Source organism: Pseudomonas sp. 21LCFQ010, from assembly GCF_024129905.1.
Taxonomy (GTDB): Bacteria; Pseudomonadota; Gammaproteobacteria; order Pseudomonadales; family Pseudomonadaceae; genus Aquipseudomonas.
In genome coordinates this window covers 1-48,268 of sequence record NZ_JAMYDZ010000037.1, presented here as the reverse complement: position 1 = coordinate 48,268, position 48,268 = coordinate 1, and the positions used below count along the sequence as shown (strand labels likewise).

Here is a 48,268-nt window from a genome sequence, read left to right as displayed (position 1 = left end):
TAGAATACCGGCCTGTCACGCCGGGGGTCGCGGGTTCGAGTCCCGTCCGCTGCGCCACTTTCGATTCAAGCTCACTGAACGGCTTGAATCACTGCCAAAAAGGCGACCTCAGGGTCGCCTTTTTGCTGTGCGTTGAAAAAAGCGCCCGGCCTGTCGGCGTCGGGCCGATGCGGCACGAGTCGTGATTATTTATTCCAAAATCAAATCTCTGTTATTGATTTAGATCATTTTTATTAATATTAACTTATAGCCAAATAGAATTATCTGTGCTGCTCAAATTCCGTTATGTTTGGTTTCGACAGCCTACCCCTCACCTCGGATGGTGCCCAATGTGATTCAGATTCTGCGTCGCAGACCGTAACCACCCAGGCCAAACGCCTGATTCGGCACGGTCTGCCAGGGTGATCGACCGCTGATCCCTGAAGCAGAAATGTTGGAAGGGAGTTTGACCCATGCTGCATATCCAGTCCCCTCAAGCGAGTTCTTCACCTCGTTTGCCTGTACGACGCTCCTTGAGCTGCCAATCCATTCGCCAGTGTCTCGCGCCACCCGGCCTGAGCGGCTGAAGCTCGCCTTTGCGCTGATGCTTGCTGCTCTGCATGGCTGAGCTGCGCCGCTTTATTAATACCACCCCTAAAGATCACGTTGCCGTGTTGGCGGCGTGACTTCCCGACTGCGCAATTTGGCAACACAGGCGGCAGTGCCGTTTGTTCTGGAGCGAATATGGAGCAAGTGATTCAAGGCAACGGCAAACAGGGATGGCGCCGTTCAGTTGTGTTCAACCCGTTGTACCTGGCGGTCAGCAGTGTGCTGCTGGCTGGCAATGTACAGGCTCAAGAGGTGCCGGTACGCCAGACCGATGCGCTGTCTACCGTGGTGGTCACCGGTAACCGTGGCACTGAGCAACGCACCGTGACCAGTAGCCCGGTGCCTATCGACGTGGTCAGTGCCAGGCAACTACAGGCCACCGGCAAACCGGGGTTGATGGAGGCCCTGAGTGCGACCATCCCGTCGCTGACCCTGCCGGAAAAGACCGGTTGGGACGGCGCGGGGATGTCCCGCGCACCGAACCTGCGCGGCCTGCCAGCTTCGCAAGTGCTGGTGCTGGTCAATGGCAAACGCCGCCATACCAGTGCGACCCTGAACATCAACGGCATCAACATCGGCGCCGCGCCGGCGGATCTGGACCTGATTCCGATCAGCGCCATTGATCATGTTGAAGTGCTGCGCGATGGCGCGGCCGCGCAGTACGGCTCCGACGCGATTGCCGGGGTGGTCAACGTGATCCTCAAGGCCGACACCAGCGGCACCTCGGTGACCAACGCCGGTATCGGCTATGACGGCAAGAAGCAGACCGTGCAGCAGAGCCTGAACAAGGGCTTTGAAATCGGTGATGGCGGGATCGTGCAACTGGCCCTCGACGCGCGCAGCCAGAACGACGACAACAAGGCCAGCGCCAACGGCTACACCTATGAGCAGGCCTTTGACCGCGCCGGCAAATCCACTTACGGCGGCTACGGCACGCCGAAGAACAACCTGCTGACCCTGGCCTATAACGCCGAGCTGCCGGTCACTGATGAACTGACCCTGTATTCGTTCAGCACCTTCTCGCGGCGCAAGACCGAGCAGGGGCAAAACTTCCGCCTGCCGACCATTACCAACACCATTCGCACCGGCCCCAACGGTTACCCGGCCGGCTATGTGCCGACCTGGTACATCGACGAAGAGGATTTTCAGGCCGCGTTCGGTGGCAAGGGCCAGCTCGGCGAGTGGGATTGGGACCTGTCGACCACTTTTGGCCGCAACGAGGCTGAGCAGGGCACCTGGAACAACCAGAATCCGTCGCTGGGCGAAGCAACACCCAACTCGTTCAAGTCCGGGACCTGGATCGCCAACGAGCTGACCACCAACCTGGATTTCAAGCGCGGTTTCGAGGTAGGCCTGAGCAAGCCGCTGGACCTGTCGCTGGGCCTGGAGCATCGCCGCGAAGCTTATGAGGTCGAGGAGGGCGACTGGGCCTCGTGGGCCAACGGCGGTTATTGCGTCGCGCCGGGTAACTGCGCCGCGTCCGGCGCCCAGGTCACCAACGGTATTTCGCCGGACCAGACCGACAAGGCGGCGCGCAACAGTGTGGCCAGTTATGTCGATGTCGGCTTCAACCCGTTACCGCAATGGTATGTCGGCAGCGCGTTTCGCTATGAACACTACAACCAGGGCGTAGGCGCGACGCGCAGCGGCAAGCTGACCACCCGCTATGAATTCACCCCGCAACTGGCGGTGCGTGCCACGGTGAGTAATGGCTTCCGTGCGCCGTCGCTGGCCAACAGCCTGTTCAGTGCGCGCTCGACCACTTATGGCGTAGTCGACGGCGTGTATCAGTCGATCAACTACGGCGTGCTGCCGGTGGATTCCGGCGCGGCGCAGGCGCTGGGCGCGTCATCGCTGAAGCCTGAGCGGTCGACCAACTACAGCCTGGGCCTGACCTTTACGCCCACTGACCGGCTGAGCCTGACCGCCGACGCCTACCTGATCAATGTGCGTGACCGCATCACCCTGACCAACACCCTGCTCGGCAGTGAAGTGACCCAGGTGCTGCTCAATAACGGCATCGACTCTACCTCCGGCGGCCAGTACTTCATCAACGGCGCCAACACCCGCACCAAGGGCATCGATCTGGTCGGTAATTACAGCCAGGACGCTGGCAGCTGGGGCGCGTTGAAGTGGACCGCCGCGTTCAACTACAACGACACCGAAATCCTCAGCTACCGCAACTCGACCAGCATCCTCGGCACCCAGTACGCGCTGATGGATCGCCAGGCGCGCAATTTCATTGATGGGGTACAGCCCAAGACCAAGCTGATCCTGAGCGGCGACTGGCAGATCGAGCGCTTCAACATCAATCTGACCCTGACCCGCTACGGCAAGTACACCGAGGTCAACTCAGCCGCCGACCGCTCGCTGGATCGCACCTACCAGGCCAAGTGGATCACCGATCTGGACGTCGGCTACGACATCACCCAGGACCTCAACCTGGCCGTCGGTGCCAAGAACCTGTTTGACGTCTACCCCAAGAAACAGGGGGTGCCCAGCAGCACCATGGTCAGCAGCTGGGGCGCCTACTCGCCGTTCGGCTTTACCGGTGGCTACTACTACACGCGCCTGACGTATGCCTTTTGACGCGCCCCTGACGACACGCACTCATTGCCTGCGAGGAATCGAACATGCCTACCATCGCCAAACCCTTTGATCTGCAAGAACAGGACAGGGTTGCCCGGGCCTCTGCGCCCCACCGCACCACGCCGTCCATCGCGTTGCAGATTGTCCCGGCGCGTCATCCCTGGCGCTGGGTCGGCAGCCTGTTTGCCGCCGTGGTGCTGCTCGGCATCGGCCATTCACTGGTCAGCAACCCGCGTTGGGAGTGGGGGGTGTTTGCCGAGTGGTTCTTTGCCCCGTCGGTGCTGCGCGGCCTCGGCCAGACCCTGCTGCTGACCCTGCTGAGCACGCTGTTCAGCATTGTGCTCGGCACTGGCCTTGCGTTGGCGCGGCTGTCGAAGTCGCCGCTGCTGGCGACTCTGGCCTGGGGGTACATCTGGTTTTTCCGGTCAATGCCGGCGCTGCTGGTGCTGATCATCCTCTACAACTTTGCCTATCTGTATGAGCGCATCGTGCTCGGCGTGCCGTTGACCGACCTGGTGCTGGCCGAGTGGTCGACGGTGGACGTGCTCAGCCAGTTCACCGTGGCGGTGCTGGGCCTGTCGATGATGCAGGCGGCCTACACCGCCGAGATCATTCGCGGCGGCATTCTTGGTGTCGATCAGGGCCAGCATGAAGCAGCCGCAGCGCTGGGCCTGCCCGCCCACCGGCGGATCTTTCGGATTATCCTGCCGCAAGCCCTGCGCTCGATCCTGCCGTCCGGGTTCAACGAGATCATCGGCCTGGTCAAGGGCACCTCGATTGTCTACGTGCTGGCCTTGCCCGAGCTGTTCTACACCGTGCAGGTCATCTACAACCGCACCCAGGCAGTGATTCCGCTGCTGATGGTGGCCACGGTCTGGTACCTGATCATCACCACGCTGCTGACCATCGCGCAGTATTACATCGAGCGTTACTTCGCCCGTGGCACCAGCCGGGTGCTGCCGCCCACGCCGTTGCAGCGGCTGATCAACTGGGTCGAGGTGCGCCGCCATGGCTGAAGCGAGCGGGCATATCCGCATCCACAACGTCGGCAAGTCCTACGGCGCCCAGCAGGTGCTCAAGGACATTGATCTGGACATCGAGGCGGGCAAGGTCACGGTGATTCTCGGACCGTCCGGTTCGGGCAAATCAACCCTGCTGCGCACCATCAACCATCTGGAAAAGATCGACAGCGGGCACATCACCATCGACGGTGAGTACGTCGGTTACCGGCGCAAGGGCGACCAGCTGTTCGAACTCAAAGAGCGCGAGATTCTCAAGCGCCGTGCCGAAGTCGGCTTCGTGTTCCAGAACTTCAACCTGTTCCCGCACCTTAGCGCCTGGCAAAACATCGCCGAGGCGCCGTTGGCCCATGGTCGCTGGAGCAAGGCCCAGGCCCGCGACAGGGCGGTGGAGCTACTGGCCCGGGTCGGTCTGGCCGAACGCGCCGAGGCCTACCCACGGCAACTGTCCGGCGGACAGCAGCAACGGGTGGCCATCGCCCGGGCGCTGGCCCTCGACCCCAAGGTGCTGCTGTTCGATGAGCCGACCTCGGCGCTGGATCCGGAGCTGGTCGGCGAGGTGCTGGAGGTGATCAAAAACCTCGCCAGCCTCGGCACAACGCTGGTGGTGGTGACCCACGAGATCGGTTTCGCCCGTGAGGTGGCCGACCATGTGGTGTTCCTCTGCGACGGACAACTGGTCGAGCAAGGCCCGCCGCAGCAGATCTTCCACAACCCGCGCCACCCACGCACCGCCGCCTTTTTCGGCAAGGTTTTATGAGCTTGCTTATGCCGCGTTGCACGCGCAGCAGCGGCTTGAGCCGCGAACCCCATCTATCAAGGAGCGCTTTATGAAGTTCACCAACACCGCGCGCATCGCCCTGCTGGCCCTGGCCGTCAGCGCTGGCCAGCCCGCCCTGGCCGTGACCGACAATGCCGCCGGCGTCAAGGTGGTCAAATTCGACCTGAGCCCCAATCGCGAACGCATTCATGCGCCGCGCAACGAGGCTGCGATTGCGCAGATCCCGCCGGGCTTCAAGTTCGCCCAGCCGGGCAAGTTCACCGTTGCGGTGTCTGGCACCGCCAGTCCGCCGCTGGCCCTGCTGGCCTCCGATGACAAGACCACGATTGGCAGTGAGGCCGACACCGCGCAGTTGATTGCCGACAGCCTGGGTCTGCAACTCAATGTGGTGCAGAGCAGTTGGGAAGACTGGCCGCTGGGGGTCAGCTCCGGCAAATACGATGCGGTGATCAGCAATGTAACGGTGACCGAAGCGCGCAAAAAACGCTTTGACTTTGCCACCTACCGCCGCGACGTGGTGGGCTTCTACGTGAAGAGCAGCAGCAAGATTCAGTCGATCAAAGAGGCCAAAGACATTGCCGGGCTGAAGATCATCGTAGGCTCCGGCACCAACCAGGAGAAGGTCTTGCTGGCCTGGAACCAGGCCAATGAAAAGGCCGGGATCAAGCCGGCGCTGTTGTTGTACTACGACGACAACGCCTCGGCGCAACTGGCGGTGCAGTCCGGGCGCGCTGACGCGACCTTTGCGCCCAATGCCACCGGTGCCTATTCGGCGGCGTTGACCGGTGGCACGCGGCTGGTGGGGGTGGTCAACGGCGGCTGGCCGTTGCAGGCCGATATCGCCGTGACGACCCGCAAGGACAACGGCCTGGTAACGCCGATCCACAGTGCCTTGCAAGGGGTGATTGCCGGCGGCCAGTACGCGCAGGTGCTGGCGCGCTGGGGGCTGGATGTCGAGCGGGTCGACGAATCACTGATCAACCCACCGGGCCTGCCGGACTGATAAAGGAGCGCACACATGACACTGACTCGACGTGAAGCCTTGTCGACCATTGCTGCGGTCGGCGGTGACAACGCCGCCCGTGAGGCGCTGGCGGCGCTGGGCCTGGGACCGTCTTCGCACCGCCGGCCGCAACCGCTGCAGCTCAAGCCGGACGCCGGGCAGGGCGCCAGCGTGCTGGTGCTCGGCGCCGGGATCGCCGGCCTGGTGAGCGCCCTGGAACTGCGCCGCGCAGGCTTTCGGGTCAAGCTGCTCGAAGCCCGTGAGCGGGTCGGCGGGCGCACCTGGACGCTGCGCAACGGCGACCGGGTCGATTACCGCGATGGCCGCAGCCAGACGGTACAGTTTGATCAGGGGCTGTATTTCAATGCAGGTCCTGCGCGGATTCCCAGCCAGCATCGCACGCTGCTGGATTACTGCGCCGAGTTGGGTGTGCCGCTGGAAGTGCTGGTCAACAGCAGCCACGGTGCTCAAGTACGCCCGGACCTTGCCCAGCCAGCATTCACCGTCGGCCAGGCGATCAACGATGCCCGCGGTCATCTGGCCGGGTTGCTGGCCACGGCGGTCAAGCGTGACGCCCTGGACGATGTGCTCAGCGCTGAGGAGCGGACCCGCTTGCTGGCCTTTTTGCAGGTGTATGGCGACCTGTCGCAGGAACTGGCCTATGAAGGCAGCCTCCGTTCCGGACATGGCGAATCGCAAGCGCATCCCGGTGCCTTGCCAGGCAGCCTGAGCCCGGTGAGCCTGGAGCGGCTGTTGCACCCTGAACTGTGGGGCGCCTTGCTGCACAGTGAGTTTCCCGAGTTCTCGGCAACCATGTTCCAGCCGGTCGGCGGCATGGACCGCATCACCGATGCGTTCTATCAGCGCCTGCGCGAGCAGGTGCAACTGGGGGCTGAAGTACGCCGGATTCGTCAGCTCGACAATGGCGTGGCGGTGACCTGGCACGACCACCAGAGCGGCCTGGAGCAGGTCGAGCGCGCCGATTATCTGGTGGCGACCATTCCACTGCCGCTGCTGGCGCGGCTCGACACCGACTTCAGCGAGCCGGTCAAAGCCGCGTTGCGTGAAGCGCCCAACGGCAAGGCGACCAAGGTGGCCTGGCAGTCGCCGCGCTTCTGGGAAACCGATTACCGGATCTACGGCGGCCTGTCGTGGGTCGAGCACCCGGCGCGGCTGCTCTGGTACCCCAGCAACGACCTTAATACCCGCGAGGGCCTGGTGGTGGCCGGTTATGTCACCGGCGACGATGCCCAGGCGTTCGGTGAGCAGCCGTTCGATGCGCAGTTTCGCGCCTCCAGCGAGGCCGTGGAGCTGTTGCATCCGGGTTACTCAACCCAACTGCGCCACCCGCTGGCGGTGTCCTGGGAACAGATTCCGTTCAGCGAAGGCCCATGGCTGGAACGCGACCGCTTTGCGGCCCAGGCCAGCGCCTTGCTCGAAGAGCCCCATGGCCGGGTGTACTTCGCCGGCGACGGGCTGGTGCAGAGCGGCGTCGGCATCTGGCAGGAGTCCGCCGCCAACTCGGCCCGCCATGCGGTTGCGCGACTGGCCGAGCGGGTTATCGAGCAGCGCCAGAAGGCCCAGGCCGGTGTACTTAACGAACACATCAATCCAGGAGCATGACCACGAGCGACAGCATTCAACGCACCTCCGTTGGCACCTTTCCGATCTCCCAGACCGTCACCGTGCCGGCCTCGGCCAGCCTGATCTTCGTTAGCGGCACCTTGCCGGACGTCGCCAACCCCGACGCACCGCCGTGCACCCCGGCAGCCTATGGCAACACCGAAGTACAGACGGTTTCGGTGTTCAACAAGCTGCGCAACATCTTGCGTCAACAGGACCTGGACCTGGGTGACATCGTGCAGTTGCGGGTCTTTCTGCTGGGCACCGAAGAAACCGGCGGCCGCCTGGACTTCGCCGGCTTGCAGGCCGGCTACACGCAGTTTTTCGGCACCCAGGAGCAGCCCAATAAACCGGCCCGCACCGCCTTGCAGGTCGCCGGCCTGCCGTTGCCTGGCGCGCTGATCGAAGTTGAAGCCGTCGCTGCCAGAGCCGTCTGACGCCGCTTCGCTGAATCGGGCGCAGCGCCGCCCGATTCCTGTTGATCCCATTCCAGCCACAGACCGACCACCGGGGACAGACCCTGGCGCGGGTTCGTGCACCTGCAATAAAGCCGACAAGGAAACGTTATGAGCAGACAGCGTGCAGCAGTACCGGGCCGGTTCGCATCACCACGGCCGTGGGTTTTGAGTTCGCTAAGCAGTGCCTTGCTGCTGGCGATGAGCGCCCAGGCGGCGCCGCCCGGTCAGGGCAGCGGCAGTGATACGCAACTGGACAAGGTCCAGGTGGTCGGCGCCCGGGTGACCGAGGCCGACGAGGCGATCGGCACCGATAAGATCAGCAATACCGTGTCGATCTCCCATCAGGCGTTGCTCTCGGCACCGGCCGGCACCTCGGGGCTGAAGATGCTTGAGTCGTTGCCGGGTTTCAATGTGCAGGTCAATGACGCACTGGGCCTCTACGAGTTCGGCAACTCGGTGTTCGTACGCGCTTTCAATTTTCAGCAGATCGGTTTTTCCATCGATGGCGTACCGTTGGGCCGCACCGATCAGTTTGGTGGCAGCCCGATTTATCGCTACGTGGATAACGAGAACACCCAACGGGTGACAGCCTCCACCGGCGCAGGCGATGTGTCGCAACCGGGCTATGCCTCGCTGGGTCCTTACGTGGATTACGTGACGGTCAATCCGAGCAAGGAGGCAGGGCTGAGCACTTCCTACACGCTGGGCAGCGACAGCCTGCGGCGCAGTTTTATCAAGGTCAATACCGGCGAATACAACGGCCTGTCGGCGTACCTGAGCCGTTCGAAGATCGACGGTGACCTGTGGCGCGGACCGGGCACCATTGACCGGGAGCACATCGAAGCCAAACTGCGTTATCAGTTCGGCGACGGCAATGACCTGCAGTTTCGCGTGGTGCATAACGACTTCTTCGACTACGACTCACCATCGATCACTCAGGCGCAGTACCGGGGCACGGCCGGTGACGCTTTTGGCCGGTCGGGACGCGACTTTGCCTATCTGGGCCAGTTGCCGAACCTGCCGCCGAGCACGGCGGGGGTGCAGTACAGCAATGCCGGTTACAACCAGTACTACAAGACTGCGATCAACCAGCGGCGTGACACGCTGTACAGCCTCAACGGGCGCTTTGCGCTCAGTGACAACCTGGACAACACCACCAGCGTCTATTACGAAGACAAGAAGGGCTTTGGCGTGTCGCCGGAGGCCTACGCCACCTCCCTCGCGCTGCACAACGCTCAGGTCGCCAGCGTGCCGGGATTGTCGGCACCGCGAGGTATCCAGTACGGCCTGTCGGCCTTGAGCGGTCACCGCTATGGGGCCAGCAGCAACTTCACCTGGCATGTCGGTCAGCACGCCATCGAGGCTGGTATCTGGGCTGAAAAGGACGTGTTCAACCGCTTGCAGGCGCGCTACAACCTGACCGATGGCAGCCCGGCCGGTTACCGGTTGATCAATGAGCCGGTGCATCTGCAAGGCGACTTCAGCTCGACCCGCGACTCGCTGCAACTGCATATCAAGGATACCTGGACCTTGTTCGACGACCGTCTGCGCCTGCAATATGGCTTCAAGCGTCTGGACCTGGATTATCGGGTCGAAGGCTACCGCAATGCCGGCGATTACATCGCCAACCGTCAGCCCCGGCTGGGCACCACCTGGCGCGACAACTTTCTGCCCCAGGCCGGTATCGTCTATGACCTGACCGCCAGTTCGCAGCTGTTTGCCTCGTACTCGGAAAACCTCGCCCTGCCACGTGGCGCCGATGATGTATATCGCGCCGCCAGCCCCAACGTTCCGGCCCCCGAGGCCGAGACGTCGAAGAACTACGAGGTTGGCTACCGCCTCAATTACCCGACCTTCAACGCTGCCTGGGCGCTGTACCGTACCGAGTTCGACAACCGCCTGCAGTCGTTTGCCGCCATCGTGCCGGGCAGTACCACCACCGAGACCTTCTTCCAGAACGTCGGCAAGGCCGAGGCCTACGGCACCGAGCTGAGCGGCCAGTGGAAACCGCCGGTCCTCGCCAACAAGGTGGTGCTCAACGGCAGCGTCAGCTACAACGTGGCGCGTTTCAAGGATGACGCTGCCGGCCTGGCGCTGAAAGACAACGAGGTGCCCGATAGCCCGCGCTGGCTGGCGCAGGCCGGTGTCACCTACGAAATCACCCCTTGGGCGGTATTGAATCTCACCGCCCGGCACATCGGCTCGCGCTACAGCAACTTTACCAACAGCGAATCGGTGCCCGGTTACACCCTGTACAACGCTTATCTGGACCTGGGCCGCGACGACCTGCATTACGGCCCGCTCAAGGGCGTCAAGCTGCGCTTCAACGTCGACAACCTGTTCGACAAGGATTACCTGGGCTACATCCTGACCAGTACCACCGGGCCGGCTTCCTACCGTCCCGGCTCGCCGCGCACCTTCCAGACCACCCTGAGCGCGGAGTTCTGAACCATGAACAGATTTGCTGCCGCTTTATCGGGTCTCGCACTGACCCTGTTCAGCCTGAACCCGCAGGCCGACGAGCAGGTCCGTGCCTCGACCCTGGCCCTGCATCAGCGCTTGCTGGTGCTCGACAGCCATCTGGATACGCCGCTGAATTTCCTGCGCCCTGGCTGGGACATCCTGGAGCGCCACAGCTACAAGGACGACGGCAGTCAGGTCGATTTGCCACGCATGATCGACGGCGGCCTGGATGGCGGTTTCTGGGTCATCTATACCCCGCCCGGACCGCGTACCGAAGCCGGGCGGGCCTACGCCAGCAACTACGGCCTGTCGGTGCTGGCGCGGATCAAGGACTTGATCAGCCGTGCGCCGGAGCGCTTCGAGCTGGCACTGACTGCCGCCGATGCGCGGCGCATCGCCGCCGAGGGCAAACGGGTGGTGTTCATCAGTATGGAAAACGCCGACCCGCTGGGCTCCGATCCGCAGTTACTGAACACCTACTATCGACAAGGTTTGCGCATGCTCGGGCTGGTGCACTTCAGTACCAACGAAATCGCCGACTCGGCCACTGCGCTGCCGGAATGGAAAGGTCTGAGCCCCAAGGGCCGCGAGCTGGTCGCCGCCGCCAACCGGCTGGGTATTTTGCTGGATGTTTCGCATGCTTCCGATGCCGTGTTCGATCAGGTCCTGGCCTTGTCCAAAGCCCCGGTCATCGCCTCACACACCAGCGCCAAGGCGGTCAGCCCGCACCCGCGCAACCTCGACGATGAGCGCCTGCGTGCGCTGGCGGCCAAGGGCGGGGTGGTGCAGGTCAATAGCTACGGCGACTATCTGATCCCGCTAAAGCCCAACCCGGAGCGGCAAAAGGCCTTGGCGCCGCTGTACGCCCGCTACAACAACCTCGCCGCGCTGAACCCCGATGAGGTCAAGGCGCTACAAGCCGAGATCGCTGCGGTCAAGCAGCGTTACCCCCAGCCAAGGCCGGACCTGGATGTGTTCATGAACCACCTGCTGCACATCCTCAAAGTGGTCGGCCCCGAACACGTCGGCATCGGCGCCGACTGGGACGGTGGCGGTGGAGTGGAGGGGCTGGAAGACGTCAGCCTGCTGCCGCGCATCAGCGAGCGACTGCTGCAGGCTGGCTACAGCGAGCAGGATCTGGCCAATATCTGGGGCGAGAACCTGCTCAGGGTGCTGCAAGCGGCGCAGGATGCGGCGCGGCGCTGAGGTGCAGCCAACGCGGGGTCCCGTAGAGCGGCTTTAGCCGCAATACTGTTCAATTAAGTGCTTTATGTCCCCTGTGGGAGCGAGCTTGCTCGCGAAGAGGCCGGTAAACTCACAGCAGATGTAGCGTCTTTACTGGCCTCTTCGCGACCAAGGTCGCTCCTACTGGATCAGCGCCAGCACCGCGTCAGTCACCTGGCGGGTAGTGGCGGTACCGCCCAGGTCCGGGGTATGCAGGCCACTCTCGGTCACCGCCTCGATGGCCGACATCAGGGTCCTGGCCGCCGCTGCCTCGCCCAGATGCTCCAGCATCATCGCGGCGGTCCAGAACGTGGCGATGGGGTTGGCCACGCCCTTGCCGGTGATGTCGAACGCCGAGCCGTGGATCGGTTCGAACATCGACGGGAAACTGCGATTGGGATTGAGGTTGGCCGTCGGCGCAATCCCCAGGCTGCCAGACAACGCCGCGGCCAGATCGGAAAGAATGTCAGCGTGCAAATTGGTGGCGACGATCACATCCAGGGTGCCGGGCTTGAGCACCATCCGGGTGGTGACGGCATCGACCAGTTCTTTATCGACCCGCACATCCGGAAAGTCCTTGGCCACCTCAAAGAACACTTCGTCCCACAGCACCATGCCGTGACGCTGGGCATTGGACTTGGTGACCAGGGTCAGGTGCTTGCGTGGGCGGCTACGGGCCAGCTCGAAGGCAAACCGGTGAATCCGCTCGACACCGACCCGGGTAAACACCGACACCTCGGTAGCGACCTCTTCCGGCAAGCCGCGATGCACCCGACCGCCGTTGCCGGAATACTCGCCCTCGGAGTTCTCGCGCACCACCACCCAGTCGATCTCATGACCGTTATGCAGCGGACTTTTGACCCCCGGCAGCACCCGCGCTGGTCGTACATTGGCGTACTGATCGAAACCCTGACAAATCGGCAGCCGCAGCCCCCACAGCGAAATGTGATCGGCCACATTCAGCGCGCCCACGGCGCCGAAGAAAATCGCATCGAAAGTCTTCAGCTCGTCCAGACCGCCGTCAGGAATATAAAAACCGTTCTTCAGGTAATTGTCCGAATTCCAGTCGAAATGCCCGAACTTCAACTCAAAGCCGGATTTTGCTGCCAACGCCTGCAACACCTCGACCCCGGCGGCAATCACCTCCACGCCAATACCATCACCCGGTACCGCTGCAATCTTGTAAGTGCTCATGACTCAACTCCACGCTGGATAATCAATCGTGCCTGCCGCCACCGAATGGCCGGCAAGGTGTGGAACCGAGTGTAAGTGGTGAATCGGGATTTATGATTCACTCAAAATAACAACATAATTAACTTTATTTCATGAGTTCCAAGCGCTCATTTGCACCTGCCGTTAGGGCAGAGCGCGCAGCCCGATCAGCTGCGGGATTAATCCATGCAGCGCATCAAGCGCCATACTGTCCAATTAGCCGCCGATTGCCACTGTAGGAGCGACCTTGGTCTGGGCGGTATTCCGACGAAGAGGCCGGTAAAGTCACAGCATCTGCTGCGAATGGGTCGTCGTCCTGGTTTGTAACCGGAGCGCTGGCCAGCTGCTCCCAGCGCTCTGACTGACCCGTATTCAGGCTAAAGCAGGCCCCACCGCAGCCATCAAACCCGGCGACAGTTCTGAACAACCCCTGAACAGTCATCACCCGGCGCCGAGCTTGCCCCTACCTCCCTGAACTTATTAGGGTTTTGCGCCTCTGATGCCGGTAGCCATTGATCGCGGCGGCCTGATAAGCTCGCGGCTTTACTCGTTTGCCCTTTCGGCGCATGAACAAGGAAACAGCATGAAACAGCATCGGTTGGCAGCGGCGATTGCCCTGGTTGGTCTGGTACTCGCAGGTTGTGACAAACAAGCCAGTACCGTCGAGCTGAAAACCCCGGCCCAGAAAGCCTCCTACGGCATCGGCCTGAACATGGGCAAAAGCCTGGCACAGGAAGGCATGGACGACCTCGATTCCAAGGCCGTAGCCTTGGGTATCGAAGACGCCATCGGCAAGAAAGACCAGAAACTCAAAGACGAAGAGCTGATCGAAGCCTTCGCTGCCCTGCAAAAACGCGCTGAAGAGCGCCTGGCCAAGCAGAGTGAAGAAGCCGCAGCAGCCGGCAAGAAATTCCTCGAAGAAAACGCCAAGAAATCTGGCGTGACCACCACAGCCTCCGGCCTGCAATACGAAGTCGTCAAAAAGGCCGACGGTGCTCAACCCAAACCAACTGACGTGGTGACTGTTCACTACGAAGGCAAACTGATCGACGGCAAAGTGTTCGACAGCTCTGTAGAGCGCGGCAGCCCGATCGACCTGCCGGTCAGCGGTGTGATTCCAGGCTGGGTCGAAGGCCTGCAACTGATGCACGTTGGCGAAAAGATCAAACTGTACATCCCGGCTGAGCTGGCTTACGGCGCCCAGAGCCCGAGCCCGTTGATTCCGGCCAACTCGGTACTGGTCTTCGACCTGGAACTGATGGGCATCAAGGACCCGGCCGCAGCGCCGGCCCTGCCTGACGAAGAAGAAGAGGCCGCACCGGCTGAGGCACCTGCCAAGAAGTAATTGCGGCATGTCAGCAAAAACGCCCTGCACCGCAGGGCGTTTTTGTATCCGGTCGAACGCTTTATCCTGTGTGAAGTCTCACTATCAGGCCGGGCAGCGAGCTTTGTCGGACAATCAGGCGACCCGCAGGCGAGCGTTACACTGCGCCAAGTCACCGATTTAACAGGAGTTTTCAGGTGGCCAAAAAACGCCCGATTTGAGTCAGGCCCCCGTGGCACGGGGCGCTCAGGCCTGAAAAGCGCGGCTGTTCACAAGGTTATCCACAATTTATGTGGATAACATGACTGCCATAAATCTTTCGTATCGGAGTGATCATGAAAGCCCCCTGGACTTTTCTCCGTTTCCTGCCTGGTGCCCGCCGCCTATTGGCCGCAGGGCGTTTACCGGCGTTGCTGTTTGCCGTTGCCCGCAAAGGCTCCAGCGAGGGCAGCCGGCTGGGGCGCATCAAGGACGATCTGCGTCTGCTGCAGGCCCTGTGCCTGGCCTACTGGCGTGGCGAGTACCGCGACATAAGCCCCAAGGCCATTTTGTCTATCGTCGCCGGCCTGATGTACTTTCTCAGCCCGTTGGACGCGATCCCTGACTTTATTCCGGGCCTGGGGATGTTCGATGACGTTGCGGTACTGGCCTGGGTCATGAAAAGCCTGACTGACGAACTCGATGCGTTCCGTGCCTGGCGTGAGTCTCAGCCGGTGGAGAAACTGGTAGTCGTCGAGCGGCTGCCTGCCAGTGAAGCATTGCTGGAGCGCGAAAAAGGCATCTGATCCCGCAAATCGGCCGACTTTAAGCGAATCTGCCGGCCTTGCAGGTGGGCAACGACCCATAAAGCACTGTTAAGATAACGACATCATTGTTTTTCGAAATAAGTCCTTATCCAGTACAGGGGGTCGTATGGATCTTCAAGTCATCTCACGTGACGGCGAACCCGAGTACGCCGTACTGCCCTGGGGCCAGTACCAGGCACTGTTGAAAGCCGCCGGGCTGGCTCAAGCACCGGCCCGCCAGGTGGTCGAGACCCCGCAGGAGCCCCAACCATTGCCCGGTTTCGACCAGCTTGCTGCGCTGCGTCAGGCCAAAGGCCTGGAACTGGCGGGGCTGGCCCGTTCGGTGGGGGTCAGCCCTTCCTATCTGGAGCTGATCGAAAACGGCACCCGTGAGCCGGACGCAGCCATCAAGCGCAGCCTGGCGTGGCATCTGGGGGTAGCCGGTTGGCGGGGTGACTCATGAGCGTGCGTATCAGCCGCCAGCACTGGGAACAGCTGCTGAGCGAGCTTGATCAGGCCCGTCGTCAGCGTCATCTGGTCACTTACCGTGCCTTGCTCGAACGCCTGCAACTGCCAACCCCGGCGATGCAAACCTTGAGCGCCGCGCTGGAATACCTTGCCACCCTGGACGCCAAGGCCGAGCAGCCATTGCGCAGTTCTCTGGTCATCAGCCAGGGCGCCAGCCGCCTGCCACGCCCTGGTTTCTTCGAATGCGCCGAGCGTCTGGGGCGTTTTTCCGGGCCGTCTGACGGCACCGCTGCGGCCGCCTGGCATGCCTCGGAAGTGGTGCGGGTTTTCGAGTTCGCCTACTCGCAGCCTGAGCGCGAGCAGTTGGCGGCCAAAGGTTAGTAGGGTTAATGCCGATCAGTTAAGGTCGGCGCGGTCCTTGTGGGAGGCAGCTCTGCTGGCGAATGCAGGGGACATCCACAGCAGATGTGCAGGTTTTACCGGCCCGGTCGCGAGCCGTTGCTGCCTGCCACGGGCATTTGCTGGGGCCAGACCTTGACGCTGTTGAGCTTGAGATCTGGCATCAGTGCTCTGTAACCGCGTCGTTTAAAGGGTCGACCCTGACAGCCCTGCTTCTGTCGATCTTCCACGACATCAACTCGTTGACCGTGGCTTCCAGGGCGGACCAGCTGTTTATCACAGCAGTGAAGTTCGCCAGGTAAAGATGATTGCTGGCATCGATGCCAGCCTGCAAGGTCTGGATAACCTGTTTTACTGTGGTACGTTGCTCGTTCCAGAAATGCCCAAGCGCTTGCTGGCGATCGAGCAATTGGATCAAGCAGCGCCTGGCATTTTGCAAGTGAGCAACAACCGCGCTGGCAATCGCCAGTTCTTGTACCGGTATGCTCTGCCTGCTTTGAAGCTCCCGAACGGCTTGCATGGACTGCGTTATGGCTGCCAGGTCCCGTTTGTGCTCCTCAACTGGCCACGCACCCAGAAGCGGGAATGTAAGCTCAAGAACGGGCTCTGCCAGAAAGTCTGTGTCGGCAATCTCACGGTCAATCGATGAGTCGCCGTGTTGCAGTGCACGTCGATGAACGATGCTGACACGCTCAATGATCAAGTGCCGATCCGGATCAAGGCCTGTGAACGGTTCCCCGCCACTGGCGCGCAGTGCGTCTTCGAGTTGTTGATATTTCTGGGCCAGCTCATGGGCCTGTTCGCGTTGCGCCTGAGATGTTTGCAGGGCATCGGCGATTGAACTTGCCAGGCGCTCAAGCGGCCTGGTGATGAGGTGTGACAGCTGTTGCGTGCGACGCTGATATTCAGCGGCCTGGCTGCAAGCCTCATCAAGCTGCGATACCAGCACTTGCTCAAGTACCGCGGCCCATTGCCCGGGGTCGTGCGCGAGCGCTGCCCGCACGGCGTCGACCCCCGCCACGCACGTCGAATAGGTGATGAACGGCCTAAGCATCTGCGATGCCAGGGTCGCCTTGAGTGAGGTCCATTGCTGGGCTGTTTCGATCAACGCGTTGGTGACTTCACTCACCGCCTGCAGCGACGGGGACGAATGAGGCGTATGGGGCCTCGACAGATCCGTCAGCGCACTGGCGTAGCCATCAAATTCCAGGAACGAGATATAAGCGTCGACAAGATTCTGCTGACCTGGAGAAGACATCATGATTGCTTGCTCCGAGAGCAGCGGCTCCTCGTTCCAGGAGCCACCGTTCTGTTCTGAAATGCCCGGTGCTGTTCAACGATGTTCAGCAACCGGGCACTGGCTTTTGCCGATTCAGGCTGCCTGGATGTTGGCAACTTCACCGCCAACTTTCATCTCGCCTACTGCAACCTGGACATCGGCCATGGCTAATTGCTCAGCCATTTTGGTTGCCGCTTGCCATTCCTTGCTGGCCGAGGACGCGAAAGCCCCCTGGATAATTGCACTGACGCTCAGCTCTGCCTTTTCGAGTTTTTCACTGACGCCTTTGAGCTCTCCAGCGAAAATGCTCCAGATGGTCCTGAGGTCGGACAGTGCGTCCAGCGATGTCTTGACATGCTCTTTGGCCTGCGTTGTTGCCATGGACAGAGCATGCAAAGCTACGATTTGTCTTTGATCAGCCGAAAGTTGCGCCTGCTTCTTGGTGATCTCTTTCATTTGATCGTTGATCTTGCTCTGGGTTAATGCCCAAAGGGTGATGCTTGCACCTGCCCCAATGAGGGCAGGGACGCCGACGGTCAGGGACCAGCCTAAACTGATCGGCGCCAGTGCCAGGGCGATGACCCCGACAAACAGGGAGACGCCAAGGCCGGCGGCTTCATAGGCGATCTGCCGATTTTCGGCTGCGATCATGGCATTCAATCCGCTGATTGCAGCATTCAACTCTTGTACATGACCCAGCAGCTCGGTTTCCGCGTTTTGAATGCTGCTGACACTTGATACCAATTCATTGTGCGAACGCTGCATCTTGTTACCCCAGGCGCGCAGACGCTCGGCGGTTGTATCCGCTTTGTGAATAGCCTCCTGAACTTCGTCGTTGAGCATTTTCACCAGCAGCGAAATCTTCACCACTGTTGGATCGCTGGCCCCCATCGCTGAAGGGTTCGACTCGACCTGCTTGACGATAAGCCCCATCACCGAGTCGAAGGTGGTTCCAAAGTCAATGACTTGCAGCGGCACACCGCCGGTGAGTTCGGGAGCCAGATCGTCGATCCACTCCTGAGCGTTCAGTTTGGCTTGATCCAGAGACTTGGACAGACCATTGAACCAGTTGTAGTGCTTTTCCGGAGTTTCGATGTGCGTATTGAGCACGCCGTGACAGGCCTGGGTAATCAGATTGAGACTGAAAAAAGCGGCTTGGGTCTTACCCGATACAGCCTGGGTATTTTTCACCAGCGATTGCGTAGCCATGTAAGCACCCTCTTTAACCTGCAGTTAATGAAATGTTCTGACTCAAAGGCTCAATGACAACGGTTTGTCCACGATCAATTTTCAATCCCGCCAAGTGGCTGGCATAGGCTTCCAGTTTTTTCCAGGAAGCGGCCACCAATTGGTAATTGGATAAATACAAGTGAGCGTCGGGGTCGGCACCGGCATTAAGTGCTTCAATGACCTGGCGCACCGTATTGGTCTCTTCACGCCAAAGCTGAGTGATGGCTGGAAGTTTGTTTTCAATGCTCAGAAACTCGCGTTCGAGCCGATAAAGAAGACTCAGCACATTCTTGGTGGCCGCCAGGGCCTGCGCGGTTTGATCCAGGCTGACTTGTAACTGGCTGATGTCACGCAGTAACTTGTAGATTCGCTCCGAGCGCGCCCAGTTTTCGTACACCGCGTAGCTGGCCGTGAGCACTGCAAGCGTCAAACCCACGTACGAGATCCCGTTGGCTATCGCGGCCCCCATCATGATGCCTCGGGTCGCTGCATCAATATTGGATGTTTGAATATCCACCAGTTTGTAAATGACCTTTCCGTGGTTGGTGACCAGGGTGCTGGTCTTGCTCAGCGTACCGACGGTGAGTTTTTCCTGTTGGGAGATCAGGGCGTCCTGTAGTTCTTGCATTTTTTGCGCAAGCTCATTGGACTTGGCCTCTTGTGCTCCCAGCGAGCGCCAGCCAGCCTGGATACTCTCATCGAGGCGATGGTGCGCGGCACTGAATTCCTTGCGTAACGCTTTGATTTTATCTTCGCACTCAATGGCCTGGCGCAAGCCTTTGTTCAGTTGTGGCATCACAACCTGGTTCAGCACAGCCACCCACTGCGTGCGCTCGTTCTCGACAGCCAGCCGCATCATGTCTTCCACGCCGGAAACACACGAAGCGTACTGGATGAACTGCTTTAATAGTCCTCCCAGAAAGTCAGGTTTTAATGTCGGCCATTCCTGTGCAGTATAATTGAGCAGTTCCAGACGATTTCTTACATCGCTCAGCCAGTCCGGATCATTGATCAGCTTTCCTACTGTCAATGTCGTAACCGTATGGCTGTAAGCATCCAGCTCAATAAAAGAAACAAAAGCATCAGTCAATGTTTGCTTCAACAGATCGACACGAGGATAGATCACAGCCGTCACTCCCGGACCTAAAAGATTAAAAAGAGTAGTTTCGATTCCGGCAAGCCGAACACTTCAGGCCTGAGCACTTCGCCGAGACCGGCAAGTGTTGCACATTTATAAACGATGATTTCGCAGGGCGATAAGGCAGGGGCGTGAAGTGGGTTTGGTCACGGCGAGGGAGAGAAAGGTTGCATCCAGCATCGTCGTATCATCCTTTGCATATCGAAATTATGATATGTGGCGCAATAACATCGCTTCGCCAGCCTAAGCGATCTCGATTCGATAGTGCAATAGGCTTGCGTGATGTTCTGGCAGGGATAATTCGATTCTGTTTATTGTCCTGCGCGAGTGGCCGACAACGCGGGCGGGCGGGAACTCCCCGCAAGCCGTTGCCCGACAGCGCTGTGCCGGGCGGCGGGCGGGTTTTGATCGGCGATGCGTATCAAGCCACCGCGAAGTAATGCTTCACAAAACTTTCGCTGAGCACTTCCCACAGCACCGGCGTGCCCTTGGTCACGAACCAGCTGTCGCCGGCCTTGTAGCGGCTGACCTGGCCGGTGCTCTCGTCGGTCAGTACCAGCTCGCCGGTAACCACGGTGGCGTGCTCGTTGAACGGGTAGACCATACGGAACTTGCCTTGGGTGGTGCCGAAGTAGGCGCTGCTGACCGGGTCGGTTGGGGCGCCGAAGGTCATCTTGCCGAAGGCGTTGACCTCGCCTTCGAGAATCTGCGAACCCAGATCAGCCACGGTGCCCCAGGCATCAAGCTGGCTGAGTTGAACATCTTTGTTGATTACGGTCAGGGTCATGCGGCAGTACTCCTAGAGGATGGAATGAAATCAGCGGCGACCATTGAAGTAGCCGGACAACTGGTGAAAGGTCTTGCCGCCGCTGAGCAGCAGCGGGCGGATCTGGTCCTTGCCGATGATGTTGGGATGGCGCACTGAACTGAGCAGCTCATAGCGCGCCGAGCCTTCGCTCATGCCTTCAGCAAGGATCTTGCAAATGATGTGGCTGGGGGTGACGCCAAAGCCTGAATAGCCCTGCACATAGAACACGTTGCGCCGGCCGTTGAGGGTGCCCAGTTGCGGGAACAAGGTGGCGCCGGTGGCCATCGGGCCGCCCCAGGCCAGGTCGATTTTCACGTCTTTGAGGTACGGGAACACCTTGAGCATCAGGCGCCGGTTCCAGGCTTTGAGATCATTGGGGATATGCTCGACAAACGGGGTGGCAGAACCGAACAGCAAGCGGTTCTCGCGGGTCACCCGGTAGTAATCAATCACCGGCCGGATATCGCTGTAGGCACCCCGAATCGGGCTGATGCGCTGGATCAGTTCTTCCGGCAGCGGCTCGGTCACCATCTGGAATGCGTACGTATTGATGGTCTTGCAGTGCAACTGCGGTTCGAGCTTGTTGAGGAAACTGTCGCAAGCCCAGAGCAGTTTGCTGGCCTTGACCGAGCCACGGCCGGTGCGCACAGTGATGCGCTCGCCGTATTGCACCTCCAGCGCCGGGCTGTGTTCAAAGATCCGCACGCCCAGCTCGCTCAGGGCCTTGGCCTCGCCAAGCAGCAGGTTCAGCGAGTGCACATGGCCACCGCCCATGTGCAGCAGGGCACTGCTGTAAACGTCGGAGCCGATGATCTGTTTGACTTCGGAGCCTGCCAGAAAGCGAATCTCGTCTTTGCTGTTGATCGACTTGAAGTCGCGCTCCCAGTTGCGCAGGGTCTGTTCCTGACGTTTGTTGAAGCCCATGTAGCCATAGCCATGGCTGAAGTCGGCGTCGATGTTATAGCGGGCGATACGCTCTTTGATGATGCCGGCGCCCAGCTCGCTGATCTCGAAGATCTCGCGGATGCCGCTTTCTCCGACGCTGTTGCGGATCTTCTCCAGGTCGTGGCCGATGCCGGCCATGATCTGCCCACCGTTGCGCCCGGTGCCGCCGAAACCCAGGTAGCGGGCTTCGAGCACCACGATGTTGGTGATGCCTTTCTCGGCCAACTCCAGCGCGGTGTTGATCCCGGAGAAGCCGCCGCCGATGACCACGACATCGGCGTCTATGTCCTCCTCCAGGGTCGCAAAACTCAAATTGTACTTTTTGGTTGCTGAGTAGTACGTGGGCGTTTCGATATTGATCATGGTGGCGACCGGCTCATGATTCTTGTCAGTCGCTTCATTAAACGCCCGGTCGCCGCATGTCGTCTTGCCTTTGTGTGCCGCCGGACTTGTTCGGCACTGCCAGCCTCAAGTGAGTGAGGCGAGGGTCTCCGGCAGGGTGGCACCGCCGTCGACAATGATCGTCTGGCCGGTGACATAGGCTGCCAGCTCCGAAGCCAGGTAGAGCATCGCCCCGGCGATGTCCGCCGGTTGCCCGAGACGGCCCAGCGGCACGCCTTGGGCGATGCGCTGGCTGAGGCCAGGATCGCCCAGGTTGCCCATCGCCGGGGTGGCGATCATGCCCGGTTCCACGCCATTGACCCGCACCCCCAGCGGCGCCAGTTCCAGCGCGGCGCTGCGGATGAAGCCGTTGACCCCGGCCTTGCTGGCGGCGTAGTGACTCAGGCCCGGAAACGCCACCCGCGGGCCGGTCACCGAAGACGTCACCAGCAGGTTGCCGCGACCTTGCTGCCTGAACAGCGGCAAGGCGGCCTGGGTCAGCCAGAACAGCGCTGCCAGGTTGACGTCCAGAGTCCGTTGCAAAATGGCCGGGGTGATCTGTTCCAGCGGCGTCAGTGGAAAGTAACCGGCGTTGTGCACCAGTACATCGAGGCGCGACAGGTCGCCGATCATGGCATTGATCGCGTCTCGGTCGGCCAGATCGATGCCCACCGCCTGCACATCCCGATTGAGCCGACTCAGCTCGCTGGCCAAGGCTTGGGCTTCAGGCAGGTTCAGGTCGGCGATCAGCACCCTGGCACCACGCTCGCTGAATGCCTCGACGATACCCCGGCCAATGCCTTGGGCGCCGCCGGTCACCAGTACGGTTTGTCCGTTGAAATCCAGCATCAGGCACCTTCCAGTTGTTCAAAGGCCAGAGTGGGCACGTCGACAATGCTCGATCCGCCATCGGCGACCAAGGTAGCGCCAGTGACGATGCTGGCCTCAGTGCTGATCAGAAACCGGCACAGGTTGGCGATTTCGTCGGGCAGCGCGGGCCTGCGCAACGGCACCGCGGCGGTGACCCGTGCATAAGCGGCGTCCAGGTCTTCTGCGTAATGCGCCATCAGTGGCTGCATCTCGGCATCGGCCATGGGCGTGCGCACCCAGCCGGGGCACACGCAGTTGACCCGTACACCCAGCGGACCGTAGTCCTTTGCCAGTGAGCGGTTCAGGCCCAGCAGCGCGTGTTTGGCGGTGGTGTAGCCGCACACTTGTGGGCCTGCGGCCAGGGAGGCGATGGAGCCCAGCAGTACGATGCTGCCGCGCCGCTCGATCAGCAGCGGCAGGCAGGCCTGGGCGCTGAAAAAGGCGCTGTCCAGATTGCTGCGCAGCGCCGCCTGCCAGTCTGCGCTGCTGGTTTCGGTGGCGCTGCCCAGGCCATGCCCGCCTGCGCAGGTGAGCAGGGCATCAAGGCCGCCAAAGCGCTCGCGAACCTGCTCGATGAATTCGGCCCAGGTGTCGGCACAGGCGGCGTCGCCGACCAACACCAGGCCGCCGGTCTGGGCCGCGACCCGCTCCAGTGGCTCGCGGCGCCGGCCGACCAGCACCAGATTGGCGCCGTCGACCGCCAGGCGACGGGCGCAGGCTTCACCGATTCCGGTGCCGGCGCCGGTAATCAGTACGGTCTTACTCATCGCTGTCGTACTCGGTGACATTCAATACGCGGCAGTAGGAGGCCACCGGAAAATTGCTCAGCTCTTCGAAGCCGTCACCGGCATAGCCGAAGATCTTGCCGTCGCTGCGGTGCTGTTGCAGATCGATGACGATCAGGCCCAGGGTCGGCACGATCTTCTCGCGCCAGACGAACAGGTAGAGTTGTTCGGCGAGTTTGTAGTAGTGGGCCCGGTCGGTGTCGCACAGGCCCTGTTCCACCCCGCGCAGGCACTGCCAGCTGTAGTAGTCGCGGTTCAGATAGACATGCTCGTAGACTTCCGTGGGGCTGTAGCGGTACAGGTTGCGCAGGCCGACCAGTTCCTCGGTTGGCGCATGCGGGCAGGCGCCGTCTTGCCAGGGCTGGTCCAGGCTGCCGTGCAGGAACTCGACCTGAACACCGGTCAGTGGCTGGCCGGCCAGGGCACGATGATAAAGACCTTCATGGGTCTGGGCCTCGTCGGGCAGGCGGCCGATGACGGCCGTGAAGGCGCTGTTGAGCGTGTCGAGCACCAGGCTGATCGACCAGGCCTGGCCGGCTTCGTGTTTGACGAAATCCACCAGATAAATGCCGGCACGCAGTGACGTGGCGCGATAGGCTGCGCTGCCGCTGCTGTGGCCATCGGCGGCCTGCCAGTGCACCTGTTGGGCATCGAAGCGATGGCTGATCTGCCAGCCATTGGCAAAGTTCAGCTCGAAGCGCCGCTCTGCCAGGTCGGCCAGGTTCGGCAAAATGAAAGACTCGGGGGCAAAACCGTCGGCCAGGGCGCCTACGGTGATCCAGTCGGACTGCGTGCTCATCGGGGTGTGCTCGTGTTGTGAGTGATGAGCACGATGGTGCGACGCGGCGCGCCTGAGCGGTATCAACCAGATGGTTGAGCCGGCTATAGAAACAGCCGGCTGACCAGCTCGGTCCGGCTGCTGACCCCGACCTTGCGAAACAGGTTGATCAGGTGGGTCTTGACCGTCGGCAGGCCCAGATCGAGCTGGCGGGCCAGTTGTTTGTTGCTGGCGCCGTCTTGCAACAACAGGGCGATTTGCCGTTCACGAGCGGTCAGCGTTTGCAGACGGTCTGTTGGCGGCGCTGCCTGCAAGCCGGCGGCAGCCATTTGCATCAGCCCGTGCAAGGCCAGCAGGCTGTGCAACTCATCAGGCTGGAATGGCTGCTGGCCCTGGCAGCGCAGTAATGACACGCCCAACGCCGGACGGCCGCCGAGGTGAGCGATGACCTCGACCACATCCACCACCTGATGGCGGTGCAGAAACCGGCGGTATTCCTGGCTGCTGCCCGGGTCTTGATGTGCCAGCCCGTCGCGCAGGGCAATCACCGGCTGGTCGATGGCGGCGCAGAGTTTCGGTTGCAGAGGGTCGAGCCAGCGATAGTGCTCAAGGTAGGCGTCATGCATCGACGCCTGCATGCCCTGTAACTGGAAGTCGCAGGCCAGTAGCCCGGCGTCGATCCGGTAGAAGGCCGCCAGTGCGGCGGGGACCTGATGAGTGAAGGCACTCAGGCAGTGCCGGGCCAATTGATTGCTGTCGAGCATCACCACAACCTGCGTCTTTGCCCAATGGCTGCTCAGTATTGTCACGCAGTGCGTCCAGGTCTTGTCTGTGACTGCCAGCGATTGAATTGTTCCGGGTTGGTGGTTAACTTGTTAACGATGGCTTTTCAGCCTGCACACTCGATGTCTGTCGACCCTTTGGAGCTTGCGATGCCCGCCCCGCAACGTCTGATTGTCCTCTTGGCCATGCTGGTCGCATTCGGCCCACTGTCTATCGATATGTACCTGCCGAGCCTGCCCGCCATTGCCAATGATTTGCAGGCCAGCGAAGCGCAGGTGCAGATGACCATTGGGGTGTTTCTCGGCGGTCTGTGTCTGGGCATGCTCGTGTACGGCCCGCTGTCGGATCGCTTCGGACGTCGGCGGCTGTTGCTGGGCGGTATCGTGCTGTACCTGCTGGCCAGTGTCGGTTGCGCGCTGGCGTCGGCTGTCGAGCAGTTGCTGGTCTGGCGCTTTGTCCAGGCCCTGGGTGGCGCGGCGGCGGCGGTGCTGGCGCGGGCCATCGTACGTGATCTGTTTGCTCTGGAGGAGGCGGCCCGGGTGCTGTCACTGATGCATCTGGTGACCATGCTGGCAACCCTGGCGGCGCCGTTGCTCGGCGGTTACCTGATGCTGCTGGCCGGCTGGCGCTCGCTGTTCGTGGCACTGATCGGCTTTGCCGCTGTGTGCCTGATCGCGGTGGCCTGGAAAATCCCCGAAACCCTGGCGCCGCACAAACGTGGCGAGTCGCTGGGCCAGGCGCTTCGTGCCTACGCCCACATGGCGGGGCAGCCGTTGGTGATCGGCTACAGCCTGTGCATGGGGCTGTGCTTTGCTGGCATGTTTGCCTTCATCACAGCATCGCCATTCGTGTACATCGACTATTTCGGCGTTTCGCCGCTGGCTTACGGCTGGCTGTTTGCCCTGAATATCTTCGGCATCATCGTCACCACGCTGATCAATGCGTGGCTGGTCAGGCGGCTGGGGCCGGGGCCATTGCTCAACGCGGGCAGTGCCGTGGCGGCGCTGGCCGCAGTGTTGTTACTGTTGGTGGGGGCCAGTGGCTGGGGCGGCTTGCCAGCGGTGGTGGCCGGGGTGGTGCTCTACGTCAGTGTCACCGGGCTGTTGGGCGCCAATTGCCTGGCCAGCCTGTTGGTGGCGTTTCCCCGCCAGGCCGGTGCGGTGGCGGGGTTGGCCGTGTCAGGCCAGTTCGGTCTGGGGATGCTCAGCAGTGCCCTGGTCGGCCTGCTGTATGACGCCAGCCCCTTGCCGATGTGCCTGATCATGGGCGCTTGCGGCCTCGGGTCGTGGCTGGCGCTGCGCTTTGCCCGCAGTCGCAATTAGTTTCCACTGATCTGGAATGGACCCCGTAGGAGCGGCCGGGCGGCGATCCGCTTTAGCTGCGAAGCCTTCGCAGCTAAAGCTGCTCCTACGGGGAGTGCGGCGCCGGTCTAACTGATCACTTTGCTATCAATGACCTCAAACTAACGGCGGCACGCGCAGTTGGGTTGAGCACTCCAGCAACGAGCGGCGCTGGGTGTCGGCGTACAGTTGCAACTCGTTGATGGTTTCGCGGCCCAGGTCGTGCTGGAACTGCTGCTGATTGGCGCTGGCGTTGTAGTGCGACTGCGCATCGTCACCGAGGTTGGACTGGAAGATCCCGGCAGCGCTGACCGGCAGGAAGTCTTCATAAACCAGCGGCTCGAAGTCGATGTGGCCCGCCTCGATCAGGGCTTCCAGATCCTTGAGCGGCAGCTCGCTGCTGCGCGCGGCGATGCCTTTATCGGTCGGCAAGTAACGGAAGTAGGCCAGGCCCTGCTGACGCATTGCCTGCAGGTCGTCCGGGAAGTCCTTGAATACCGCTTCCAGCAGTTCGGCGTAACGTACCGCGTTGGCTTCGTTGGGAAATTCCCCCAACTGCTCGCGGGCCGTGTTGAGCAATTGGTCATACAAGGCCCGGCCTTTGGGGGTCAACGCTGCGCCACGTTGTTCGATCTCGCCAAAGCGCGCCGAGTGGCTGCCCGATTCATTGGCGCCCTGGCCGACAAAGGTGATCGGCTCTTGCAGCGCCTTGAAGCTGGTCTGGCGCAGCAGGATCGGATGCTGGCGCCGTGGCGGGCCTTCGACCACCGCCTTGGGGGTAATGCCGCGCAGCGGCATGTTGCTTTGCACCGTATCAATGTCCAGCGTGCGCGGGGTCAGGTGGTTGATGTGCGGGCCACGGAAGGCCACCACATCGGCAATCAACCGGTGCTGGGCCAGCAGTTGCTGGTACTCGGCCAGTGACACCGTGGCGGTGTTGTGCCAGCGGAAGGTCTCCAGCGCCTGTTCGACGAACTCGTCGGCGTCGGCCTGGTTGAGTCCGCCATCACGCTCGCTTTGCTCAATCAGCTCCAGCACCCGTGGGGTGAAGATCGAGCGCTTGGCCAGTACTTGTTCGGCGAAGGCGCGCAGCGCGGCGTTGTCGATCAGTTCCAGGCGCAGCAGCGAAGTGAACACCCGGAACGGGCTGACCTGCAGCGAGTCTTCATGGACCGCGCGAAACGCCGTGGAGTGCACCGGCACGCCGGCCGGAGTCAGGTCGTAGTAACCCACCGGCTGCATGCCCATCACCGCAAACAGTCGTGCCAGGGTGGCCAGTTCCAGTGGTGTACCGACGCGAATCGCGCCATGACGTTCCATGTCCAGGCGTTCGATCTCGCCGGTTTTGTTCAGGCTGTCGAGCACCTGCGGGCTGTGCTTGAACACGCCCTCGTTGGTTTCGGCGACCAGTTCCATCAAGGTGCCGTACAGCGGGACTTCTTGCTGATACATGTGGGACATGGCGCGGGAAAAGCCGGCGCGAATCTGGTCGCGATTGGCGAAGCTTGCAGTGCTCATCTGGATCGGTTCTCCGAACAATTTCCAGTCAATCAACGGTGTCTTTTCAGTCCAGCGCGGCCAGGCAGCGCTCGAAAATATCCAGGCCCTGTTCAAGAATCTCGGGCTCGGTGGTCAGTGGTGGCAGCAGGCGGATGATGTGCCGCGACTTGCCGCTGGGCATCAGCAGCAGGCCGGCATCCCGGGCGCTGCCCAGCAGTTGCGCCAGTTGCCCTGTGGCCGGGTTGCCTTGCGGGGTCATCAGCTCGATGCCGCGCATGCAGCCCACTCCGGTCAGACGCCCCAGATAGGGCGACAGGCGGGTTTCCTGCCAGTGCCGGTAACGGTTGACGATGGCCTTTTCCTGACGCTGACCCCAGTGGGCGAGATTGTCATCGCTCATCTGCGCCAGCGAAGCGATGCCTGCCGCACAGCCGATCGGGTTGCCCGAATAGGTGCCGCCCAAGCCGCCTTTAGGCAGGGTGTCGAGCAGGGTCTTGCGACCGACTACTGCGCCCAGCGGAATGCCGCCAGCGATGCTTTTACCCAGCAAGATCAGATCCGGCTCGATGCCCAGCCGGGTAAAACCGAAGCGTTGGCCGGTGCGCCCAAAACCGGACTGGATTTCGTCGGCGATCAACACAATGCCGTGCTGGTCGCACAGCGCGCGCAGCGCCACGGCGAACTCCGGCTCAAGCGCCAGGAAGCCGCCTTCGCCCTGTACCGGCTCGACGATGAAACAGCCAACCTCGTTAACGTCGATCTCGACGCTGAACAGCCGCTCGATGGCCTTGAGCGCTTGCTCGGTGGTCACCCCGGTGTCCTTGCTCGGGTAGGGCACATGAAACACCGGGCCCGGCAGCACGCCGATGCGTTGCTTGTAAGGCGCGACCTTGCCGTTGAGGTTCAGGGTTGCCAGAGTCCGACCGTGAAAGCCGCCATCGAAAGCGATCACCGCAGTACGACCGGTCGCGCCCCGGACGATCTTCAGGGCATTTTCCGCCGCTTCCGCACCGCTGTTGGTGAGCATGCCACTGAGTGGGTAGCTGACCGGCATGAAGGCTTCCAGGCGGTCCATGAACTGGATATACGGGTCATGGGGCACGGCGTTGAAGGCATAGTGGGTGAGCTTTTCGGCCTGGGCCTGGATGGCCCTGACCACCGCCGGGTTGCAGTGCCCCAGGTTGAGTACGCCGATGCCGCCCATGAAGTCGATGTAGCGTTTGCCCGCAGTGTCCCAGACTTCAGCGTTACGGCCGTGGGACAGGGTGATCGGATGCACCGCCGAGATCGACTGGCTGATGTTCTCGCGGCTCATGAACGGCACCCCGCTACACGGCAGGGCAAAGGTTGCGAAGCAAAGGCACACGGGCCGGTCGGCAGAGGCATGGGGGCATCCTGAGGGGTGGACGTTTTGCACTATCTAAACGAACAACCGGGGCCCCCCGCAAACGAAATAAAATCGCCGTGTCATTCCATTAATTCTGGATGTTGCTTTGTGCCGGGTAGCAGGAATCAGGCGTTGGTCTGGCTCAGCCGACCCTTGATCCATTCCACAAACGCTTTGACCTTGGGGACTTGTGCGGCATGTTCGGCGTGCGCAAGAAAATGCGAGCCGTCGCTTTGCAATGGATGATTCCACGGAATCACCAGCTTGCCCTCGGCCAGTTCTTCGTTGACCAGATACCGTGGCACCAAGGCAATGCCGCAGCCGGCCTGGGCGGCGCGGATGCACATATAGAAGGTGTCGAAGCGCGGTCCATGGTAGCTGTTGTGCGAGTGCAGGTCCTGCTCCAGAAACCACTCATGCCAGGCTTCGGGGCGCGAGGTGCATTGCAGCAGGATATGCCCGCTCAGCGCCTCGGCGTTCTCGAATACATGCCGGGCCATGATTTCCGGGGCGCAGACCGGCACCACCTGTTCCTTGAACAACTCGATGCAGGTGGCGCCCGGCCAGGTGCCCTGGCCGAAGAAGAACGCCACATCGGCTTTGGCCCGGACCAGATCGAAGGGCTCCAGCTCGCTGCGGATGTCCAGGTGAATACCTGGATTCATGGCGCTGAAACCCTTGAGGTTGGGCACCAGCCAGCGATCGCCGAAGGTCGGCTGGGTGGCGATTTTCAAGACTTCGGTTTCACCGCCATAGGTGAGGATGTAGCGGCTGGAAATGTCGACCTGGGTGAGGATCTTGTTTACCTCGGTCATGTACAACTCGCCGGCCGGGGTCAGGTGCAGGCGACGGCGGATGCGCTGGAACAACGGATGGCAGAGCATTTCTTCAAGTTGCGCGACCTGTTTGCTGACCGCGCTCTGGGTCAGGTGCAGCTCCTGAGCGGCGCGGGTAAAGCTCAGATGCCGGGCGGCGGCCTCAAAGCATTGCAGGGCGGTGGTCGAAGGCATCAGTCGCTTGGACATCGTGAGATTCCTGCCAGGATCGATAGAGGTCGAGAAAAAAACTACAGAGCCTATGCTGCTATTGGAACGTCGTCGAGCCTGCACACTGATGCGCTTGATACATTCCAAAACGGAATCATGTTTTTCTAAATCGTCGTTTGTGGGGCTGGCCGATGCAGGTCAATACTGACCGGCATCAATGTTTTGAACCCGTATAGACGCAGGAGAATAAAAGTGGTTGCCAAACTGTTGGAAAGCCTGGGCGTAGACAAGAGTGCTTATACGGGCGGCAACCATGCCGTCTACACCCCCATCGATGGCAGCCAGATCGGCGCCGTCACCCTGGAGAGCAAGGAACAGGTCGCTGCCCGTGTGCAGAGCGCCCATCAAGCCTTCCTCAAATGGCGCAGCGTCCCGGCCCCGCGCCGTGGCGAGCTGGTGCGTATTTTTGGTGAAGTGCTGCGTGAGCACAAAGCTGCACTGGGTGAGCTGGTATCGATCGAGGCTGGCAAGATCACTCAGGAAGGTCTGGGTGAAGTGCAGGAAATGATCGACATCTGCGATTTTGCCGTCGGCCTGTCGCGTCAACTGTACGGCCTGACCATCGCCTCCGAGCGCCCTGGTCACCACATGCGTGAAACCTGGCACCCGCTGGGTGTGGTGGGGGTGATCAGCGCCTTCAACTTCCCGGTCGCGGTCTGGGCCTGGAACACCGCCCTGGCGCTGGTAGCCGGTAACGCCGTGCTGTGGAAACCGTCCGAGAAAACCCCGTTGACCGCCCTGGCTTCCCAGGCGCTGTTCGACAAAGCCCTGAAGATCTTCGGCAGCGACGCCCCTGAAGGCCTGGCGCAGTTGATCATTGGTGACCGTGAGGCCGGCGAAGTACTGGTCGATGACCCGCGCGTACCACTGGTCAGCGCCACCGGCAGCACCCGCATGGGCCGTGAAGTCGGCCCGCGTGTCGCGGCACGTTTTGGGCGCAGCATTCTTGAGCTGGGTGGCAACAACGCGATGATCCTGGCGCCGAGTGCCGACCTGGACCTGGCCGTGCGCGGCATCCTGTTCAGCGCCGTCGGCACCGCCGGCCAGCGTTGCACCACGCTGCGCCGCCTGATCGTGCATCGCTCGATCAAGGACGAGGTGGTGGCTCGGGTCAAAGCTGCCTACGGCAAAGTCCGGATCGGTGACCCGCGTGAAGGCAACCTGATCGGCCCGCTGATCGACAAACAGGCTTTTACCGCCATGCAGGACGCGCTGACCAAGGCCCGCGACGAAGGCGGCCAGGTGTTCGGCGGCGAGCGGCAACTGGCCGAGCAATTCCCGAATGGCTACTACGTCACTCCGGCCATCGCTGAAATGCCTGGGCAAAGCGATGTGGTGCGCCACGAGACTTTCGCACCGATCCTCTATGTGCTGGCCTATGACGAGTTCGAAGAAGCGCTGCGCCTGAACAACGAAGTGCCGCAAGGCCTGTCGTCGTGCATCTTCACCACCGACATTCGTGAAGCCGAAGCCTTCCAGAGCGCGGCCGGCAGCGACTGCGGCATTGCCAACGTCAACATCGGCACCAGCGGTGCAGAAATCGGCGGCGCGTTCGGTGGCGAGAAAGAAACCGGTGGCGGCCGCGAGTCCGGCTCTGATGCCTGGAAAGGCTACATGCGCCGCCAGACCAACACCGTCAACTACTCCCGCGAACTGCCGCTGGCCCAGGGCATCGTGTTTGATTGACAGGTGTTGGCTGTTCGCGGCTAACGCCGCTCCTGCCTTGCAGGAGCGACCTTGGTCGCGAAAGGGCCGGTAAAACCACACCCTGTGCTGTGACTGTACCGGCCTCTTCGCGAGCGAGCTCGCTCCTACAGTATCTCGCCGGGCCCGCAGGCGCGGCCGGGCGACAATTTGTTCCAGCCACGAAATCGATCACCTGATTCGTGCTTTTTCCAGCCATCGTTCTGGAGTTCTTGAATGGCGCAATTACAACAAGGGTGTCTCTGGGAACAACTCACCCCACAGCGCCCGATTCATCCGCCATTGATTGGCGAGCGCAGTGCCCAGGTGTGCATCATCGGTGCCGGTTTTACCGGTCTGTCCGCTGCCCTGCAATTGCTTGAAGGCGGCAAATCGGTGGTGATCGTCGAGGCCCATCAGGTCGGCCATGGTGGTTCCGGGCGCAATGTCGGTCTGGTCAATGCCGGCACCTGGGTCGCTCCCGATGAACTGGAAAAGGTCCTCGGTACTGCCGAGGCGACCCGGCTGAACACCGCGTTGGGCGCAGCCCCGGCTCTGGTGTTCGCGACCATCGACAAGTACGGCATCGATTGCCAGGACACCCGCACCGGCACCCTGCACATGGCGCACAACGCCAAGGGCCTGGCGGACCTGCGCAGCCGGGTCGAGCAGTGGCAGCGGCGTGGCGCGCCGGTTGAACTGCTGACCGGCAAGGCCTGTGCAGACGCCTGCGGTACTGACAAGGTCGCCGGCGCCGTGCTTGACCACCGTGCCGGTACGGTCAACCCCATGGCTTATGCCTCGGGCATGGCAGTCAATGTGGTCAACAACGGCGGCGAGCTGTACGGCGAGTCGCCGGTGACCGGCCTCAAGCGTACTGCCGATGGCTGGCAGGTGACCACCGAGCGGGGCAGCGTGCGCGCCGAGCAGGTGATTATCGCCTCCAACGCCTACACCGAGGGGCAGTGGACCGAGGTCAAGGATCACATCTTTGCCGGCTACTACTATCAAGTGGCGTCGGTGCCGCTGTCAGGCGCCGAACAAGCCGAAATCCTCAAGGGCGGTCAGGGCTCCTGGGACACCCGAACCGTGCTGAGCAGCATTCGCCGCGATGCACACGGACGTCTGATCCTGGGCAGCCTGGGCAATGCCGGTCACTACCCGCTGTGGTTCATCCGCCAGTGGGCCGACCGGATCCAGCAGCACTATTTCCCGCAACTGGGCAACAAGGTCGAGTGGGAATGCACCTGGACCGGCCGGATCGGCTTCACCCCTGACCATCTGCTGCGCCTGCTGGAACCGGCACCGGGGTTGCTGGCCGCGACCGGCTTCAACGGCCGGGGCGTGACCACCGGCACGCTGGTGGGCAAATGCTTCGCCGATTACCTGCTCAGTGGCAACGATGCCAAGGCCTTGCCGGTGTCGTTTTCCACCAGTGCGCCTGCGACCGGTAATGGCCTGCGCAGTCTGGGTTACGAGGCTGGTTTTACCCTGTATCACGCAGGGCAATGCTTGCGTGTAGTGCTCTGAGCGATTGAAAAACGACCTGCGTTGCCATTGCTACGTTAAAAACGGGCTCACAATGCTCATTGACCACTAGTCAACTCCGCTTGCTCGCTCGTTTTTGTGGGGCCGCCGTCGGTATTGCACTGGCTGCCTCGCCAACGTTTTTCAAAGGCTGGTTTTGGGCACTCACAACCCGGCCATACAACAATAAATCTCCATAACGTCGTTTTGAGGCGCGGCCTCGTGCTGCCCGCAAGATGGCGTTGACCTTGAGGGACACCCATGGCTACAGATAAGAAAAACGAGCACCGCTCACTCAAGCACGGCCTGACTTCACGTCAGGTATCAATGATTTCCATCGCCGGGATCATCGGCGCGGGACTGTTTATCGGCTCCTCCAACGCCATCGCCAAGGCCGGTCCCGCGATCCTGATTTCTTACCTGATCGCCGGCACTCTGGTGCTGCTGGTGATGCGTATGCTCGGCGAAATGGCCATCGCCAACCCGGACAGCGGTTCATTCTCGACCTACGCCGCCCGCGCCATCGGCCCACGGGCGGGCTTTACCATCGGCTGGCTGTACTGGTGGTTCTGGGTGCTGATCATTCCGGTGGAAGCGATTGCCGGCGCTGACATCCTGCACGCCTGGATGCCGTCGATACCCTCCTGGGCGTTTGCCTTTTTGATCATGATCGTGCTGTCGGCCACCAACCTGATCAGCGTGAAAAACTTCGGCGAGTTCGAATACTGGTTCGCGCTGGTCAAGGTCGTGGCGATCCTCGCGTTCATCGCTGTATGTTCGGCCGCCGTGCTGGGCTTCTGGCCACTGGCCGAGGTCTCGGGCGTGCAGCACCTGTGGAACAGCGGCGGCTTCATGCCCAATGGCTTTGGCGCGGTGCTCGGTGGTGTGCTGGTGACCATCTTCTCGTTCTTTGGCGCCGAGATCGTCACCATCGCCGCCGATGAAACCGCCAACCCTAAAGAAAAAATCCGCCGCGCGACCAACCTGGTGGTCTACCGGATTGCGATTTTCTACCTCTTCTCGATCTTCTTCATCGTCTCCCTGGTGGCCTGGAATGACCCGCAACTGGTCAAGGTCGGCTCGTTCCAGCGCGTGCTGGAAGTGCTGAACGTGCCAGGTGCCAAGCTGGTGGTCGATATCGTGGTGTTCGTGGCGGTGACCAGTTGCATGAACTCGGGGCTGTATACCGCCTCAAGGATGCTTTACTCGCTGGCCGCCCGTGGCGAAGCGCCGGAGCCGGTGCGCCGGGTGTCCGGCAGCGGCGTACCGACCATCGCTGTGCTGCTGTCGACCCTGGCCGGCTTCGTGGGCTGCTTCGTCAACTACGCCTTTCCGGGCCAGGTATTCGGCTTCCTGCTGTCCACCACCGGCGCCATCGCCTTGCTGGTGTACCTGGTGATCGCCATTTCCCAACTGCGCATGCGCGCAATCATGGTCAAGGAAGGCACCGAGATCGAGTTCAAGATGTGGCTGTTCCCCTGGCTGACCTGGTTCGTCATCGGCCTGATCACGCTGGTGCTGGGCTACATGCTGGTCAGCCCGAGCTATCGCTACGAAACCCTGCTGACCGCTGCGGTGACCGGGACGATTCTGTTGATCGCATTTGTACGGCGCAAGCCGGCGGTCAACGTGTATGCGCAGCAGGGCGGGGCGGGGAACTGAGTTTTTATAAAGGCTGGGTTTATGTGGCTCACCCAGCCTTTATACCGCTGCCGTTGCCGTTGCCGTTGCCGTAGATTTTGATTTTTGAGCCGAGATTTCACAGACGAGGCGGATCGCGACTTGGGCGCTGGCCGAGGGTAGGCGTCGATTCGGGGGAGAAACCGACATGGATGTCGGTTTCAGGTGCGCTGGGCAGGGATGCCCATCGCGCCGGCCCCCGAATCGATGCCGGACGGAGGGGAGTCTGCCCGCAGGGCGGACCCAAGCCAAGAGCAATGCCTTTGGTTACTTTGGGCGAAACCAAAGTGACTCGCCCAGCAGGGCGAAATCTGCAGCCCAGTCACCGCAATAAAGGATTTTCCATCAGCCGAAAGACCAATTCGCGGCAAATTCGCGGCTAAAGCCGCTCCTACGGCGCCCCGCACACCGTCCCGTTCATGTCATCCGACAACTGAAGGTTGCAAATCTTTACGGTCGTATCTGATAATCACTTTCATTTCCGACCTGTAATGTCCCATGTCTGTCGATCCTCCATCCCTCAACGCTGCTGTCCAGCACCTGTATACCGAGCATCACTCTTGGTTACAGGGCTGGCTGCGCATGCGCCTGGGTAGCCGCAGTGATGCGGCAGACCTCGCCCAGGACACCTTCGTGCGGCTGCTCAAAGCCCGTACCGCATTGCAGATCCGCGAACCCCGGCATTACCTGTCCACCGTCGCCCGTGGCCTGGTCATCGACCTGTTTCGCCGCCGCGCGCTGGAACAAAGCTACCTGCAATGGCTGGCCAGCGTGCCGGAAAGCGAACAGCCGTCGCTGGAAGACCAGGCGGTGATTATCGAGACCCTGGGCGAAATCGACCGCATGCTCGATGGCCTGGGCAGCACGGTCAAACAAACGTTCCTGCTGTCGCAGTGCGAAGGCCTGACCTACGCCGCCATTGCCGAGCGCCTTGGCATTTCGCTACGCACTGTCAACAACCACATGGCCAAAGCCATGGAACATTGCTGCCTGATGCAGATGCAGCATTTTTCATGAGCCCCTCAGCCAACGAACGCGAAGCCATCCGCGCCGCGGCGCAATGGTATGCACGCCTGGCATCCGGTCAGGACACTGAGCGCGAGCAGCGCGCCTGGCAGCGCTGGCACGACGCCGACCCCTTGCATCGCCAGGCCTGGCAGCGCGTCGAGGCGGTCAGCTCGCAGTTTGCCCGGGTGCCGGGACAGCTGGTTGTGCCGGTGCTGCGTGGGGGGCAGTCGCGGCGTCAGGTGCTGCGCAGCGTGCTGCTGCTGGGCGCCGCTGGCGGTCTCGCCGTCGCGGGCTGGCGCAGCGATATGGGCGGGCAACTGTTGGCCGACTATCGCACCGGGGTGGGCGAGCAGCGTGATGTGCGATTGGCTGATGGCAGCGTTCTCAAGCTCAATACCGCGACCGCGCTGGACGTGGATTTCAACGCGCAGCAGCGCAAGCTGACCCTGCGCTCCGGAGAAGTGCTGGTCAACGTTTCGCCTGACCCGCTGGGTCGGCCCTTGTGGGTGCAGACGCCCCATGGCCGGGTCCAGGCCAGTGACGGGCGTTTCACGGTGCGGACTCTTGATTCGTTGAGCCGGGTCGCGGTGCTGCGCAATCGGGTTGCCGTGCAGTTGCCCGATGACCTGCGGGCACAGACCCTGGAGGCGGGCCAGCAGATCGATTTTGATTCGGCCCGCATGGGTATCGTCCAGGCCAGCAGCGCCGCCACGGCGGCCTGGGAGTACGGCAGCCTGATCGCCATCAACCAGCCGTTGGGTGAATTGCTTGAGGAGCTGGCGCGTTACCGGCATGGCTGGCTGCGCTGCGATCCGGGCCTCAAGGACCTCAAGGTCAGCGGCGCCTTTCCACTGGCCAATACCGATGTCGCGCTGGCCGCGCTGGAGAGTGGTCTGGGTCTGAAAGTAGTGCGCCATACCGCCCTGTGGGTCACCGTCACCCGCGCCTGAAAACGGTCGGGTATGACTGCGCCAACCAAGTAAATAAAAATGCATCGTCTTTGCATCAAATCTGTATCCCGTTCGGCTATCCCTTCGATATTGGTCATTACCCACCCCGGGGGAGGGGATACATGAAACCTTGCTTGCCCATCCGCACCACCTTGAGCACTGCCATTCGCGTTTGTCTGTTCGGCCTGGGAAGCGCCTGCCTGATGCCCTCACTGCATGCCGTGGCCGACGATGCCGCGACCCAGGGCAGTGTGCGCAGTTATGACATTGCGGCCGGCAGCCTGACCGAGGTCCTGAGCCGTTTTGCCGCTTCGGCCGGGGCGGCGATTTCTTTCGATGCCGGGCAGTTGCAAGGCAAGACTTCAAACGGCCTGCGCGGTACTTACAGCGTGCAGCAAGGCTTCGCCACTTTGCTGGCCGGTAGCAACTTTCAGGTCGTGGCACAGGGCAACGGTAGTTACGTGCTTATCCCGCGACCTGTTGGCGTCGCCGATGGCGCTATCGAGCTGGGGGCCACCAGCGTTATGAGTAGTGGCCTGGGCAGCGTGACCGAGAACTCCGGTTCTTACACCACCGGCGCGGTGAGCATCGGCAAGGCGCCGCAGACTCTGCGGCGTACCCCGCAATCGGTCACGGTACTGACCAGCCAGCGTCTGCAAGACCAGAACCTGACCAGCCTGACCGCGGTGCTGGAGCAGACCCCCGGTGTGGTGGTGGACCTGTTCGACAGCGAGCGGGTCAACTATTACTCGCGCGGCTACCAGATCGACGCGATTCAGTTCGACGGCGCCACGGTGGTGCAGGGCAGTGGTGGCGGGTCGTTTATTCAAAGCGATTCAGCGCTGGTTGATCACATTGAAGTGCTGCGCGGCGCCACCGGTATGTTGCGTGGTTCGGGTAACCCGTCAGGCACGGTGAACATGGTGCGCAAGCGCCCGACCCGTGAATTCCAGGGTTCGGCCAGCGTGACCGCCGGCTCCTGGGATGCCCAGCGCTACGTGCTGGATGTGTCCGGGCCGCTGAACGAAGGCGGTGGCATTCGCGGCCGGATGATCGCTGTGCACGATGACCGCGACATGTTTCAGGACACCCGGATGGAGCGCAAGAATGTGCTCTATGGCGTGCTGGCTGCCGACCTTACCGACAGCACCACCCTGACCACCGGCATCGAGTACACCGAACTGGACGCTACCGGTGCCTGGGGCGGCCTGCCGGCGGACTTCAGTGGCAAACCCCTGGACCTGTCGCGCAGCACCTATCTGGGGACCAACTGGAACCGCTGGAACCGCAGTAATCTGCAGACGTTCGTCGAGCTGGAGCACATGTTCGCCAACGACTGGAGCCTGAAACTGTCCGGCACCCGCACCCATTTCCGGCTGGATGATCACGGTTTCAAACAGACCTACATTTCCAGGGCCAGCACCACCAACCCGTATCTGGTCAATGTGCAGACCACTGAAGGCGATGGGGGTGAAAGCGAGCAGAGCCACCTCGGCGCCACGCTCAATGGTCCGTTCAGTCTGTTCGGGCGTCAGCATGAGTTGCTGCTCGGCGTGGAGCGGATCAGAAACGACTCGACCGCATCGGCCACCAACTTCATGCCCAACCTGACCAATGTCGATGTGCGCACCTGGAACCCGAGCACCCTCCTGCCGGAGCCGGTCATCAATATCAGCGCCCGTCCGGTTATGACCCGTACCACTCAGGAGGGCGCACATGCGACCTGGCGCATTTCCCTGGCCGACCCGCTGACCGCCATTGTTGGCGCCCGGATCAACTGGTGGGACTATGATCAGTCGACCAGCGCCACGGGCGACTACAGCGTGAATCAGGAGGTCGTGCCTTACGCGGCGCTGATCTACGACCTGAATGAAAATTTCAGCCTGTATGGCAGCTACACCGAGATTTTCAGCCCGCAGAGTGCAACTGACGCAACCGGGTCGGTGCTTGAGCCGGTGACCGGCGAAGCTTACGAGATGGGCATCAAGGGTGAGTTCTACGAGGGGCGGCTGAACACCTCGCTGGCGCTGTTTCGTATCAATCAGGTTGGCAAGGCGCTGGACGACATCTCCGGGCCTAACCCATGTCCGCCGTTGTACCCCAATGGCTATTGCCAGGCGGCCAGCGGCAAGAGCCGCAGCGACGGCTTCGAGATTGAGGTGTCCGGCGAGGTGCTGCCAGGCTGGCAGGTTTCCGGCGGCTACACCTACACCAGCACGGAATTTCTTAAAGACACAGTGAGCAACACCGGTAATGTCCTGCGCTCTACCGACCCCAAGCGCATGCTCAAACTGTTCACCAGCTACCGCCTGCCAGGCGCCTGGTCGGATCTGACCATTGGTGGCGGGGTTCGCGCGCAGAGTGATATCTATTCGCGCAGTGGCGCAGCAACGGCCACTCAGAGCGGTTACGCGATATACAGTGCAATGGCCAGCTATCGCTTCAATGATCACTACTCGGTACAGGTCAACGCCAACAACGTGTTCGACAAAGCGTACTACAAGAAGATCGGTGCCACGGCCACCGGATACTACTGGGGCGAGCCACGCAGCCTGGAGGTGACGTTACGCGGTACGTTCTAGTTATTCGGTTTAAAAGCCTCACTCAAATAGAGGTCATCTCCTTCAATCGAGGGGGGTGGCCTTTTTTAAGGTGTGATCGAAAGCGGGGTAACTAGGCTCATTGATTAAGAGGTGTTGAAACAAAATTGTCATGAGTGTCCGGAAGTTACGTTTGGGTGGCGACTTGTTTCAATAACTTAACCCGAAACTAATTGACAGTGTTGTAACATTTCTACATTCTTACTTCGCGTTACTGCTGGTCAGGATGGTGCGCTCAGGGAGCCTTGCAGGGCATTCCCTGAACGACGGAGTCCAACGCCAAGTCACGGTGTTGACGAAAGAATGACGCCATGCAATTTCACTGGCCGCTGCTGTTTCTCTCTCTCACATAATAATTCATGCCTGTGTCGTCTAACGCGATGTCGGACGGATTAAGTTTGTTTGTCTGCCTTTGATTGGGTGTTGTACGAAAACGGCCTGCGCTCGACCATGCGCTGTTAAAGACCGGCTGGTGCGCGAGTCCGATCGCGATGCTCGTTGGCGCCAGTAACATCGACCGTGACCGTTGCTCGCCGGTTTTTGCCGTGCCTGTCCTTCGCCCGCTGACTTTTAGTACATCAACCTGGTTCGCTGCCCGTTTATGGGGCGCGAAAGTTTTAGGTGTATGGCACAGCAGAGTGCCGTCGTTTTCTTCCCCATGTACCTAAAGAGAATATGCATGGAACAGCATAGCCTTGTGGAGTTTTCAAACCGTGGCGCCACACGCCCTGCCTATTGGTGGGCGGGTTCACCGAGCAGCTATCCTTTGTTCAAGGCGCGAATGCTCAAAACTTACCCGTGTGCACGCGAATGCGTCGATAACTTGTTGCCTGTGGGTTTTGCGTGCGCGGATGTCGGGCTGGCCGGGGCGCTGACCAACCTGGCATCGATCACCCAGAGTCTGAAAGCCAATCCGCAGCATTGGGCACGGCGCGCCCGACAATGGGGGAGGGTGACCATGATCGGGCCTGTCCACCGCACCCTTTATGAGCACGCTTTGCATGAAGGTGCCGGGCTGTTGTTCGAAACCTGGAAAGCCAGCCGCGCTGTCCGCGGCTGGATGGTGGTCGAGATTGAGCCAAGCGAAATTTACAGTGTTGCGAGCATGCTCAGACGAGCACGGGAACTGGCCAACCTGATGCCCAACATCATGGTCAGCGTGCCACTAAGTGAAGAGGGCTGTGAGGTCATAGAAGAACTGGTCGCGAGCGGGCATGCGATCAACGCCAGCCTGTGCTTCAGCGTGGCTCAGGTGCAGGCCGGGCTGGCAGCGATCAACCGCGGTCGGCAACGCGCGATGATCCAGGGGGTCAACCTGGAGCGCACCCGTCACCTGATCAGCGTGCTGCCTGCCGGTGTGATGGAACACCCTGAATTTATCGCCCAGGCGGCCATGGTGGGCATTGAGTTATCGTCCCAGGAGCAGCGCTGGGCTGAAGTGGCCCTGTATCAGGCTTTGCAGGCGGCGCTGCGCGGCCAGGGCGAGTCCACCCGGCTGATGGTGTGCGGTTTCGGTTCTTTCTCGCAATGGGCTCCGGTGGCTTGTCAAGCCGAACCGGGTAAACGAGGCGGCCTGTTACACAGTGTCGGCGAACAGCAACTCGAAAGCCTGATTGCCCATTGTGGTGCGGTCGCGACTGCCCGCCATGATCCGGATGCGCCAGTGCCCGCGCAGGTCATGGAGCGCTTGCTGAAGATTCCCGGCTTTTGCCAGGTCTTGGGCCGCGACACCCTGGCAAGTGCCTGTTTTGCCCGCCATCCGGTCTATCTGCAGGCGATCGGCAAAAGCCTGCGTGCCTACACCCGGTTATTGGGGTTTGCACGGCAGCTGAATCCGCCGCTGTTGGCTGACGTTCATCATCCGGACAGAGCTGCCGATGTGCATAACTGTTAGTGGCTCGCGCAGGCTCTTCAGATAGCGCGTGACGGGATCGACCGAACGGCACAAAAACCCTGTCGATCAAACGCTTGAGTCTGTATTGTGGCGGTTTATGTCGCTGGGATGCGTTTCGCAGTCCAATTCTCAGAGAGCCTTACCGGATGTCGGCAACTCCCCTCTGCCAGGCCTTGCCTTCGGTGCTTGCTGCACTGAGGGCGCAGACCGGCCAGATGCACTCCGGGCTGGAAAAACGCATGCCGTTTTTTTCAGCCCGTCTTGATCTCTCGCTCTATACGCGCCTGATTCAGGCCTATTATGGCTTCTATCAGCCGCTCGAAGCTGCCTTGCTGAGCTGTGCCTGGCTGCCGGCCGGGCTGGATCTGGGCGAGCGCCTGAAAGTCCCGACGCTGCTGCGTGACCTGCAAGCCCTGGCTGTCGAGCAGCCAGACAGGCTGGCGCTCTGTACTCGTCTGCCTGCCATTGAAAGCCCGGCCAGCGTTCTGGGGGTGCTGTATGTGCTGGAGGGGGCAACCCTGGGGGGCCAAGTGCTGCGCCGCGAGATGCATGCGCGCCTGGGGCTGGATGAACACAGTGGCGCGGCGTTTCTTGATGTTTATGGTCGTGACACCGGGCGGCGCTGGAAGGCTTATCTGAGCCTGCTCGACGAGCAACCCACCGATGCGCAATTCTTGCAGGCTGCCGCGCTGGCTGCCGAATCCACCTTTGCCTGTTTCGAGCAATGGCTTGATTGCCAAGAGATCCTTTCATGAGTCATCCCGACCGCAGTGTCTTTGAACGCTTGCTGAGCAACTGCGCCAGCGAACCCATCCAGTTCCCCGGCGCGATTCAGCCGCATGGCGTGCTGCTGACCCTGAGTGAGCCGGACCTTGTGTTGTTGCAGGTCAGCGCAAATATCGAGTCGCTGCTCGGTCAGCGCCCCGAGCAGGTGCTGGGCCAGCCCTTGGCCTGCCTGTTGGGTGAGGCCCAGGCGACATTGATTGCCCAGGCCCGCGGTGCACAGAGTTTCAGCGATGCGCCGCGCCTGTTATTGACCAGCAACGGTCGGGAATTCGAAGCGTTGCTGCACCGTCACGATGGCGTGCTGGTACTTGAACTGGAATGCCAGGATAACAACGTGCTGGTTGCCAACGACAAGGCCCTGACCGGTAATCTGGGGCGCATGCTACGTAATCTGCAGGCGGCGCCGACCTTGCAGGCGTTGTATGAAGCCAGCGTGCGCGAAATCCAGAAACTCACCGGTTACGATCGGGTGCTGGTCTACCGGTTCGAGGAGCAAGGCCATGGCCAGGTCATCGCCGAGGCATCCTCGCCGGACATGGAACTGTACAACGGCCTGTTTTTCCCGGCCTCGGACATTCCCGAGCAGGCTCGCGAGCTGTACCGGCGCAACTGGTTGCGGATCATCCCCGATGCCGATTACCAGGCGGTTGAACTGCTGCCGCGTCTGCGCCCCGACACCGGCCAGCCGCTGGACATGAGTTTTGCCACGCTGCGCAGCGTCTCGCCGATTCATTGCGAATACATGCGCAATATGGGGGTGCTGTCGTCCATGAGTGTGTCGCTGCTCAAGGGCGACAAGCTCTGGGGCTTGATCACCTGTGGTCATCGCACACCGCTTTACGTGCCCCATGAGCTGCGCATCGCCTGCCAGACTCTGGGCCAGGTGCTGTCGTTGCAGATCAGCGCCATGGAAGCGCTGGAGGTCAATCGTCAGCGTGACGCCAAGATGCAGACCCTTGCCTTGCTCAACGAGTCCATGGTGGCGGCGCAGGACGATGTGTTCGACGGCCTGGCGGCGCAGCCTGAGTTACTGATGCAACTGGTCGATGCCAGCGGGGTGGCGATCCTTGAAGGCAATCAGTTGCACTGCTTTGGCAACTGCCCCACGCCTGAGCAGATCCGCCTGCTGCACGCCTGGTTGATGAAGCGTAACGAGCCGGTATTTTCCAGCCATCACCTGTCCAGCGTCTATCCGCCGGCCGAGGCTTATCAGAAGTCGGCCAGCGGTGTTCTGGCCATGAGCCTGCCCAAGCCGATCGACAACGGCGTGCTGTGGTTTCGCCAGGAGGTCAAGGAAAGCATCCCATGGAGTGGTAACCCTGAGAAACCGCTGGACATGGTCGACTCCGAAGCGGGCCTGCGCCTGCGACCGCGCACCTCGTTCGAGATCTGGAAAGTGGAGATGACGGGCATTGCCAGGCGCTGGAGTCATGGCGACCTGTTTGCCGCCAATGATCTGCGCCGCTCGGCACTGGAAGACGATCTGGCCCGTCAGGTGCGCCGTGAACAGCAGGCGGTGCGCGCCAGAGACGACCTGGTCGCTGTGGTGTCGCATGACCTGCGCAACCCGATGACCGTGATTTCGATGCTTTGCGGCATGATGCAAAAGTCATTCAGCTCGGATGGCCCGCATACCTCACGGCGTATTTCGTCGGCGATCGACACCATGCAACAGGCCGCCAGCCGCATGAACGTGTTGCTTGAAGACTTGCTCGACACTTCCAAGATCGAAGCCGGGCGCTACACCATCGCGCCCAGGCCCCTGGAGGTCACCCAGATCTTCGACGAGGCCTACACCCTGCTGGCGCCCCTGGCGCTGGACAAGGGCATTGACCTGGTGTTCAGCCCCGGCGAGCAGCTCAGGGTCCATGCCGATCCCGAGCGGCTGTTTCAGGTGCTGTCCAACCTGATCGGCAACGCCATCAAATTCACCCCGATGCAGGGGCAGATCAGCGTCAGCGCCCAAGCCGATGGCGAGCGCGTACTGTTTTGCGTACGTGACTGCGGCGAGGGAATTGCACCCGAGCAACTGCCGTTCATCTTCGACCGCTACTGGACCCTCAAAGACAACAACCCCACCGGCACCGGGCTTGGGTTATACATCTCCCAAGGCATCGTCAAAGCCCACGGCGGCACACTGAGCGCCGAAAGCGAATTAGGCCAGGGCAGTGTGTTTCGCTTCAGCATTCCGGTAGCGGTGTAGCCACAAAAGGCACCGTTGCCGTAGATTTTGATTTTTGAGCCGGGATGGCACAGACGACGCGAATCGCGACTTGGGCGCTGGCCGAGGGTAGGCGTCGATTCGGGGGAGAAATCAGCATGGATGCTGCTGATTTTGAAACCGGGGGCAGGTGCCCTGGGCAGGGATGCCCATCGCGCCGGCCCCCAAGCCAGGAGCAATGGCTTTGGTACTTTGGTCCGGGAGTCGCACGCAAAACCAAAGTGACTCGCCCGGCAGGGCGAAACCTGCAGCCCAGTCACCGCGATAAAGGATTTTCCATCAGCCCAAAGGCTTGTTCGCGGCTCAAGCCGCTCCTACCTGCTCAAATCAAACCCGCACAAAAAATCAGACCTGCACAAACACCGCAAACGCAAGCTGCCCGCCCTTGGGCCGCAGATCCTGCAGGTAAGAATCACGATCAGCCGACAACTCCAGACTGACACTCATATTGCGCTTGCCAGCATTACGAATCTCCAACTCATCACGATGGGCACGCAGAAAGTTGCTCGGCACCTTCAAATGCAGCAGTTGATCAGTCTCTGGTGTGTGCAGCAGCAGATTGATCCACTCACTGGTCTTGATCTGGCCAAACGGCAGATCAAACCACCAGATATTGCGCTTGGGGTCCAGCACCGCGAGATGGCTGTTATCGCGATTCAAGACGGTGCTACTCAATTGCTGATTGCGGCGTTCAATCGCCTGAGACTTGTCGAGCTTCATGGGGGCATTTCCGGAAAACAAAGCGTGGCGCGCATTCTCTCATGCCGATCGCTGCTCCGACGAATGGAAAAACAGCCGATAAAATAATTGAAACTCTCAAGCCGAGCGGCCAGTCCATCATTGTGTCGGGTTGACAACGACATCCTTCAGTCACGGGACCAGCGGTCCGGGAGAATCTTCATGAGCAGCACCAGCGATAAAGTCAAAGGCATGGCCAATGAAGCGGTAGGGAACGTTAAACAGGGCGTTGGCAAAGTAACCAACAACGACAAACTCCAGGCCGAGGGCAAAGCCCAGGAAATCAAAGGCCGTGGTGAACAAGCCAGAGGCAAGGCCAAGGACGCGATCAAAAAAGGCGTCGACAAGGCTTGACCCTGATAGCCCGGTCACGGAGCCCCAAGCCCGTGACCGGTGCGTTTTGCTGAAACCTTTTGCCGTTCTTCAAGTCCATGTCTGCGCCGGAACAACTCGTCCGGTCTGGATAACTACACCGCGAATCGACGTGAAGACGTACAGTACTCAGGTAGCCGGGTATGATCGCGAAAGGAGACGCCATGATTTTTTCCCACCTGCGTGGTTTGCCGATGGGTAAGGTGCTGGTTCGCACCGTGACCGAATTCATCAACGACGAAATGTCGACCTACGCTTCGGCGCTCGCCTATCAGGCCTTGTTTTCGCTGTTCCCCTTTCTGTTGTTCCTGATCTCGCTGATCGGTTTCCTTCACCTGCCCGACTTCTTCTCCTGGCTGCGCCTGCAGTCGGAACTGGTATTGCCGCCCCAGGCGCTGGAGCAGGTCAACCCGGTGATCGACCAGTTGCAGCAATCCAAAGGCGGGTTGTTGTCGGTGGGTATCGTCATCGCGCTGTGGACCGCGTCAGCGGGTGTGCGCTTGATGATGAGCGCCATGAACGCCGCCTATGACGTGATTGAAGGCCGGCCAATCTGGAAGCGCCTGCCATTGTCGGTGTTCTACACCATCGGCATCGCCATGATGCTGCTGGCCGCTGCCGCATTGATGGTGACCGGGCCGCAGGTCATGAACTGGTTTGCCGCGCACCTGGGTATCGAAGACTTCATTGTCACGGTGTGGACCATCTTGCGCTGGCCACTGATCATCATCCTGATGATGGTCGCCGTTGCGGTGATCTACTACGTGATGCCGGATGTGAAGCAAGAGTTTCGCTTTATCACCCCAGGCTCGGTCTTGGCGGTGGTGGTATGGATCATCGCCTCGCTGGGTTTCAGTTTTTATCTGAAAACCTTTGCTGATTACAACGCCATGTACGGCAGTATCGGGGCGATCATCGTCCTGCTCCTGTACTTCTACATCTCGGCCGCCGTGCTATTGCTGGGGGCGGAAATGAATGCGGTGATCGAGCATATGTCTCAGGAAGGCAAGGACAGCGGCGAAAAAGAGCCGGGTGATGGCGGCGTCGAAGCCAGTGGGGCTGACGAGCCGGGCGTCGGTGGGGCGCATACCCGGGAGCCGGCTCGCCAGGCATGATGGCCTGACCATCGGGGCGCGACAAGCCCCGCCGTTCAGGGCGGGGAAGGATAGCGCGGACGGCGTAGCCGTCCTTGGTTACCGTGGGGTGTCTGCTGCTGCTCGATGGACGCACCGCCACAGGATGATGCGAAGTAACATGGCGACACAGATGCCCTTATACGGCGGTATTTCGTTACAAAGACCCCATGGTCATGCAGCTTGAAAACACCGTGCCGTCCGCGCCTAATGGCGTCTTCATTGCTCATGGCTCAAGAGCAGCATGCAACGACTTCAAGCCTTCAAGTACGAACTCATGCCAGACGGCCAGCAGGAGCGGCAAATGCGCCGCTTTGCCGGCTCCTGTCGCTTCGTCTTCAACAAGGCGCTGGCATTGCAGAAGGAGCGCCACGAGCAAGGCGAGAACAAGCTCGGCTATGCGGGCCTGTGCAAGTTGCTGACCGAATGGCGCAATAGCCCGCAAACCGCATGGCTGGCCGATGCGCCTGTTCACCCATTGCAACAGGGCCTCAAGGATCTGGAGCGGGCCTACGCCAACTTTTTCGCCAAGCGAGCCGACTTTCCCCGGTTCAAGAAGAAGGGGCAGCGCGATAGTTTCCGCTATCCCGACCCGAAACAGATCAAGCTCGACCAGACCAACAGTCGCCTGTTTCTGCCCAAGCTGGGCTGGCTGCGCTACCGCAACAGCCGCGAGACGCTGGGTACTGTGAAGAACATCACCGTGAGCCAGTCGTGTGGCAAGTGGTTCGTGAGTATCCAGACCGAACGCGAGATCGATGAGCAGCCCACGGCACAGGGTGCGGCAGTCGGCATCGACATGGGCATTGCCCGCTTCGCCACGCTTTCGGATGGTTCGTTCTACGCACCCCTGAACAGCTTCAAACGCCATGAAACCGCGCTGTGCAAAGCGCAGCAGGCGATGAGCCGTAAGGTCAGATTCAGCCGCAACTGGAAGAAAGCGAAAGCCCGCGTCCAGCACATTCACTCGCGCATCGGCAATGCCCGCCGCGACTATCTGCACAAGTGCTCCACCACGATCAGCCAAAACCACGCGATGGTGTGTATCGAGGACTTGCAGGTACGGAATATGTCCAGGTCGGCGGCAGGCACGGCCGAGGCACCGGGAAGAAACGTTCGGGCCAAATCTGGCCTGAACAGGGCCATCCTCGATCAGGGCTGGTTCGAGTTCCGCCGCCAACTGGACTACAAGTTGGCGTGGCGCGGCGGCTGGCTGATTGCCGTGCCGCCGCCAAATACCAGCCGCAGGTGCCCCTGTTGCGGCCATGTGTCGGCGGCCAACCGCCAGACGCAAGCGCTGTTCAGGTGCGTGGGATGTGGTTTTGAAGGCAACGCCGATGTGGTTGGCGCGATCAATGTACTAAGGGCGGGACACGCCCGGTTAGCCTGTGAAGTGAGCGCAGAGGTCATGGCGCCAGCAGCAGGAACCCACCGAAGCGACTCGGGGGCGGCTCGATGCCGCGCCTGAGC

At 61.0% G+C, this 48,268-nt stretch carries 41 protein-coding genes; 26 read left to right on the top strand and 15 right to left on the bottom strand.

The window, feature by feature from the left end:
* The 9 genes from NJC38_RS27035 to NJC38_RS26995 form a co-directional block, all read left to right on the top strand.
* The coding region (locus NJC38_RS27035) for a hypothetical protein (RefSeq protein WP_253117923.1) at nucleotides 1-185 on the top strand (185 nt) is incomplete at its 5' end.
* Nucleotides 186-723: 538 nt separating this feature from the next.
* The gene (locus NJC38_RS27030; RefSeq protein ID WP_084709999.1) at nucleotides 724-3,177 is read left to right on the top strand and encodes a TonB-dependent receptor; all 2,454 of its coding nucleotides are present in this window, start codon (nucleotides 724-726) and stop codon (nucleotides 3,175-3,177) included.
* Nucleotides 3,178-3,221: 44 nt separating this feature from the next.
* Nucleotides 3,222-4,193: an amino acid ABC transporter permease gene (locus NJC38_RS27025; protein WP_045489108.1), complete on the top strand. Its 972-nt coding sequence runs from the start codon at nucleotides 3,222-3,224 to the stop codon at nucleotides 4,191-4,193.
* Nucleotides 4,186-4,956, top strand: coding sequence for an amino acid ABC transporter ATP-binding protein (locus NJC38_RS27020; protein WP_045489111.1), 771 nt, complete (start codon nucleotides 4,186-4,188; stop codon nucleotides 4,954-4,956). Before NJC38_RS27025 ends, NJC38_RS27020 begins: the two co-directional genes overlap by 8 nt.
* Nucleotides 4,957-5,026: 70 nt before the next feature.
* Entirely contained in the window at nucleotides 5,027-5,980 is a 954-nt protein-coding gene (locus NJC38_RS27015; protein ID WP_045489114.1) for an ABC transporter substrate-binding protein, read from the top strand.
* Nucleotides 5,981-5,995: 15 nt separating this feature from the next.
* Entirely contained in the window at nucleotides 5,996-7,603 is a 1,608-nt protein-coding gene (locus NJC38_RS27010; RefSeq protein WP_253117922.1) for an FAD-dependent oxidoreductase, read from the top strand.
* Nucleotides 7,600-8,040, top strand: coding sequence for a RidA family protein (locus NJC38_RS27005; protein WP_253117921.1), 441 nt, complete (start codon nucleotides 7,600-7,602; stop codon nucleotides 8,038-8,040). The genes NJC38_RS27010 and NJC38_RS27005 overlap by 4 nt, the downstream gene beginning before the upstream one ends.
* 129 nt (nucleotides 8,041-8,169) lie before the next feature.
* A complete protein-coding gene (locus NJC38_RS27000) occupies nucleotides 8,170-10,509 on the top strand; it encodes a TonB-dependent receptor (RefSeq protein WP_253117920.1) in 2,340 nt (779 codons plus the stop codon).
* A 3-nt stretch (nucleotides 10,510-10,512) separates the two neighbouring features.
* Nucleotides 10,513-11,730: a dipeptidase gene (locus NJC38_RS26995; RefSeq protein WP_253117919.1), complete on the top strand. Its 1,218-nt coding sequence runs from the start codon at nucleotides 10,513-10,515 to the stop codon at nucleotides 11,728-11,730.
* A 159-nt stretch (nucleotides 11,731-11,889) separates the two neighbouring features.
* Here NJC38_RS26995 and NJC38_RS26990 read toward each other — a convergent pair whose 3' ends face one another.
* Nucleotides 11,890-12,942 carry a tartrate dehydrogenase gene (locus NJC38_RS26990; protein WP_253117918.1) on the bottom strand — a complete coding sequence of 351 codons (1,053 nt, stop codon included), beginning with the start codon at nucleotides 12,940-12,942 and terminating at the stop codon, nucleotides 11,890-11,892.
* A gap of 601 nt (nucleotides 12,943-13,543) precedes the next feature.
* On the opposite strand from NJC38_RS26990, the gene NJC38_RS26985 reads away from it, so the two are divergent.
* The 4 genes from NJC38_RS26985 to NJC38_RS26970 all read left to right on the top strand — a co-directional run bounded on the left by NJC38_RS26985 (nucleotide 13,544) and on the right by NJC38_RS26970 (nucleotide 15,918).
* A complete protein-coding gene (locus NJC38_RS26985; protein WP_253117917.1) occupies nucleotides 13,544-14,305 on the top strand; it encodes an FKBP-type peptidyl-prolyl cis-trans isomerase in 762 nt (253 codons plus the stop codon).
* A gap of 314 nt (nucleotides 14,306-14,619) precedes the next feature.
* A complete protein-coding gene (locus tag NJC38_RS26980; protein WP_045489130.1) occupies nucleotides 14,620-15,069 on the top strand; it encodes a DUF1232 domain-containing protein in 450 nt (149 codons plus the stop codon).
* A gap of 127 nt (nucleotides 15,070-15,196) precedes the next feature.
* The gene (locus NJC38_RS26975) at nucleotides 15,197-15,532 is read left to right on the top strand and encodes a helix-turn-helix transcriptional regulator (protein ID WP_045489133.1); all 336 of its coding nucleotides are present in this window, start codon (nucleotides 15,197-15,199) and stop codon (nucleotides 15,530-15,532) included.
* The gene (locus tag NJC38_RS26970) at nucleotides 15,529-15,918 is read left to right on the top strand and encodes a hypothetical protein (protein WP_045489136.1); all 390 of its coding nucleotides are present in this window, start codon (nucleotides 15,529-15,531) and stop codon (nucleotides 15,916-15,918) included. The genes NJC38_RS26975 and NJC38_RS26970 overlap by 4 nt, the downstream gene beginning before the upstream one ends.
* A 181-nt stretch (nucleotides 15,919-16,099) precedes the next feature.
* Here the strand turns inward: NJC38_RS26970 and NJC38_RS26965 are convergent, their stop codons facing one another.
* From NJC38_RS26965 to NJC38_RS26925, 9 genes are all read right to left on the bottom strand, one after another.
* Nucleotides 16,100-17,197, bottom strand: coding sequence for a hypothetical protein (locus NJC38_RS26965; protein WP_253117916.1), 1,098 nt, complete (start codon nucleotides 17,195-17,197; stop codon nucleotides 16,100-16,102).
* 111 nt (nucleotides 17,198-17,308) lie between these two features.
* Nucleotides 17,309-18,424: an HBL/NHE enterotoxin family protein gene (locus tag NJC38_RS26960; protein WP_045489142.1), complete on the bottom strand. Its 1,116-nt coding sequence runs from the start codon at nucleotides 18,422-18,424 to the stop codon at nucleotides 17,309-17,311.
* A gap of 13 nt (nucleotides 18,425-18,437) precedes the next feature.
* Nucleotides 18,438-19,571, bottom strand: coding sequence for a hypothetical protein (locus tag NJC38_RS26955; RefSeq protein WP_253117915.1), 1,134 nt, complete (start codon nucleotides 19,569-19,571; stop codon nucleotides 18,438-18,440).
* 433 nt (nucleotides 19,572-20,004) lie between these two features.
* Nucleotides 20,005-20,370, bottom strand: coding sequence for a cupin domain-containing protein (locus tag NJC38_RS26950; RefSeq protein ID WP_045489148.1), 366 nt, complete (start codon nucleotides 20,368-20,370; stop codon nucleotides 20,005-20,007).
* Between the two features lie 30 nt (nucleotides 20,371-20,400).
* A complete protein-coding gene (locus tag NJC38_RS26945) occupies nucleotides 20,401-21,699 on the bottom strand; it encodes an FAD-binding oxidoreductase (protein ID WP_045489150.1) in 1,299 nt (432 codons plus the stop codon).
* Between the two features lie 105 nt (nucleotides 21,700-21,804).
* The gene (locus NJC38_RS26940) at nucleotides 21,805-22,566 is read right to left on the bottom strand and encodes an SDR family oxidoreductase (protein ID WP_253117914.1); all 762 of its coding nucleotides are present in this window, start codon (nucleotides 22,564-22,566) and stop codon (nucleotides 21,805-21,807) included.
* Nucleotides 22,566-23,354: an SDR family oxidoreductase gene (locus NJC38_RS26935; protein WP_045489156.1), complete on the bottom strand. Its 789-nt coding sequence runs from the start codon at nucleotides 23,352-23,354 to the stop codon at nucleotides 22,566-22,568. Before NJC38_RS26935 ends, NJC38_RS26940 begins: the two co-directional genes overlap by 1 nt.
* Complete coding sequence (locus NJC38_RS26930; RefSeq protein ID WP_253117913.1) at nucleotides 23,347-24,171, bottom strand: molybdenum cofactor biosynthesis F family protein; 825 nt, start codon at nucleotides 24,169-24,171, stop codon at nucleotides 23,347-23,349. The genes NJC38_RS26935 and NJC38_RS26930 overlap by 8 nt, the downstream gene beginning before the upstream one ends.
* Before the next feature lie 83 nt (nucleotides 24,172-24,254).
* Nucleotides 24,255-24,914, bottom strand: a complete 660-nt coding sequence (locus tag NJC38_RS26925) for a helix-turn-helix transcriptional regulator (protein ID WP_253117912.1) — start codon at nucleotides 24,912-24,914, stop codon at nucleotides 24,255-24,257.
* Nucleotides 24,915-25,082: 168 nt separating this feature from the next.
* On the opposite strand from NJC38_RS26925, the gene NJC38_RS26920 reads away from it, so the two are divergent.
* A complete protein-coding gene (locus NJC38_RS26920; protein ID WP_253117911.1) occupies nucleotides 25,083-26,255 on the top strand; it encodes a Bcr/CflA family multidrug efflux MFS transporter in 1,173 nt (390 codons plus the stop codon).
* Between the two features lie 135 nt (nucleotides 26,256-26,390).
* Here the strand turns inward: NJC38_RS26920 and NJC38_RS26915 are convergent, their stop codons facing one another.
* The 3 genes from NJC38_RS26915 to NJC38_RS26905 form a co-directional block, all read right to left on the bottom strand.
* Complete coding sequence (locus tag NJC38_RS26915) at nucleotides 26,391-27,791, bottom strand: VOC family protein (protein ID WP_253117910.1); 1,401 nt, start codon at nucleotides 27,789-27,791, stop codon at nucleotides 26,391-26,393.
* Between the two features lie 46 nt (nucleotides 27,792-27,837).
* Nucleotides 27,838-29,088, bottom strand: coding sequence for an aspartate aminotransferase family protein (locus NJC38_RS26910; protein WP_045489163.1), 1,251 nt, complete (start codon nucleotides 29,086-29,088; stop codon nucleotides 27,838-27,840).
* 197 nt (nucleotides 29,089-29,285) lie between these two features.
* The gene (locus NJC38_RS26905) at nucleotides 29,286-30,185 is read right to left on the bottom strand and encodes a LysR family transcriptional regulator (RefSeq protein ID WP_045489166.1); all 900 of its coding nucleotides are present in this window, start codon (nucleotides 30,183-30,185) and stop codon (nucleotides 29,286-29,288) included.
* A 213-nt stretch (nucleotides 30,186-30,398) separates the two neighbouring features.
* Here NJC38_RS26905 and NJC38_RS26900 point away from each other — a divergent pair, with 213 nt between their 5' ends.
* The 9 genes from NJC38_RS26900 (at nucleotide 30,399) to NJC38_RS26860 (ending at nucleotide 44,537) form a co-directional block, all read left to right on the top strand.
* Nucleotides 30,399-31,892 (top strand): aldehyde dehydrogenase family protein, encoded by a 1,494-nt coding sequence (locus NJC38_RS26900; RefSeq protein ID WP_253117909.1) that lies wholly within the window; start codon nucleotides 30,399-30,401, stop codon nucleotides 31,890-31,892.
* 234 nt (nucleotides 31,893-32,126) lie between these two features.
* Nucleotides 32,127-33,419: an FAD-binding oxidoreductase gene (locus tag NJC38_RS26895; protein WP_253117908.1), complete on the top strand. Its 1,293-nt coding sequence runs from the start codon at nucleotides 32,127-32,129 to the stop codon at nucleotides 33,417-33,419.
* Between the two features lie 258 nt (nucleotides 33,420-33,677).
* On the top strand, nucleotides 33,678-35,078 hold the full coding sequence (locus NJC38_RS26890; RefSeq protein WP_253117907.1) for an amino acid permease: 1,401 nt from the start codon (nucleotides 33,678-33,680) through the stop codon (nucleotides 35,076-35,078).
* 516 nt (nucleotides 35,079-35,594) lie between these two features.
* On the top strand, nucleotides 35,595-36,113 hold the full coding sequence (locus NJC38_RS26885) for a sigma-70 family RNA polymerase sigma factor (protein WP_253117906.1): 519 nt from the start codon (nucleotides 35,595-35,597) through the stop codon (nucleotides 36,111-36,113).
* A complete protein-coding gene (locus NJC38_RS26880; RefSeq protein WP_253117905.1) occupies nucleotides 36,110-37,054 on the top strand; it encodes a FecR domain-containing protein in 945 nt (314 codons plus the stop codon). The genes NJC38_RS26885 and NJC38_RS26880 overlap by 4 nt, the downstream gene beginning before the upstream one ends.
* Nucleotides 37,055-37,176: 122 nt before the next feature.
* On the top strand, nucleotides 37,177-39,636 hold the full coding sequence (locus tag NJC38_RS26875) for a TonB-dependent receptor (RefSeq protein WP_253117904.1): 2,460 nt from the start codon (nucleotides 37,177-37,179) through the stop codon (nucleotides 39,634-39,636).
* A gap of 976 nt (nucleotides 39,637-40,612) precedes the next feature.
* A complete protein-coding gene (locus NJC38_RS26870; RefSeq protein WP_253117903.1) occupies nucleotides 40,613-41,548 on the top strand; it encodes a transaldolase family protein in 936 nt (311 codons plus the stop codon).
* Nucleotides 41,549-41,694: 146 nt separating this feature from the next.
* A complete protein-coding gene (locus NJC38_RS26865) occupies nucleotides 41,695-42,303 on the top strand; it encodes a biliverdin-producing heme oxygenase (protein WP_253117902.1) in 609 nt (202 codons plus the stop codon).
* Complete coding sequence (locus tag NJC38_RS26860) at nucleotides 42,300-44,537, top strand: ATP-binding protein (protein ID WP_253117901.1); 2,238 nt, start codon at nucleotides 42,300-42,302, stop codon at nucleotides 44,535-44,537. Before NJC38_RS26865 ends, NJC38_RS26860 begins: the two co-directional genes overlap by 4 nt.
* Before the next feature lie 363 nt (nucleotides 44,538-44,900).
* Here NJC38_RS26860 and NJC38_RS26855 read toward each other — a convergent pair whose 3' ends face one another.
* A complete protein-coding gene (locus tag NJC38_RS26855; protein ID WP_045489192.1) occupies nucleotides 44,901-45,275 on the bottom strand; it encodes a hypothetical protein in 375 nt (124 codons plus the stop codon).
* A 180-nt stretch (nucleotides 45,276-45,455) separates the two neighbouring features.
* Here NJC38_RS26855 and NJC38_RS26850 point away from each other — a divergent pair, with 180 nt between their 5' ends.
* Together NJC38_RS26850 and NJC38_RS26845 are read left to right on the top strand one after the other, a co-directional pair.
* Nucleotides 45,456-45,647 carry a CsbD family protein gene (locus NJC38_RS26850; protein WP_253117900.1) on the top strand — a complete coding sequence of 64 codons (192 nt, stop codon included), beginning with the start codon at nucleotides 45,456-45,458 and terminating at the stop codon, nucleotides 45,645-45,647.
* A gap of 182 nt (nucleotides 45,648-45,829) precedes the next feature.
* Nucleotides 45,830-46,780 (top strand): YihY/virulence factor BrkB family protein, encoded by a 951-nt coding sequence (locus NJC38_RS26845; protein ID WP_045489194.1) that lies wholly within the window; start codon nucleotides 45,830-45,832, stop codon nucleotides 46,778-46,780.
* A gap of 35 nt (nucleotides 46,781-46,815) precedes the next feature.
* Here the strand turns inward: NJC38_RS26845 and NJC38_RS26840 are convergent, their stop codons facing one another.
* On the bottom strand, nucleotides 46,816-47,028 hold the full coding sequence (locus NJC38_RS26840) for a hypothetical protein (protein WP_253117899.1): 213 nt from the start codon (nucleotides 47,026-47,028) through the stop codon (nucleotides 46,816-46,818).
* A 14-nt stretch (nucleotides 47,029-47,042) separates the two neighbouring features.
* Here NJC38_RS26840 and NJC38_RS26835 point away from each other — a divergent pair, with 14 nt between their 5' ends.
* On the top strand, nucleotides 47,043-48,266 hold the full coding sequence (locus tag NJC38_RS26835; protein WP_253117898.1) for a transposase: 1,224 nt from the start codon (nucleotides 47,043-47,045) through the stop codon (nucleotides 48,264-48,266).
* Nucleotides 48,267-48,268 lie beyond the last annotated feature (2 nt).

Excerpts from the sequence above, each read along its gene's own strand:
- NJC38_RS27030 (WP_084709999.1), top strand. The coding sequence starts at position 724 with ATGGAGCAAGTGATTCAAGGCAACGGCAAACAGGGATGGCGCCGTTCA.
- NJC38_RS27025 (WP_045489108.1), top strand. The coding sequence starts at position 3,222 with ATGCCTACCATCGCCAAACCCTTTGATCTGCAAGAACAGGACAGGGTT.
- NJC38_RS27020 (WP_045489111.1), top strand. The coding sequence starts at position 4,186 with ATGGCTGAAGCGAGCGGGCATATCCGCATCCACAACGTCGGCAAGTCC.
- NJC38_RS27015 (WP_045489114.1), top strand. The coding sequence starts at position 5,027 with ATGAAGTTCACCAACACCGCGCGCATCGCCCTGCTGGCCCTGGCCGTC.
- NJC38_RS27010 (WP_253117922.1), top strand. The coding sequence starts at position 5,996 with ATGACACTGACTCGACGTGAAGCCTTGTCGACCATTGCTGCGGTCGGC.
- NJC38_RS27005 (WP_253117921.1), top strand. The coding sequence starts at position 7,600 with ATGACCACGAGCGACAGCATTCAACGCACCTCCGTTGGCACCTTTCCG.
- NJC38_RS27000 (WP_253117920.1), top strand. The coding sequence starts at position 8,170 with ATGAGCAGACAGCGTGCAGCAGTACCGGGCCGGTTCGCATCACCACGG.
- NJC38_RS26995 (WP_253117919.1), top strand. The coding sequence starts at position 10,513 with ATGAACAGATTTGCTGCCGCTTTATCGGGTCTCGCACTGACCCTGTTC.
- NJC38_RS26990 (WP_253117918.1), bottom strand. The coding sequence starts at position 12,942 with ATGAGCACTTACAAGATTGCAGCGGTACCGGGTGATGGTATTGGCGTG.
- NJC38_RS26985 (WP_253117917.1), top strand. The coding sequence starts at position 13,544 with ATGAAACAGCATCGGTTGGCAGCGGCGATTGCCCTGGTTGGTCTGGTA.
- NJC38_RS26980 (WP_045489130.1), top strand. The coding sequence starts at position 14,620 with ATGAAAGCCCCCTGGACTTTTCTCCGTTTCCTGCCTGGTGCCCGCCGC.
- NJC38_RS26975 (WP_045489133.1), top strand. The coding sequence starts at position 15,197 with ATGGATCTTCAAGTCATCTCACGTGACGGCGAACCCGAGTACGCCGTA.
- NJC38_RS26970 (WP_045489136.1), top strand. The coding sequence starts at position 15,529 with ATGAGCGTGCGTATCAGCCGCCAGCACTGGGAACAGCTGCTGAGCGAG.
- NJC38_RS26965 (WP_253117916.1), bottom strand. The coding sequence starts at position 17,197 with ATGATGTCTTCTCCAGGTCAGCAGAATCTTGTCGACGCTTATATCTCG.
- NJC38_RS26960 (WP_045489142.1), bottom strand. The coding sequence starts at position 18,424 with ATGGCTACGCAATCGCTGGTGAAAAATACCCAGGCTGTATCGGGTAAG.
- NJC38_RS26950 (WP_045489148.1), bottom strand. The coding sequence starts at position 20,370 with ATGACCCTGACCGTAATCAACAAAGATGTTCAACTCAGCCAGCTTGAT.
- NJC38_RS26945 (WP_045489150.1), bottom strand. The coding sequence starts at position 21,699 with ATGATCAATATCGAAACGCCCACGTACTACTCAGCAACCAAAAAGTAC.
- NJC38_RS26940 (WP_253117914.1), bottom strand. The coding sequence starts at position 22,566 with ATGCTGGATTTCAACGGACAAACCGTACTGGTGACCGGCGGCGCCCAA.
- NJC38_RS26935 (WP_045489156.1), bottom strand. The coding sequence starts at position 23,354 with ATGAGTAAGACCGTACTGATTACCGGCGCCGGCACCGGAATCGGTGAA.
- NJC38_RS26930 (WP_253117913.1), bottom strand. The coding sequence starts at position 24,171 with ATGAGCACGCAGTCCGACTGGATCACCGTAGGCGCCCTGGCCGACGGT.
- NJC38_RS26925 (WP_253117912.1), bottom strand. The coding sequence starts at position 24,914 with ATGCTCGACAGCAATCAATTGGCCCGGCACTGCCTGAGTGCCTTCACT.
- NJC38_RS26920 (WP_253117911.1), top strand. The coding sequence starts at position 25,083 with ATGCCCGCCCCGCAACGTCTGATTGTCCTCTTGGCCATGCTGGTCGCA.
- NJC38_RS26915 (WP_253117910.1), bottom strand. The coding sequence starts at position 27,791 with ATGAGCACTGCAAGCTTCGCCAATCGCGACCAGATTCGCGCCGGCTTT.
- NJC38_RS26910 (WP_045489163.1), bottom strand. The coding sequence starts at position 29,088 with ATGAGCCGCGAGAACATCAGCCAGTCGATCTCGGCGGTGCATCCGATC.
- NJC38_RS26905 (WP_045489166.1), bottom strand. The coding sequence starts at position 30,185 with ATGTCCAAGCGACTGATGCCTTCGACCACCGCCCTGCAATGCTTTGAG.
- NJC38_RS26895 (WP_253117908.1), top strand. The coding sequence starts at position 32,127 with ATGGCGCAATTACAACAAGGGTGTCTCTGGGAACAACTCACCCCACAG.
- NJC38_RS26890 (WP_253117907.1), top strand. The coding sequence starts at position 33,678 with ATGGCTACAGATAAGAAAAACGAGCACCGCTCACTCAAGCACGGCCTG.
- NJC38_RS26885 (WP_253117906.1), top strand. The coding sequence starts at position 35,595 with ATGTCTGTCGATCCTCCATCCCTCAACGCTGCTGTCCAGCACCTGTAT.
- NJC38_RS26880 (WP_253117905.1), top strand. The coding sequence starts at position 36,110 with ATGAGCCCCTCAGCCAACGAACGCGAAGCCATCCGCGCCGCGGCGCAA.
- NJC38_RS26875 (WP_253117904.1), top strand. The coding sequence starts at position 37,177 with ATGAAACCTTGCTTGCCCATCCGCACCACCTTGAGCACTGCCATTCGC.
- NJC38_RS26870 (WP_253117903.1), top strand. The coding sequence starts at position 40,613 with ATGATCGGGCCTGTCCACCGCACCCTTTATGAGCACGCTTTGCATGAA.
- NJC38_RS26865 (WP_253117902.1), top strand. The coding sequence starts at position 41,695 with ATGTCGGCAACTCCCCTCTGCCAGGCCTTGCCTTCGGTGCTTGCTGCA.
- NJC38_RS26860 (WP_253117901.1), top strand. The coding sequence starts at position 42,300 with ATGAGTCATCCCGACCGCAGTGTCTTTGAACGCTTGCTGAGCAACTGC.
- NJC38_RS26855 (WP_045489192.1), bottom strand. The coding sequence starts at position 45,275 with ATGAAGCTCGACAAGTCTCAGGCGATTGAACGCCGCAATCAGCAATTG.
- NJC38_RS26850 (WP_253117900.1), top strand. The coding sequence starts at position 45,456 with ATGAGCAGCACCAGCGATAAAGTCAAAGGCATGGCCAATGAAGCGGTA.
- NJC38_RS26845 (WP_045489194.1), top strand. The coding sequence starts at position 45,830 with ATGATTTTTTCCCACCTGCGTGGTTTGCCGATGGGTAAGGTGCTGGTT.
- NJC38_RS26840 (WP_253117899.1), bottom strand. The coding sequence starts at position 47,028 with ATGAGCAATGAAGACGCCATTAGGCGCGGACGGCACGGTGTTTTCAAG.
- NJC38_RS26835 (WP_253117898.1), top strand. The coding sequence starts at position 47,043 with ATGCAACGACTTCAAGCCTTCAAGTACGAACTCATGCCAGACGGCCAG.